This is a genomic window from Rhodococcus yunnanensis NBRC 103083, assembly GCF_001895005.1.
GTDB classification, from domain to species: Bacteria; Actinomycetota; Actinomycetes; order Mycobacteriales; family Mycobacteriaceae; genus Rhodococcoides; species Rhodococcoides yunnanense.
Window position 1 is genome coordinate 57672 of sequence record NZ_BCXH01000007.1, and the last position, 57671, is coordinate 115342.

Annotated in this window: 40 protein-coding genes and 1 pseudogene (2 of these 41 cut by a window edge); 11 read left to right on the forward strand and 30 right to left on the reverse strand. The window is 61.4% G+C overall.

All coding sequences use genetic code 11. The features are described from left to right. From RY1_RS13460 to RY1_RS30845, 6 genes are all read right to left on the reverse strand, one after another. On the reverse strand, positions 1-2136 hold the 5' portion of the coding sequence (locus RY1_RS13460; RefSeq protein WP_072804087.1) for a tubulin-like doman-containing protein. Its footprint begins 1470 nt before the window's first position; only the first 2136 of its 3606 coding nucleotides appear in the window; the start codon lies at positions 2134-2136; its stop codon lies beyond the left edge, outside the window. 55 nt (positions 2137-2191) lie between these two features. Further along, positions 2192-4921: a vWA domain-containing protein gene (locus tag RY1_RS13465; RefSeq protein ID WP_245819648.1), complete on the reverse strand. Its 2730-nt coding sequence runs from the start codon at positions 4919-4921 to the stop codon at positions 2192-2194. Positions 4922-4977: 56 nt separating this feature from the next. Further along, a complete protein-coding gene (locus RY1_RS13470; protein ID WP_072804089.1) occupies positions 4978-5382 on the reverse strand; it encodes a hypothetical protein in 405 nt (134 codons plus the stop codon). Positions 5383-5518: 136 nt separating this feature from the next. After that, the gene (locus tag RY1_RS13475; RefSeq protein WP_072804090.1) at positions 5519-6094 is read right to left on the reverse strand and encodes a TerD family protein; all 576 of its coding nucleotides are present in this window, start codon (positions 6092-6094) and stop codon (positions 5519-5521) included. Between the two features lie 130 nt (positions 6095-6224). Beyond that, positions 6225-7082, reverse strand: coding sequence for a hypothetical protein (locus RY1_RS13480; RefSeq protein WP_139279832.1), 858 nt, complete (start codon positions 7080-7082; stop codon positions 6225-6227). A gap of 296 nt (positions 7083-7378) precedes the next feature. Beyond that, entirely contained in the window at positions 7379-7501 is a 123-nt protein-coding gene (locus RY1_RS30845; protein WP_281249974.1) for a hypothetical protein, read from the reverse strand. Between the two features lie 471 nt (positions 7502-7972). On the opposite strand from RY1_RS30845, the gene RY1_RS13485 reads away from it, so the two are divergent. Beyond that, on the forward strand, positions 7973-10081 hold the full coding sequence (locus RY1_RS13485; RefSeq protein WP_084727403.1) for a hypothetical protein: 2109 nt from the start codon (positions 7973-7975) through the stop codon (positions 10079-10081). Here RY1_RS13485 and RY1_RS31005 read toward each other — a convergent pair. From RY1_RS31005 to RY1_RS13510, 5 genes are all read right to left on the reverse strand, one after another. Further along, on the reverse strand, positions 9975-10667 hold the full coding sequence (locus RY1_RS31005; protein ID WP_169914699.1) for a DUF3320 domain-containing protein: 693 nt from the start codon (positions 10665-10667) through the stop codon (positions 9975-9977). The genes RY1_RS13485 and RY1_RS31005 overlap by 107 nt on opposite strands. A gap of 995 nt (positions 10668-11662) precedes the next feature. Beyond that, positions 11663-12046: a DUF6188 family protein gene (locus RY1_RS13495; RefSeq protein WP_072804094.1), complete on the reverse strand. Its 384-nt coding sequence runs from the start codon at positions 12044-12046 to the stop codon at positions 11663-11665. Position 12047: 1 nt separating this feature from the next. Further along, a complete protein-coding gene (locus RY1_RS13500; RefSeq protein WP_072804095.1) occupies positions 12048-13292 on the reverse strand; it encodes a WXG100 family type VII secretion target in 1245 nt (414 codons plus the stop codon). Next, positions 13293-13565, reverse strand: a complete 273-nt coding sequence (locus RY1_RS13505; RefSeq protein WP_072804096.1) for a WXG100 family type VII secretion target — start codon at positions 13563-13565, stop codon at positions 13293-13295. It lies immediately after the preceding gene. A gap of 25 nt (positions 13566-13590) precedes the next feature. Beyond that, a complete protein-coding gene (locus RY1_RS13510) occupies positions 13591-13911 on the reverse strand; it encodes a WXG100 family type VII secretion target (protein WP_139279835.1) in 321 nt (106 codons plus the stop codon). A 187-nt stretch (positions 13912-14098) separates the two neighbouring features. Between RY1_RS13510 and RY1_RS13515 the strand changes: the two genes are divergently transcribed. Further along, positions 14099-14521 carry a protein kinase family protein gene (locus RY1_RS13515; protein WP_072804098.1) on the forward strand — a complete coding sequence of 141 codons (423 nt, stop codon included), beginning with the start codon at positions 14099-14101 and terminating at the stop codon, positions 14519-14521. Positions 14522-14596: 75 nt separating this feature from the next. After that, on the forward strand, positions 14597-14854 hold the full coding sequence (locus RY1_RS13520; RefSeq protein ID WP_072804099.1) for a hypothetical protein: 258 nt from the start codon (positions 14597-14599) through the stop codon (positions 14852-14854). Between the two features lie 274 nt (positions 14855-15128). Here the strand turns inward: RY1_RS13520 and RY1_RS13525 are convergent. Continuing rightward, positions 15129-15359: pseudogene (locus tag RY1_RS13525) on the reverse strand (30S ribosomal protein S2); the annotation flags it as partial. A 757-nt stretch (positions 15360-16116) separates the two neighbouring features. Then, positions 16117-17778 carry a reverse transcriptase domain-containing protein gene (locus tag RY1_RS13530; protein ID WP_084727406.1) on the reverse strand — a complete coding sequence of 554 codons (1662 nt, stop codon included), beginning with the start codon at positions 17776-17778 and terminating at the stop codon, positions 16117-16119. Between the two features lie 429 nt (positions 17779-18207). Here RY1_RS13530 and proA point away from each other — a divergent pair, with 429 nt between their 5' ends. Then, positions 18208-24210, forward strand: a complete 6003-nt coding sequence (gene proA, locus RY1_RS13535) for an anti-phage protein ProA (protein ID WP_072804101.1) — start codon at positions 18208-18210, stop codon at positions 24208-24210. Positions 24211-24355: 145 nt separating this feature from the next. Here proA and RY1_RS29690 read toward each other — a convergent pair whose 3' ends face one another. After that, positions 24356-24595, reverse strand: coding sequence for a hypothetical protein (locus tag RY1_RS29690; RefSeq protein ID WP_139279836.1), 240 nt, complete (start codon positions 24593-24595; stop codon positions 24356-24358). A gap of 225 nt (positions 24596-24820) precedes the next feature. Between RY1_RS29690 and RY1_RS13540 the strand changes: the two genes are divergently transcribed. Further along, complete coding sequence (locus tag RY1_RS13540) at positions 24821-25195, forward strand: hypothetical protein (RefSeq protein WP_072804102.1); 375 nt, start codon at positions 24821-24823, stop codon at positions 25193-25195. 196 nt (positions 25196-25391) lie between these two features. After that, positions 25392-25646 (forward strand): hypothetical protein, encoded by a 255-nt coding sequence (locus tag RY1_RS29695; protein ID WP_139279837.1) that lies wholly within the window; start codon positions 25392-25394, stop codon positions 25644-25646. A 215-nt stretch (positions 25647-25861) separates the two neighbouring features. Here RY1_RS29695 and RY1_RS13550 read toward each other — a convergent pair whose 3' ends face one another. The 3 genes from RY1_RS13550 to RY1_RS30925 all read right to left on the reverse strand — a co-directional run bounded on the left by RY1_RS13550 (position 25862) and on the right by RY1_RS30925 (position 27892). Beyond that, on the reverse strand, positions 25862-26644 hold the full coding sequence (locus RY1_RS13550) for a hypothetical protein (protein ID WP_139279838.1): 783 nt from the start codon (positions 26642-26644) through the stop codon (positions 25862-25864). Further along, positions 26631-27335, reverse strand: a complete 705-nt coding sequence (locus RY1_RS13555; protein WP_072804105.1) for a PPE domain-containing protein — start codon at positions 27333-27335, stop codon at positions 26631-26633. The genes RY1_RS13550 and RY1_RS13555 overlap by 14 nt, the downstream gene beginning before the upstream one ends. A gap of 245 nt (positions 27336-27580) precedes the next feature. Beyond that, on the reverse strand, positions 27581-27892 hold the full coding sequence (locus RY1_RS30925; protein ID WP_308418021.1) for an SAV_915 family protein: 312 nt from the start codon (positions 27890-27892) through the stop codon (positions 27581-27583). Positions 27893-28053: 161 nt separating this feature from the next. On the opposite strand from RY1_RS30925, the gene RY1_RS13570 reads away from it, so the two are divergent. Then, positions 28054-28332 (forward strand): hypothetical protein, encoded by a 279-nt coding sequence (locus tag RY1_RS13570; RefSeq protein ID WP_072804106.1) that lies wholly within the window; start codon positions 28054-28056, stop codon positions 28330-28332. Positions 28333-28830: 498 nt separating this feature from the next. On the opposite strand, the gene RY1_RS29700 is transcribed toward RY1_RS13570, so the two are convergent. The 7 genes from RY1_RS29700 to RY1_RS13605 all read right to left on the reverse strand — a co-directional run bounded on the left by RY1_RS29700 (position 28831) and on the right by RY1_RS13605 (position 37442). Continuing rightward, a complete protein-coding gene (locus RY1_RS29700) occupies positions 28831-29202 on the reverse strand; it encodes a hypothetical protein (RefSeq protein WP_139279839.1) in 372 nt (123 codons plus the stop codon). Positions 29203-29899: 697 nt separating this feature from the next. Next, positions 29900-30415, reverse strand: a complete 516-nt coding sequence (locus RY1_RS13580; protein ID WP_072804107.1) for an RDD family protein — start codon at positions 30413-30415, stop codon at positions 29900-29902. A gap of 310 nt (positions 30416-30725) precedes the next feature. Next, positions 30726-30944, reverse strand: a complete 219-nt coding sequence (locus RY1_RS31010; protein WP_072804108.1) for a DUF2510 domain-containing protein — start codon at positions 30942-30944, stop codon at positions 30726-30728. Positions 30945-30987: 43 nt separating this feature from the next. Then, the gene (locus RY1_RS30600; RefSeq protein WP_245819649.1) at positions 30988-31989 is read right to left on the reverse strand and encodes a DUF4190 domain-containing protein; all 1002 of its coding nucleotides are present in this window, start codon (positions 31987-31989) and stop codon (positions 30988-30990) included. Continuing rightward, the gene (locus tag RY1_RS13595) at positions 31986-34355 is read right to left on the reverse strand and encodes a DUF7937 domain-containing protein (protein ID WP_072804109.1); all 2370 of its coding nucleotides are present in this window, start codon (positions 34353-34355) and stop codon (positions 31986-31988) included. Before RY1_RS13595 ends, RY1_RS30600 begins: the two co-directional genes overlap by 4 nt. A gap of 184 nt (positions 34356-34539) precedes the next feature. Continuing rightward, the gene (locus tag RY1_RS13600) at positions 34540-36741 is read right to left on the reverse strand and encodes an outer membrane protein assembly factor BamB family protein (RefSeq protein WP_245819650.1); all 2202 of its coding nucleotides are present in this window, start codon (positions 36739-36741) and stop codon (positions 34540-34542) included. 167 nt (positions 36742-36908) lie between these two features. After that, positions 36909-37442: a DUF4190 domain-containing protein gene (locus RY1_RS13605; protein ID WP_245819651.1), complete on the reverse strand. Its 534-nt coding sequence runs from the start codon at positions 37440-37442 to the stop codon at positions 36909-36911. 482 nt (positions 37443-37924) lie between these two features. Between RY1_RS13605 and RY1_RS13615 the strand changes: the two genes are divergently transcribed. The 3 genes from RY1_RS13615 to RY1_RS13630 all read left to right on the forward strand — a co-directional run bounded on the left by RY1_RS13615 (position 37925) and on the right by RY1_RS13630 (position 41212). Then, positions 37925-39187 (forward strand): AAA domain-containing protein, encoded by a 1263-nt coding sequence (locus RY1_RS13615; protein ID WP_245819652.1) that lies wholly within the window; start codon positions 37925-37927, stop codon positions 39185-39187. A 266-nt stretch (positions 39188-39453) separates the two neighbouring features. Continuing rightward, positions 39454-39978: a hypothetical protein gene (locus RY1_RS13625; protein ID WP_072804114.1), complete on the forward strand. Its 525-nt coding sequence runs from the start codon at positions 39454-39456 to the stop codon at positions 39976-39978. Between the two features lie 289 nt (positions 39979-40267). Beyond that, the gene (locus RY1_RS13630; RefSeq protein ID WP_139279840.1) at positions 40268-41212 is read left to right on the forward strand and encodes a hypothetical protein; all 945 of its coding nucleotides are present in this window, start codon (positions 40268-40270) and stop codon (positions 41210-41212) included. Positions 41213-41308: 96 nt separating this feature from the next. On the opposite strand, the gene RY1_RS13635 is transcribed toward RY1_RS13630, so the two are convergent. From RY1_RS13635 to RY1_RS13645, 3 genes are all read right to left on the reverse strand, one after another. Then, positions 41309-44566 carry a UvrD-helicase domain-containing protein gene (locus RY1_RS13635; protein WP_245819653.1) on the reverse strand — a complete coding sequence of 1086 codons (3258 nt, stop codon included), beginning with the start codon at positions 44564-44566 and terminating at the stop codon, positions 41309-41311. After that, the gene (locus RY1_RS13640) at positions 44567-47278 is read right to left on the reverse strand and encodes a PD-(D/E)XK nuclease family protein (protein ID WP_084727411.1); all 2712 of its coding nucleotides are present in this window, start codon (positions 47276-47278) and stop codon (positions 44567-44569) included. Positions 47279-47728: 450 nt separating this feature from the next. Continuing rightward, complete coding sequence (locus RY1_RS13645) at positions 47729-48172, reverse strand: hypothetical protein (RefSeq protein ID WP_072804116.1); 444 nt, start codon at positions 48170-48172, stop codon at positions 47729-47731. A gap of 141 nt (positions 48173-48313) precedes the next feature. On the opposite strand from RY1_RS13645, the gene RY1_RS13650 reads away from it, so the two are divergent. Then, entirely contained in the window at positions 48314-49708 is a 1395-nt protein-coding gene (locus RY1_RS13650; protein ID WP_072804117.1) for an IS1380 family transposase, read from the forward strand. A gap of 374 nt (positions 49709-50082) precedes the next feature. Here the strand turns inward: RY1_RS13650 and RY1_RS13655 are convergent, their stop codons facing one another. The 3 genes from RY1_RS13655 to RY1_RS13665 form a co-directional block, all read right to left on the reverse strand. Beyond that, a complete protein-coding gene (locus tag RY1_RS13655) occupies positions 50083-51852 on the reverse strand; it encodes an AIPR family protein (protein WP_084727412.1) in 1770 nt (589 codons plus the stop codon). Positions 51853-51969: 117 nt separating this feature from the next. Continuing rightward, complete coding sequence (locus RY1_RS13660; RefSeq protein ID WP_169914700.1) at positions 51970-53655, reverse strand: DEAD/DEAH box helicase family protein; 1686 nt, start codon at positions 53653-53655, stop codon at positions 51970-51972. After that, positions 53652-57671, reverse strand: partial view of a PDDEXK-like endonuclease domain-containing protein gene (locus tag RY1_RS13665; protein WP_072804119.1) — the 3' portion only. 918 nt of this gene lie beyond the right edge of the window; 4020 of the gene's 4938 nt are visible here — the last part of the coding sequence; its start codon lies off the right edge, out of view — the gene reads right to left on this strand; the stop codon is at positions 53652-53654. Before RY1_RS13665 ends, RY1_RS13660 begins: the two co-directional genes overlap by 4 nt.

Sequence of the window (57671 nt, forward strand, 5' to 3'; positions counted from 1 at the left end):
CAGGCCGGTGATCACCTGTGCTGCAGCCCGAGCGACGGAGTCGCCGAACGCCCGTCGATCCGTTGCACTGCTGCCGGTGGCGGCGGGCAGATCGAGCTCGTACCTCAGCTTGAAGTCGTTCGAACTGGTCAGCATCACCTCGTTGTTGGCCTCGGCGAACCGGGACGGGACCTTCTCGTCCGAGTCGGAAGGCCACGCCGCGTACTGATCGGTCTGCAGTCGCGCCAAGCCGAGATCGCGCGGCTGTTCTACCGATGCTTGACGAAGAAGCGTGTGAGATTCGTTGAGCGCGGCCACCAATGGGTCGAACACTTCGGCAACCATCGCACCGGACGCTGCGCTCAGATGCGTGGAAAGCGTGGCGTAGATCTGGCGCTCGACAGTACGGCGGATGCCGTCGAGCACGCTCACAACCACTTCCTGTGCGTTCGTCAGAGTGCCCTTGAGTGCTGCGAGTGTTGCGGCCACATCCTCCGGCGGCGCGGCGATATCGCCCGGTGCCTGTTTCGCAAGATCCTGTGCCGTCGGGAGCACCACGTTCTGCATGTACTTCGAAACTCGCTTGACCAAGGCCGTCGCGTAGGGAAGCCCGAGATCGGCGACGGCGGTGCCGACAACATGTTCGAGTCTGTCTGCGAAATCGAGGTGCCAGCGGAACGCCGTCGAATATGCCGCATTCTGGGCATCGGTAAGAAGTGCCGAGCGACGGCCGTTGAGGTTGCGATAGACCTCGGGCACCCATGCCGATGCGTTCAGCCCGTTGCCCGACGGTATGTAGTCCCGGAGCGTGGAGTCGACGACGTGCGCTGCCAACGTCGATACTTCCGACCGTGGGAGCACCGTGGTCGTGATCCAGACGCCGATGTCCTGCGGAAGCGCATTGGCATCGGTGTGTCCAGCGGGCAGCCCGAGCGCTGCACAGATGTTGCCCCATTGATTGTCGAGAACCGCTGCGGCCTGCTCATCCTCGGATGCGCGGTTCCCCAACTGCACGTGCCCCCGGAGGAGCTTGTCGGCGCTGGCGCGCGCCAGGCGCTGAGAGGAGTACTCGGCGTATCGATCTCGGCCCATACTCAAGCTCGAGAAGCCGAACGAGCCCCACGGCAGGGTGTTCCAGGTCTGGTTTCCCCACCCAAGGAATTCACGGCTACCGGCGATTCCGCCACCGTTGGTCAAGTCCCACTCGACGAACTGCTGGGTGGCGGACTGGCTCATCATCAGTGCGGACAGACCTCGCCCGAGGCCGCGGTAGATGGCGTTGGGAGTGCCGTCTCCGAACAATGTCTGCTCGGCGCCGACATATCGACCGACCGGGAAGACACGCGCGAACGGAATGAGCTCGCCTTCGCCGTTCTGCTGTCCGAGTGCACGCAGAATCGCGACATCGTGATCACGCGCGGAACCAGTCTGGCTGGCAACGATCTCACCCAGCATCGCAAGGGCATTCGCACGAACACCGGTCGTCGCGGACGCGTCGAGCCCGTCGAAGATATCCGGCGCGACCATGAACACGCCCATCAGACGCGGATCGACACCGGTGATCAAGGTCAGCAACCGGCAGATGTCGAGAGCCATCGATGCACCCGCGCCACCGGCCATCGAGGACACGACCAGCACGACCGGCCGCTCGCCCGGGTCGTACTTGCCCGCACCGGGAATGTCCAAACCACGCATGGCAGTGTCGGTCTCGACCAGATTGAGCTTGCCCCAGGCAGTTTCGAGCCGTTCGCGTACCGAACCGGCGCGGCTGAGGGTAATCATCCGTCCCAGGGCACGAAACTGTCCAGCACCGGTACTGAGCGGGGTGTGCACCGCAGACGGATCTCGCGGCGCCCAGGTGGCAATGGCGTCGAGGCGCTGCTTACCGATGAACTGCTGACTCATGGCGTTGTCGAGCACGCTGTAACTGTCGCTCTGAGGACCTGTCCCGACGTAGGTACCACCCTGGTCGCGAACATGGCCCATTCCGTCGGGCCCGGGAGACGGCGCCGTCGGAACATCGAGGTGGATGAACTGCCATCCGGCTGGAATGCCGTCGATGCCGTGTGAGGCGAGGTCGGAGCGGAGTTGATCCATCATGTATGCCAACGTGGCTCCACCGGAGCCGCCGCATCCGACGACGAGAAAGCGCCTCATTCGTCTACCTCTCCTGTAGCTGATTGTCGCAAATTCAGAGCTGTGAACGGTGGTCTCATCGACCGTCACCGAACGGGTCGAACGGCTTGTTGGACGGACCCGAAGGGCCCGGGCCCGGTGCCTGGCCTCGGGGAGGGCCGCCGAAAGGGTCCTGGCCACGCGACGGCGGCTGCGAACCCGGGCCGCCGCCGAATGGGTCGTAGCTTCCTGCACTGGACGGGCCGCTGCTTCCGCCTCCGAAGGGATCGAAGCCGGACGTCGCCGACGCCGGAACCGGGGGCGTCGGGGAGCCCGAGCCCGGTTTCGTCGACGATCGCAGTGTCGCAAGCACATTCGGCAGGCGGTTGGTCATGTCGTCGACGACGGACCGGCGAACTGTCGGGCCTGCGTCGTCACCGATGAGCAGAACGACGGTGGCGACATCGGCCGGGCCTTGTGGGTCGTGGAGAACGAACCAAGTGTTGTGGACCGCCAGCGGCAAACGTGCCTCGTTGCTGTTGCCATGCGTTGCAGGCAGTACCGATGACGCTCCGACCCGGCCCGGCGACGACGCCGTGACGAAACCAGCACCGACAGGGGACCATCCGACGTGAGTACGGAGTCGGACCCCTGCAACGTCCAAGGACCGCGCCGGCGTATCCAAACCTCGGACGACCTCGATCAGATCACGGTCGTTCAACCCGAAAGGCACACCGTTGCGCAGCACCGAGCTGCCTGCGATGGTCACCGGGAACTGCTGAGCTTTGAGCGTTCTGGCGGGAATCCTCGCCGTGAACCACTTCCCGCCGTAGAGCAACAAGAGCGGAATGCCGGGTCCCAGCAGCAGGGCGACGATCAATGCCAGGAGGGCATTTCCGGTGTCGAGCGGCTTTTCGAGCTCGGCGCGGAACTCGACATCTATCGGAAGAGCGCGATCGGCTTCACCGTTCGGCGCGACCATCACCTCGACAGTGCCGTTCACGGCGCCATTCGCTGCGTTCTCCACCTGCAAGGAGATAGGTAACGTCCCTTCCTCTCCGTCGCTCAGCTCCTGACACGCATCGACTGTCGCTGCCCCCGCCGTCGACAACCCGACCGTACCCACTCCGTCGGGAGATGCAACGACGGATGTCTGGGAGCCCTGTGGCAACCACGCACACCCCGGACCGGTCACCGGCAGATCAGCGGTGAACTCGCCTGCACCTTCGATCGTTCCGAAATCGATGGTGCGGGGAAGAGCCGGATACCCGATCGGCGGCGCGATCGAGAGCGGGACGTCTACCGACTGCGGAGCAAGCGCGGTACCAGGCTCGACCTCGCCGCTGGGTGTCGTCGCGTCGGCAGTGGTCACGTCGAGAGTGAGGCGAACCGTGGCCTGACCCGGGGCAACGTCGGCCAGATTCAAACGCAAGGGATCGGAAATCCGGTCCTTCGAGATATCGCTTCCGACGACTGTCTGCCGGCCGTCGCTTTCGATGAGCGTCACAGCCAGGGTCGCAGTTCCGAGAAGTGATTCCGGATCGACTTCGACGCGGTTGGCGTCCACGATTCCGAGGTCTACGGGAACCTCTGTTTCGCCGCTGTGAATTGCAGTAGTGCGCTGGCCCTTCCACTCGGGATACAGGTTCCCGGAGATGTGAATGTTGGACCTCGATCGGGCCTCTGCGGAGTCTCCGGTCGGGTCGACGAAGACGAGAGCCCAGACGCCTTGCCAGTTCGGGGTACCGGGGTTGGTCATGTCGAACGAGAGAGTACGAGGCGACTGCCAGCGATAAGCGACATCGACGCCCGAGACTTCAGTCGTTATGTCGGACTCCGACGCCGGTAGTGGAAGCTGTGTTCCGTCGGGTGCCACCAGGGTCGGAACCAGACCTGGCACGTCGGCCGAGGCAAGTACACCGACAGAATCGATCGAATTATCCAGCACGAATCGGTGTTTGCCCTCTTCACAGACCGTTACGACACACACGCCGGCCTCGCGAGTCAGCGGTGCTTGGCCGGGTGTCGAGAATGCATCGAACGCAAACAGCAAATCGTCGATGTTCTGTGCAAGATAGAAGTCACCGGGAGCCGGGCTCGAAACGTTTCCGCACGTAGTCGAGCCGGACGGCTCGCCCGTCGCCACCGATCGCATGACGTCGAAATCAGCCGGTGATGCCGTGCCTGCAGCCAACCCGATACCGAACACCACTATGCCAGAGGATCTGAGCTGGTCGGCAACACCGCCAGGTCGGCAGATGGACTCGGTAGCGGCGCCGACGACACGCGTGACATCCTCGGGGGTATCGAGTGGAAGATCCGGTGCGTACGGTTTACGAGTATCACCTCGCGGTGTGAAGTCGATCTTGCCGTCCGAGAACCAGGCAACCGCCTGACATGGATCGACGCCGTCGACCGGTTGAGTGTGCTCGGTGAGCGACGTGCGAGCTCCATCCAATGCCAACCGGTAGTCGGTGTCGATTCCGTCGGTGCGATCGCGGAAGCTCTCGACAGCCCCTTTCACCGCGGGCACACTTGCAGAATCGAGTGACGTCCAGTCGGATTCGACGGAGTACTCGTCGGCGAAGCCTGCGACAGCGACGTCCAACTCGATGCCCGATGAGTCCTTGTACTTGGCCAGTTGGTCCAGGAGATACGTCGCCGAGGTGATCCGTGCGCCGTCGGGGTCGGATGTCTGCAGGCTCGAGGATTCGTCGATCATCAACAGTAGATCGCCGCTCCGCTGGGATGCGAGACAGGCACCGAAGTCCGACACCGCGGCGCCGCCGGGGGCCGCAGACGCCGTCGGTGCGAATACGACTGTCATTGCGGCGCAGGCACCCAGCAACGTCGTCGTCAGTAGGGCTGAGGCTTTTGCCTTGTTCACAGTCGGCCAATCCAGTCAGCGATACGCAAGGCGCAGACGATAATTCCTGTCGCAGCAATGACGAGTACCGCCCAGTAGGCAGGCTTCATCCACGTCGGCTCGGTGTAGACAGGCCGGGCTCGCCGGTTGGTGTCGAGCAGAGTGAATGCCGACAGGACCCCGATGGCCACTGGCCCTGCCAGCACCCAGCCGACAACCGCAACAGGTCCGGAAGCGCCGAGAACGGCACCCACGATCAGCCCGATGAACGCCAGTACGCCGGAGGCGATCAGATAGAGGGTTGGCGGACCCGCCACCGACAACGACGAGGTCGGCTGCGAGTCCAACGCGCGAGGTGACGGCGGAGGTGAACCGAATCCCCTGTCGTTGCCATAGCCGAACGGATCCGGTGATGATGCCACAGCGTGTTCCCCTCAGAAAGGCATAGGTTCTCGGAAATGGCGCCGACTCGAAGCCGCCGACGCTGCACGAACCATCCGTGGGAAATCGGCTGCCTCATCAGTACCGTTACGGCTGAGTGGCATTCGACAAGGCCGGTCAGACGTTGATACCGAAGTCCCTGGCTATACCCGCCAGACCAGAAGCATAACCCTGCCCGATCGCTCGGAATTTCCACTCGTCCCCGCGGCGGTACAGCTCACCGAACACCATCGCGGTTTCGGTGGAGGCATCCTCGCTCAGGTCGAAGCGAGCCAATTCTCGGTTGTCGGACTTGTCGACGACTCGGATGAAGGCGTTGACGACCTGGCCGAAGTTCTGGCCGAGCTCGTCGGCAGCATGAATCGACACCGGGAACACGATCGACTCGATCTCCGGCGACAGCGCAGTCAGGTCGATGTCGATGCTCTCGTCGTCGCCCTCGCCTTCGCCTGTCCGGTTGTCACCGGTGTGCTCGATTGCGCCGTCAGGCGACCTCAGATTGTTGTAGAAGACGAAGAAAAGCTCGTTGACTACTTTCTTGTTGCTCCCCAGCGCGATCGCACTCGCGTCCAGGTCGTAGTCACCGCCACTGGTCGTCCTCACATCCCAGCCCAAACCGATGGTCACTGCAGTGAGTTTCGGCGCCTCCTTGCTCAGAGAGACATTCGCGCCCTTGGCCAGCGTCACACTCATGATCCGACTCCTCCGTCGATCCGAGATCGATCATTTCCGTTCCCGCGCGTACACCTACAACTCTCTACTTTTAGCAGACCAAAGGGCCTGAGTCTGTACGAATACCGTCAAGTCGTTCAGTTGAATGACCTCACGCCAGCGCGACGAACCCAATGAAAAGCACAACTGCGAGGGGAATTCCAACCGGCAGCCAATTTCGAGCAAACACACCGTAGACGGGCGTCGTACCTGCAGCCACCGCCCGCCGCTGCATGGCTGTGCGGCGAGCGCGGCTCAACGCGAGCAACGACACCAGCACCAGGAGGCCGAAGAACATCGCAGTCGACAATCCTGCCTCTGGGTCGAATACAGCAGCCACCGTGCAGATTCCGAAGAAGACCGCCACTACGATCGCGGGCAGTGACTTCCAAAGCGGAACCAGTCGCTGCCTATCCGCCTTTGCCGCGCGGGCAACACCGACCTTCGCCATCGGCTGCAATTCACCGTCCACGGGCCGCAAACCCGCCGCAGGATCCAGTGGCGCGGCAAATATATCGGGCTCCTCGCTCGCTGGTTTCGATTCCGTCCAAGGCTTCGTGAACGGGTCGTACACATCCACTGTCGGCGCACGAGGAGGCTCCGCCCTGGCCACAGCGTTGATCTGCTGAATCACGAAGTCGACGTCGACTGGCTTCAAGGTGCCTAGGTTCTGCGACTGCCCGGCGCCATCGACAACCACGAGGGTGCGGCCTGCTCCCCGCGACTTGATCTCACCGCGCTGAATCTCGAAGACAGGGATATCGATCAGCGGCCCCTTCGTCCCCACGCTCCCGCTGAAGAACGCCACGACCCTGCGATCGGTGATGGCGATTGCGTCTGTGAGCGGCCGAAGGCTACTGATCCGGGCAAGCGAGTGGACCTGTTCACCATCGGCCAGCGCTCCGCTCAGAGCGGCCATCCACTTGGTGCCGTCTTTTTCCTTCAGGCTGGGCGAAAGCGGTGGGAGCATCTTCATCCTGTTCGAGTGATCAACTGTGCGAATGCACATCGTGCCGTAGTCACACTACGTTTTCAGCCCTTTGCGACTTGTAACGTTGCCCGATGCCACTGCGAAACGCAGTGTGAATGGGGGCATTTCCGTCCCGGATAACTCGAAGCTGGGGATTCCATGATGCTCGCAGCGATCCACTCCGTCAGGCTCGCACGATCTCGATTCACCATAACTGCGTCGGTATTGGCGACTTTCGCAGTCCTGGCCGTCGGTTGCTCGTCGGATGACCCAGGGGGCGAGACTGGGGACCCTGTTCAGGTCACGGTCCCATCCCTCCCCCAGGTCGATACATCCACTCGTTCGGCGCCGTCTTCCACAACGACGTCGCCAGCAGCCACGACGACCACTGCGGTACCCACACCAGCACCGATCGTCACGACGCCTCCTCAGGTCTATGTCCCGCCAGCGCCGATCACGACCTACACGCCACCGCCCGCTTACACACCACCGCCCGCTTACACACCCCCTCGTGTGGACTTGCCCGAGTCGGTACCCGGCGTCGTGCATCCCGGGTCATACTGCGATGTGCCCGGCGCGCCCGGCGTGACCAAGTCGGGCACAGCGATGGTCTGCGGTACCGCCTCTGACGGTCGCCTGCGATGGAAGAGCGCCTGAACCTACCCGCGAATTGACGTGCACACGTGGTCAAGCGATAGTAATGCGCGAGCAGCACTTCCCTGGGCAAAGGCAACATGAGCATCTACACCGCAACGATCTCCAGAAACAGCGCAAGAGAACAATTCTCGGCGTCCTTTCGTCATCCCGCCCGCTTGGATCCGTCTACCGGACTACCTGGACGACGGGTGAGGCGGTCGCTCGGAACAACCGACTCGCACCGTGCCGAGCGTATGGAGGAGCAGTTGAACGAGCTGCTCGCCGACGACGGCTGGTTGCATCCTTCTGCGCGGGAGTTTGCGGAGGGCACTTTCGATGCGAATGTGATCTCGGCCTTCTACGACGGTACGGAACCGCCCGCGCCGGGTGCGTCGAAAGCGCTTCGCGAGGCCCATCTGCCGCTGCCGACTCTCGAAGCCGACGACTATCGCCGGGTGTTGATGATCGGGACCACCGGCGCCGGCAAGACGACCGTCATCCGTCAGATTTTGGGAACCGACCCTGACCGAGACCGCTTCCCCTCTACTTCGACGGCGAAAACCACCGTCGCAGATACGGAAATCATCGTTGCCGACGGTCCGTACTCCGCTGTCGTGACGTTTTTCTCCAGCGAAGAGGTCACCGATCACCTCATCGAATGCGGAGTCAAAGCAGCGCTCTCGATCAGACGCGGCGCTGCCGAGCACGACGTACGGTCGGCCCTCCTCGATCACGAGAACCAGCGATTCCGCTTCAGCTACATTCTCGGTCGGAAGCAGAAGCCCAAGCCCCCTCCCGCAGCGAAGCTCGACTTCGATGAATTCGACGAGTTCGAATTACCATCTGCCACAACACCGAAACCCACACGATTCGACGCCGAGCCAACTCACCTGGACGGCGTTGATCTCGACGAGAGCTCACGGCTGATCGACTCTGCAATCTCGGCGCTGAAGTTCCTCGTTGCACGCCACGGCGGAGCGGAGGAATCAGAGTACGTCGAGGACGAGGAACTCGACACCGCGCTGCGCGACGACGACATGTTCCATTCCATCATCGACAGCTTGCTGGAAGACATCGAAAAGCGATTCACTGCTCAACGAATAGGCGTCTTCGAAAAGAACGATGTTGGTTGGCCCCAAACATGGCAGTTCGCGAGTGCTGATCGATCGGCGTTCCTACAGGCAGTCAATCGCTTCACGTCGAACTACGCGCCACTCTTCGGGCATCTGCTCACGCCGTTGGTCGATGGCATCCGGGTGGCAGGCCCGTTCCTTCCGGAATGGGCGGACGGTGAGCTACCGAAGTTGGTCTTGATCGACGGTGAAGGCCTTGGACACACTGCGAGATCGTCCGCAGCACTACCCACAGAAGTCGCGACCACCATCAACGAAGTCGATGCCGTCCTGTTGGTGGACAACGCTCAACAGCCCATGCAAGCGGCTCCAGCTGCAGCGATCCGGTCGATACTGACATCTGGCAATGTCGAGAAACTCGTATTCTGCTTCACTCATTTCGAAGAGGTGCAGGGCGATAACCTCACGAGCATCCGCGACCGGGCGCACCATGTATTAGCGAGTGTCGACAACGTGTTGAGCACCATCCGGCAGGATTTCGGACCACGCGCCGAGCAATCTGTGCGAGATCGCTTGGACAACAATCGAGTGTTGCTCTCGAGCATCGATCAGCCGCTCAGGAAGTCCACCGACAACGGCAAATGGTCGATCAGTCAGTTTCAGAGACTGCTGGCCATCATCGAGCGAAGCGCTGAGAGACCGGATCTCGGGCCTGCGAAGCCGGTCTACGACAAGGCTTCGTTGTCCGCCGCGATCGAGACCGGAACACGGCAGTTTCATCATCGCTGGGGTGGTCTGTTGGGGACTGCCGAGGCCGAGGACGTAGAGAAAGAGCACTGGAGCCGCATCAAGGCACTGACCAAGCGGTTCGCTGAGGGAATCGCCGATCAGTACGACACCCTGAGGCCGAACGCAGAGCTGCGGGAGTTACTGAAGGACGATATTTACAAGGCCTTGGAGCGACCGGGAAAGTGGATCGGCAACCCACCCGAGAGTATGGAAGACCAGACAGTGGTCATCGACCAGTTCTCGAATGCGATCGCAAAACGATTGGAACAACCGATTCGCGAACGGCTTTCCGAGGTGCCGCGTTCGGATTGGCAGATCAGCTACGCCTACAGCGGCAACGGCTCGACAGGTAAACGTGCACAGCACATTTCCGACAGCATCTTCGGCAAGAACGTCACCGTGCCGGAAGATCTCGCCAGCACCGACCCCAGTACCTTCCTCCACGTCGTGATCGCTGCGGTCGAGGAAGCTGCTGCGGAGGTCGGTGTTCACCTCGTTTGAATAACCCCGAGTAGTTCAGTCGTCCATCACAATGGTGAGGTCCCAGCGAATCGCGGGCAATCAGACCCTCGTTGATGAGCGAGTCGATGATTTCACTCATCAGTGTCTTCGATTCCGCGGACACGCGTTGCCCACCGAAAACCTCTACTACCTGTGAAATTAGGTTCTTGTCATCCACTGTGACGGATTCCTGAACAGTTCGGCAGACAGCAAGTGAGAGCTCTTCAGTGGACACGTGGGTCAATTTGCGAATCCCCTGTCCCTGAGCTGGTACTCGAACAACGCCGTCGTTGATCGACCCGCTGCGATAGAAGCCTCGTTCGTCTGCGCCGTACGGGCTGGCCCGATTCATTGCGCGATCGACCTCCGGTTTGATCGCCGCACCGAGTCGCGCGACACCCCACGCGCTCCGAAATCGTTCGTACAAGATGTCCGCGTGAACTGGCGACTCGACGCTGATCACTTCTTCGAAAAACCGTTTGGCGTCCAGTCTGCCTTCTGGAGTCTTTATGTCGCGAGTTCCGCCGGTGGAATGTTCTACGGCGACATACTGAGCCGTCCATTCACGTGGGGCAGAAGATCCCACCTCCGTGTACTCGACTGTTGGACCCGCAGGGGTATGACCACCTCCATCAGCCTTGTCCAACGAGATGCGGTCGACCCGGCAGTTTGCTGTCTGTCAAATCAGACAGCTGCGTGTGGACCGCATGCATCATTGCGGGCACGGTGGAGGTCAAGTGCGACTCGAGCACTGATCCGCGCCATCTTCGATATGGTTCTCGTTGACCACCGCACGGTCCAAAATACGCTAGTAGCACGAACGGGGTCAGCAGGCAAACCGCCCCAGCTAACCAAACAGCGCCCGGTACACCGATGATCGCGAGCCCCGCTGTTACTGCGACAACCGCCAAGGTGAACCAGTAAAGAAGTTCGACCAGGACCACACCCTGGTAGCGCCGATAAAACGAAAACCGTGCGAACACTCTGGCTACCTCAAGGAACGCATCCATCTCGCGCTCCTGCGCCACGCTGACGTAGCCGTCGTCTCGCAAGCGTACGGCCTACCGGAGCGCTGAGTCCCTCTTGCTGAATGCCCCGTCGATCACGGACAACTTCGTGTCTCTGAATAGGTACTTCCACGCACCGAATAGTGCCGAGGGCGTCATCACGGAACCCAAAACCAGCAGAAGCTTCTCGATTAAACCCGGCCCAACCATTCCTTACTCCCCGTCGTCGGAATATCAGTGGCACAACCGTATCCGGCGGGTCCGACATGCACACGAGTCCTTGATAGCGGGTTCAAATATGAGAGAAGGGTGTTAGAAATGCCCTGACATGGGAGCGACGCAGGCCCGCGTCGTCTCATAACCGGATCCGCGCGACACCTGGACCTGCCGTATGAGGGCAGCGCCGACATCCATGCGGGCCGTCGCCAGTGAGGCGCAACATCGGCGTCTTGCTCGACATGGGCTTCCGCACAGCGTCAACGAACCCGTTGCCGCAGTTGTGCGCATCGCTGCCGCGCAGCTGAGCGCTGGCAGTAACTCTCATCACGCCTATCCTCCCACCGCAACGGTGCGGCTATGTTTCTGACGGACCGATGTTCCACGTTGCCAGTCCCCCGCCTGCTTCGCTGACGATCTTCATTCCCCCGGGACCAGCCACGGTCCACGCTTCGAAGTCAGGGTCAGCGGGCACCGTCAGGGTCGTGTGCCCACTCAGTAGAAGCGTCAGCGTACTGTCGACCGTTGCTTGCGCCTCTTCGATGACTTTGCCAATCAGGTCTTTGAACGCAGGGTTGAACGACAACTCTTCGTCGGGGGCTCCTTCAAACCTGCCGGCCTGCGAATCATCCACTTGGAAAGTCGATTCGATCCGAATCTCGAATCCGCCCGAGGTAACCAACAGGAACGAAAAGCCGAAGTCGACCGTGACAACAGTCTGGTTGACCAGAGGAATGTGCACGCTACCAACCCTTCGGAACTGCGAACGAACCGTCGGGCTCGATCGGAATGTGAGTCGACGACTGAGGGCCCGGCTTTCCGTTCAGATCGATCGGTTGTCCGTGCTCGTTGTAGAAGCGAACATACCCGTTCGGATACCTCGCGCTCGGATCCATGATCCGCATGGAGTCGTTATTGCCCGTCGAACCTGGCTTCTGCCACACCTCACCTCGGCCATTCTTGGCGGGTGTACTGGTCCAGCCTGCAGGGACGCTCGACGGTGAGCCAGTTAGCGCTGGCCTCTTTCCGCGACCAAGGTCTCTGATTCGCTGTAGGCCCGATTGCAATCGCTTCAGGTCCTTGCCGAAAGTCAGCTTCGCCCCAATACCTCTGGCTGACCGCCACATGAGGATGGCATCTCGGACGATTCCCCCGTATTTCGTAATCGATCGTGCTGTTGCTGCAACACCTGCCACCGCGCCGGCGCCAAAGGTGATGAATGACGCTGCGATCGAGATTGCAGCGGTCACTGCGAGCTCCTGTGCGAGTGAAACCAGTAGCTGCTCGAGTTCGTCCCGCAGATCCCCAAGGGCACATTTGTACTCGGTGCACGCAGTGCACAGTTCATCCGCTGCGATCACCACATCGAAAAGTGCCGCAGACAATTCGCGCAAGTCTTCGTCCACGAAGTCGACGTCGGGACCCACCGTGTCCGCAAACAGCGACGCGGCGGCTTCGACGTCCCGGGAAAGATTAGTCATTCCGTTTCCTGTGGCCAAAACCCGCCATACTCCCCCAGCGACATCCAACTTTGCGGTATCACCGTCAGGAACTGGGATGCCGATCTCACCGACCAGACCGATGCCATCGTCGAGCAGTCCCTCACCCGGGCCCCCAGCCGCTGGCGGAGGCACAAGCACAGAGGTCTCGATGTAATCGGGAACGGCGGGCATTGCCGGTTCGATGCCGGATTGGCTGGCGACGTGTTCCGCCAGCGCGTAGTTGTAGCCGGCCTGAACCAACACATCGCCGTAGTTTTCCAGCGCTTCGACCAAAGCGTTTACACCGGAAAAGAAGTCGGCGACGTACTCGTCGTAGCCACTCGCCCACGCCGCACCTTGCTCGTACGTCCCGGCCATTCCGCCGCACTCGCCAAGCGCATCTCCCGCCGAACGCGCGCTCTCGCAGAGCGCCGACGCAACCCGAAAACAGACGTTCGCCGCAGCGTAGTAGGTGTCAGGATCAATATCGAGACTGGTTGGAGGCATTCAGATTCGCCCCAACATCTTCAAGTTGGCCGCAACCGTATCGCAGTAACTTGACTGCGCATTTTGCGCCATGGTGCGCATCTCCACCAGCAGTGCGATGAGATCCAGTGCCGAACCAGTCCATTTGCTGTGAACGGCTACGTAGGCATCCGCAGCCGGCCCAGTCCAATGCAATCGCGCGGCAGAGGCGTGCTCCCCGAGCCCGCCCACGATGCGGTCAATCGTTTCGATTGCGTCGCCGAGCCGTTGCGCTAAGTTGTCGAGCTCGGTCAATTCGACGACAAACCTACCGGCTGATTCAGTCAAGGTTGAGGACGTTTGTGAGTTCAGCCAGCGATTCGTCGACGTCGACGTAACCGCGTCGAGCGTCTTCGATGTTCGCGCCAATGCGACCGAGATCATCGACGACGGCCTTGGAGCATCCACGCACATCGGTCCATTTTCGCTGTAATTCGGTTCCCGCGGCTCCGACCCAGCCATCTTCGACCCGCACCACATGCGGTTGGAGCGACCCGAACGCATCGACAAGCTCATTTACCGCGCTGCGGACCGACTCACACAATTTGTGCAGCTCGTCCGGAACCACACGCATCGGCTCAATGCCAGAAATTTCTCCCACAGTCCCACCCCCGGGACCTTCCTACCATGCCGCCGACCGGTCGCCAAGCCGTCAATTTTGCAGCTCATACGGCCAGAGGGCGGACCGAAAAACCGACCGCGATTGCTTCCGCAACCGGCTCCACCCGATCCGACATCACGGCACCATTCCCCACCCTGCGGCGAGCCCGGCCGCGTTCGTCAAAGACATGGAATCGCAGGCGCGGGACTACGTCTACTTCGGTGCGACGTTCTCTGCCGCTACCGCTGCTGGTGACGCCGGCATCGGCCCGAAGGTCTTCATCTCCGACGCCGACTCCGGCATGCTGATGAAGGAGGACTTCACCGGCGTCTCGTCCACCGCCACCCTGGATCTGTTCGACGAGGACGCGAACGTCGAGAAGCTGGTCGCGTTGCGGAAGTCCGTGTATCGGCTGGCCGGGGTGACGCGTCGGGCATCGGTGTTCGAAGACCCCGCTGTCGTGCGTGGGTTGATCGCTAAGGTCGGCGGGGCCTTACCGGCCGACTTCCAGTGGATGCTCCGAACGCTTGCCCCGGACAAGGCTCGCATCGAATCCACCGGTTTCGACGCCGTCCCCTGCCATGGTGACGCAACGTCTCCAACGTGCTGATGCTCGACGACGGCAGCATGCGCCTCGTCGACTGGGATGTCGCGGCGCTGACGGGTACAGGACATCGGTGCGTTATTGGCGGAGATCCGCCCATTCGACTCGGATGCGCGCGAGGTCTTCGAGATGGCGTACGGGCCGTTCGACAGTGCGCTGATCGATCGGCCGCGGATCTACGGAATTGCGGACTCGCTGCGCTGGGCGCTTATCGGATCGTATTGCGATGCAGTCAAGCCCGGAACGCACAAGTATTCGAAGTTCTCCGATTGGCAGTTCCTGCTGGCGCGCGCTGGTTTACGTGACCCGCATTTCGACGATCGAGTACGGAACATCTGAGGTGACCATGAACGAAATTGCAGTCGGATCTGCCCGCACCGAGCCCGAGCGTCAGGTCGAGAAAGCTCTCGCTGCTGTCACCGAGCGAGGAAGGGCTGAACATCACCTACTCCCCGTGACCGGTGGGTTGATGAACAGCAACTGGCGCATCACCGTCGAAGGTAAGCCCAAGCGCTGCTTCACGAAGCTGCCGGGTGCTGGCACCGATTCGTTCATCGACCGGTCCCGGCCACGAAATACCTAACATGCGATTGTGATGCGGCAGCGACACATCAGCAGGACCATCAACAGAAGCCACCTCGTTCGCACTATCTGCGATAGGCGACGTAGTTGTCTCCGCACTCGGCGATACCTGTGCGAGCTGCTCGAGCTCCCACTCTGCGAGCGGCTCGCCCGCCCCGACCTCGGGCTTTGCATCCGTGCTCGTGTTCTGCCCGGCAAGTGCCTGCACGCCGTCGGCGACAGCCGACGCGACGACCTTGGTCAGCAGCGCGGCGGATCGGATCGGATACAACCGCATGGTCAAACAGGTGAAACGATCCGCATGTGGATTCCGGAACGTCGAAAACTCTGCTCGTAGGATACGGTTCATACAACCCACACCGCGCGGGCCAAACTTCAGACTTCCTGCTGAGTTGCCCGGTTGAAGTCGAAGAGCACGTTTGAGCGACTTCATCTAATTAGTAGTCGACGATCAACGTCTGACACGAAATCTGCGCATGAAGAAACACATCTTTTTAAAGATGCCTCATTTAGATGAAGTGAATCCCCCCGAAGCAGAACTCCCACACTTGTTACTACTCCACGCGTTTTCGAATTCCGCTGGCGTGGCGTGAGCCTCCCTAGTCCATGGGCAATCGAGTTTCGAATTTCGCGAGCAGCCTTAATGTCGCTCCACTTTGCACATTGCCCCAACGAGAATCCGTGAAATTTCTTGAACGCAAACTCCCGATTTTGCCACGATTCACTAACCTCACCCTTGGCGGCATCAATCAAAGACAGAGCAAAGCGATCGCGACCAACTGACTGCAAATCAAACTGATGGTCGCTGCAAATATCGATGAACGCCTCTATTATACTTACAATCCGTAAAAATTCGCTCTGCGCTCGCACTTGATCAAAATTGTACGAGCCGAGATACGAGGCCATGCCGCTATAGGAAATTCGCCCGATGGGCCGCAGTGCCGGAAGCCGACCAAAATCTGCTCTGGTCGCATACAAAAGACGGAGAGCCTCTTCTGTAACCGCGAGCGGGGGCACCCTCATTGCACAGCCCCTTGCAGCATTTTTTGGTGCAGCACGGATGACTTTGCCCAAGCCTTGATCAAGCCCTCGGCTCCTGCACGCTCTTCGGTCCTTAATTGGTTACAGTAGTCTACGGCAGCAGCGATGTAGATATGCAAAAGCGCTTGAGGACTTTGATCCGATTCGTCGATTATTTCCGATAAATCAATGTGCCCACCAGCTGCTAGCGCACGGGTCGCGTACGCACGCAGTGGCGGACTTGCAATTTGCATCCTCTGCTCAAACAACCAGCCCTGCCACGCTGAAGCACGATCCACGTCCACTGCTTGCAGTTCACGCATAGTGTCAACAAGCCAGATTCGCTGCCACGCATTTAGAGATAGGCCGCCCACGAGATTGCCAACAGTATCAACCACTTGCCCTGATGCCACGTCCGCCACTTTGGACAAATACCGCATTAGGTTCGGCATCAAAGCGGGAACAAAAGCCGCGAACCGAATTACATCCGGTATTGCCCTGCTATCCACGTTTGCTGCTAATCCATTCAAAGCGCGACGAAGCAGTCGAATGTCGTCACTGCGCAGGTTTCGCAGATCGATCGAAGGCCGACTTTCCGTTGACTCCGACTCGCCGCTACGGCTTTCATCAACAGCCTTGGCAACATCGGCTGAACCGCTCTCCGCCCCAGATTCTTGCCCCTCCCAGGGCAACGCTTGGGCCCCACGAATTATGGACAGCGCAGCGTCCGCGTCACCTTCGCCAAATTCGTCAGCATAGTCGCCTACCAATGCCTCAAAATCGTCCGTCGAGATCGTAACTCCATCCTTGAGAGCGGACTGACCGAGATTGTCTACTAGATACCGCAACAAACCCACCGTAACAGTCTTATGCTCAGCGATCACAAGCCCAGCACGACGTACCGAAGCATCCAGCGACTCTATAGCGTTAATCGCGCTTTCGTAGGACCTGCTTGCGATCCGAAAGTCGTCATTAAAGCGCCAGACCGCCAGACCAGATCGCAATAGCTCCCGCTCAATGATATCTGCATAAACGTCCGAAAGACGATCAGAGGAGTCCAGGAGCTGCGGAAGTCCGTATTTTCTTCCTTGAACCTCTTCCAATAAAGATGTCAAAGCTTCGATCAATTCGAAGTCAGAGCCCCGAAGGAGCAGCTCCTTCGCAAGCACGGCATGATCGATGAACTGGTAAAAGGCCGTAATATCGGATTTCACAACATATTTGACTTCGGAGCGAACGAATAGCTGTTGGGCGGAAATACTACCAGTTCGACCGCGCCTCCTTCGCTTTTGAGGTTCCGGATTATTCAACGCGTACAAGACAGGAGCAGTAACGAACTTGAGATACGCCTCCACAGACCGATCGAGCACACTTTCGTTTGAAAGTACTGCGGAAGTAATTGCCCGGTAGGCAACTCGTTCCAACATCCCCCAGAACGGCACTGGCCGCGATCCGTGTGCTGGCTTTCGAACTGAGACTTCGATTTCAGGCGTCGGTTGAAACCCAGCCCTTAAGAGATTCGATAAATATCGTGTTAAATCAAGGGAGTTTTCCCCTACCACGTCCCACAGGGGTTCAGATGGGAGCAGATTGCGTGTAGCTAAGGCTTCCTCCTGAAAAGCAACCTTGATGTTGAGGCTCTTCAGTGCGGCCGCTGACATCGGTTCCAAGAATCATGCCTCCAGGTCGTAATGCCACCGGCTCTGCGATCTGATGCCTCGCGCAACCACGCGGCACCGGGTGTGCAATCTACCACCGCTGACACAGCCACAGTAGCCAACCACTGAGGCTCGCTTCACATCAACACTGCCAGCGGTGATCTGAAGGTCGAGCGGTCTCAATCCTCCCAGCCCGTTGTCGACTGAGTACAGGGTCGCCACCAGGCGACCGTATCGACCTCGCAGCCCAGATCGTTGGTGTCATCCATCCGAATGAACTGCCCACGACACCTTTAGCAGCGGTAAGTACACTGAACTCGTGTCCGATACCGTTGCCAAGGCACCTTGTCGGTAGGCCCGTCTAGCGTATGAAGGTTGGCGGCACCGCCGCGACCATCGACGAGACGATGAACGACGGAGCTCGGAGGACACATGCAGGATCTCGGCCAGGAGCACAACCCGTTTCACACGGTGGTCGACGGTGTATCGGTAGAGGTCCATGCTCACCCCGCGGTCAATCTTGCGCTCGTCCACAACGGCGTCCCGCTGATCACCAGTGTCGAGGTCGTGAACCTCTCCGACGCCGACATCGTCGACGCAAAGGTCTCGGTGCAGCTGTTCGGCGCCGGCGAGCAACTGTCGCCGCAACGAGTCGACGTTCACGACGGCACCCTTCGCATCGGCGAGAACATCGTGTGGTCCAACTATTCGGCCATCGTTCCGCCGATCCCACATCTACGCGAGCTCAACGAGAGCCATCCGGCGACGATCGCCGTCACCGTGTCCCGGCTGTGGGGCGACGACATCCACCTGAACGCCCCTATCCGCGTACTGGCACACAACGAATGGTTCAACGCGCCGGTCTTCTTCGACTCCCTCGCCGCGTTCGTCCAGCCCAACACCAAGGCAGTCAATTCCGTCCTCGACGCTGCGTCGAACCTTCTGGGCACCGGAACGGGCGATCCGTCGCTCGGCGGCTACCAGAAAGGCCCCGAACGAGCCGCCCAGATCGCAGCCGGCATCTACGAAGCTCTTCGTCATCAACAAATCCGCTACATCGATCCACCCGCCTCCTTCGAGCACACCGGACAGAAGATCCGCACCACCGCACAGGTGCTCGACGAGCGCTTCGGCACCTGCATCGACCTCGCCGTCACCTACGCAGCATGCCTGGAGGCCGTCGGCATTCGCCCGGTCGTCTGGCTGATCAACGGTCACGCCTTCGCCGGATTCATGCGCGACGAGAGCCAGCTCGCCCATTCGACCATCACCGAGCCGAACGCACTGATCAACCTCGTCGAATCCGGTCGTGTGATCCCCGTCGAAGCGAAATACTACGATCCCACCGAGGCCGGCACGTTCAGACAGGCTGTGGCGGATGCGCGTCGGCACTTCGCCGATCACAGCGCACTCCGTGGTGTCATCGCAATCTCGTCGGCACGCAAGGACGGTATCCGGCCCTTGCCGAGTCTCGACGAGATCGCCGTCGCCAAGGCCGAGACGTCGTCGCCGGTACCCGTTGCGGTCGATCTGGGACTCCCGGTCGATCTGCTCGACGCCCACGACACAACGGACCTCGTGCTCGACAGCACGGACACCGCTCCCCCACGCGTCCAGAAATGGAAGCGATCCCTCCTCGACCTGAGCACCCGGAATCGGCTCCTCAACCTCAAGCCGATGCGCGAGGTCATCGACCTCCACGTGCCCACTTCCGGTCTGGCTTTGCTCGACGACCTGGTCCACGCCGGCACCGACATCGAACTGATCGCCCACGACGAACTCAGTTCCATCCACGAGCTCCAAGGCGCCCGCCGGGCACAAGACGTCGACGACGCCACCATCCTCGACTATCTGCGCGACCGCAAGCGCATCCACGCTGTCGTCACCCAGGACACCTACGCCGCGCGGCTCAAGCACCTCCAGCGCACCGCACACACGATGTTCGAGGAGACCGGCAACGCCAATCTGTTCCTGACGTTCGGCGGCCTGATCCACACCACCAGCAGCGGGAAGGATGCCCGAGCTCCCCTGTTCCTGCTTCCGGTGAAGATAGTGGGCGGTTCGGGACGCAGCCAGTTCAAACTGACCGTGGACACAGCAGGAGTCTCGACGCCCAACTACTGCCTCGTCGAATGGCTTCGGATCAAACACACTGCGTCGATCCCCGCCCTCGAGAATCCACCGCTCGACGCGCACGGGATAGACATCGACGAAGCACTCAAAGGCATTCGGTCCGCGTTGGTCGAACACAACCTCGACTTCCGCATCGACGAAACTGCATCGGTTGCCATCTGCCAGTTCGGCACGTTCGGAATGTGGAAGGACCTCACCGACCACTGGGACATCCTCGAACAGAGCCCCATCGTGCGCCACCTGACACACAGTGCAGGTGAATCCTTCCGCGATTCCCGACGACCGGACGGTTCCGACATCGAATCCGTACCGGTCCACGAACTCGACGTCCCCGTTCCCATTCCCGCCGACGGCTCCCAGCTCCGCGCCGTCGCGTTGGCAGCCGACGGCCACACCTTCGTGCTGGAAGGACCACCCGGAACCGGCAAGTCCCAGACGATCACCAACCTGATCGCGCACACCCTCGCGCAGGGCAGAACGGTGCTGTTCGTCGCCGAGAAGCAAGCCGCGCTCGACGTCGTCAAGAAGCGCCTCGACAAAGTGGGGCTGACCAAGTTCACGCTCGATCTGCACGGTAAGAATCAGAGCGCCAACGCCATCCGCGATCAGCTCAAGCGCGCGATCGAGCACTCGACCAGCTACAACAACCGGTCATCGGCAGCCAAGCGCGCCGATGTTCGCTCACACCACGTTCCACTCGAGGACTACCCGACCAAGATTCACGAGACGAACGGCGTCGACCATTCGCTGTGGTCCGCGTACGACACCACTCTCGGACTCGGCGACGGCCCCTCCGCCACCATCCCCGCAACGTTCGTCGCGAATCCGTCGGTGTCGGTTCCCGAGATCACCAGTGCCCTGCAGCAATTCGAACGAGCCGCGCGGTCGATCTCCATCAGCGCCGAGAATCCGTGGTCCATTGCAGGAATCATCGACGCCCACGCCACCGACGACGACTTCCTTTCGGTCGCAGCACGATCAGCTGCCTCACTCGACGCCGTTCTCAGAAGCTCCACCGTTCACTACGCCGTCGAACAAGTTCCGTCTCCCGAGACACTCGAACTTCTCCTCCCCCAGGCTCGACGCCAGATCGGTCGGTCGATTCCGCCGGCCGACGCGTTGACCACCACCCAATCCAGTCAATGGGCCGCGTCCAAGCAGGCCTTGTTCGCAGAGATCTCGCTTCTGCAGCAGCAGTGCGGCCCCCTCACGTCGGTCTTCACACCCAGCTTCATCGAACGTGGCGACGCCGACACGCTGGCCCTCGCCGCCGAGGAAGCCGGTAAGGGCATGTTCGGCAAGAAGAAGCGCGCCGAGCAGTTCGCGCGCGAGCTGGCGCCTGCCTTGTTGCCCGGAGTACAGCTCGATTCTGAGGCTGCGCTTCCACTTCTCAGGTCGGTTCCCGGTGCTCGTGAGCTCACCGCGCAGACGGTGCAGCACATGCATCTCCTGTTGACGCAGTTCGCGCCGGCGACGTGGAATCCGCTCGGTAGCGATGCAGCACATCAACTTCAGCCGTCGTTCGAGTATGTCGAGCAGACCTCGAACTTCGTCCGCACGCAACCGCAGTTGTGGCAACTACTCTGCACGACTGGACCGCTGTCCCCGCAGGACATCGATACGCTCGACGGCGTTGCGCACGCGTGGCGCACCTGGCGTCAGATCCTCGGTACGAGCGACGACGACATCGACCGATGGCGCAACAACTCTCACTGGTTCACCGCATGGCAGCGGGATTCACAGTTGTGGCTGGGCGCCGTCCACACCGATGGCAGCGCGCCGATCCGCCAGTGGTCCACGATGACAGCATTTCTCAATCCGCTGCGGACGGCCGGGCTGAACGATCTGGTCCATGAACTCCTGACCGGTGCCATCCCCGCGAATCAAGCCGAAATCGCATTCATGCGCGGAGTGGCCCAAACATCCCTCAGCGAGCGACGTCGCAAACATGGCCTGACGCACTTCGATCGGGCGATCAAGGACGGCCAGATCGACGACTTCGCGAATGCATCGGCTGCGAGTAGGTCCGAACAAGTCAGTGCGCTGCCAGCGGCGCTCCTCGAACGGCGCTCGTTCCAAGCGGGCTCGCTGACGGGCGACGTCGGCCATCTCCGACGCGCACTCGACGCCAAGCGCGGCGGAACCACATTCCGGCAGTTGATGAATCGCTACTCCAACTACATTCTCGAAGCGACGCCGTGTTTCTTCGTCAGTCCCACCTCGCTTGCGCAGTTCGTACCACCCGGCTCGGTGACGTTCGATCTCGTTGTGTTCGACGAGGCCTCGCAGGTGACGGTCCCGCAGGCCATCGGCGCGTTGGGACGTGGACGGTCGGCTGTCATCGTCGGAGACTCCCAGCAGATGCCGCCGACGTCCATCGGGGTGGTCAGCACCAACGACGGCGACGACTACACCGAGGACGACGAGGTCATCCCCGAGGATCTCGACAGCATCCTCACCGAAGCGGTGGAATCCGGCGTCCCCCGGCTGTGGCTGTCGTGGCACTACCGGAGCCAGGACGAGTCGCTCATCGCGTTCTCGAACGAGAAGTATTACGAGGGACGTCTCGCGAGCCTCCCGTCGCCGGGTGGCGACGACACCGCGGGTGTGGAGTGGCGTCGCGTCGACGGGCACTTCAACCGCGAGACCAAGGACCGTGTTCGCACCAATATCGTTGAGGCCGAGGCGATCGTCGCCGAGATTCGCAGCCGACTGTCGAATGCTCATCTCGCGTCGCAGAGCATCGGTGTCGTCACCTTCAACGCGCAGCAGCAGACATTGGTGCGCGACTTGCTGGAGGGGTCGGGTGATCCGCTGATCCTCGATCAGCTCCGCGAGGACCGTGACGACGGGATCTTCGTCAAGAACCTGGAGAACGTCCAGGGCGACGAGCGCGACGTCATCCTGTTCAGTGCGGCGTTTTCGAAGAAGCCGGACGATCCGAAGCTGCCGCTGAATTTCGGTCCACTGACTCGGACCGGCGGCGAGAAGCGTCTGAATGTGGCGATTACTCGTGCGCGGCGCAAGGTGATCATCTATACCTCGTTCGAGCCGACGGACATCGATCTGGCGCGCACGCGGTCGGTCGGCATCGCGCACCTACGGGGATATCTGGAGCAGGCGGCTCAGGCTTCGCGTACGGATGACGACCGCCCCACCCACTCACGAGCAGCGTCGGACGAGATACAAACAGGGTTGGTCCGGTCGCTGCGCGACCATGGCTATGAGGTCGAGGCGAACTACGGGCTCTCCGACTTCGTGCTGGATGTGGTTGTGCGTGAACCAGGTTCGGAGCAATGGCAGGTGGCGATCTTGCTGGACGGTCCGCAGTGGGCGAAGCGACCCACAGTGGCGGACCGTGACCTGACGCCGCAACTGCTGGAGTCGATGATGCATTGGGGGTCATCGGTGCGGGTGTGGCTACCCGACTGGATCGACAACCCGGCGGCCGTGATCGCCCAGGTAGGCGACGCCGTGGCCCTATCGAAGGCTCGGATGGCGGCGCGGCAGGCCGAGATCGATGCCGCGGCCGAAGCACAAGCTGCGGCCATAGCTTCGGCTGCATCCGCTGTGGAGGAGACGCTGGACTTGCCTGACGACTTCGCGCCCGATTCCGACCGATGGACCAAGCCCGATCCGGAGGATGCGAGCGTTCCAGAACCTGTCGAGTCGGTACTGGTCTCACGCGTGGCGGTCGAGGAACCCTCGCTGTCGTTCGAGGAGCCACGCGACTGGCATGGACGTGGCATCGCGTACATCGAAGCACCGACTTCAATGCTGGGCGTGCGCGACGACCTCGATCGAGTGCATTCACCAGCGGTCAAGAACACGATCATGCGGGCGGTTCAGGAGACGGTCGCGATCGAGGGCCCGATTTCACTCGATCGGTTGGCTCGGAATGTGGCTCGACGCTTCGGGTTCGACCGTGTCGCCGCAGCCCGACGCGGCTTCGTTCTTCAGTCCGTGCCGGAGGAGTTGATCGAGCGGTCGGAGGAGCTGGGTAGCTTCGTGTGGCCGAAGGAACTCGATCGCACGACGTGGCGAGGTTTCCGTAAGACTCAGACCGACCTGACGCGTCCCTTGTCCGAAGTTGCGCCGGAGGAGATCATCAACGCGATGATGACGGTCTGCGCACGAAGTGGTCAGCCTGACTACGACAGTCTGCTGCGTCAGACGTTGCAGACGTTCAACCAGAAACGTCTGACCGGTCCGACGCGGGTGCGGTTGGAGGCGGTCATCGATCTGGGAGTTCACAGGGGGCGGTTGATCAAGATCAACGAGACGTACCGGGTTGGTTCGTAGCGTTCTGGGCGTGCACGAACGTCCTTCACTCGGTCCCCGGCGGCCGGAGGATGTAACTGCGAAGAAGAGTGTACATTGCTGGACAAGTCGAGACCGGGGGTCCAGTCTGATGCTCGGCACTTCGCGATAGCGGTAACCGGGGTGGTCAACCAGCAGAGCTCGCGATCACGGCGGCGACATCGATCGCCGCAGCGTTTGTCAGCTTCGGCGCTTCAGCTGTCGTCGACACGGCCAAATCCGCACAGTCCATATAGAGGTTTGGATCGCTGATTCGCGACGGGATTGCAGCCCTGGCCATCTCGAAGAACATCGGCCGAGGCGTTTCGCATCGGCGCAGATCTGGCGTGGTGCAGCGAGTATTGTTGCGCCTCAGATCGATCGGCAAGAGGGATGTCGACGCGGCTCGTCGTACCCCCCAAACGAAACATCGACGAGCTGTTTGCGAATGGAAGCAAACCGAAGGCCTCCGAGCTGGAGAACTGTGCCCGATCGGAGGGATGGACATCACGCTGAAATAAGAAACGCCGATGGGCAGCGGATCGATCCCTTCGGTAACGAAGTGACTCGAAGAAGCCCCTGCAAACCACACACCGATCGATTGGGACTTGCCTTGAAGAACGATTACTCCCACATCAAGGGGCTGGCGGACATCTATTTGGAGGACAGTTTCGTCCTGTCCATATCGGAAGCCCCCAACGAGATCGCATTTGCGCTCGATGCAGTGCTCACCCCTGCGAACCCGCAATACCAACCACCGAAACCTGACGAACAATATTGCTACGCACGTGGCACATTGATATTTGAGGACGTTACCGCCGTCAAGTGGGTGACCCGGTCCGAACAGCAATACACAGATGTAACAGGTGACGTCGACCTGGGGAACATCGACTCGCTGAATTTCGAGCCTGGCCTGTACTCGGTCGAGGGTGATTGGGGGTCCGTCGAAATTCGTTCACCACGCGAACCAGAGTTCTTGCTCGATTGATTCCGAAACGACGCTCCTACAGATGTCAAGTGGCGAGCGCTAGGCTATCCTGCCGGAGTGCAGTGAAGACTCTCGCTCGACCTATCGGCCGCAGGAATCTCGGCTCGGACCGCTGTAGTTGCGGCTCGCGTCGCTGGATACCGCTGGAGGACCGAACAATCAAACTGACAACCCCTTTCACCGGATGGGTCGAGTAATGAAGAACGGAAGATTCGAAGATTTCGACCTGGCCCGGGTGGTCACTGACAACCTGGTTTCTCTTGGCATCCGGCGGGGCGATCCGGTTACGATCCTCGAAACACTCGGCGACCACTACCTGGTCCAGGCAGTGAACATGAACGATTACCTCCAAATGCCCTGGGGCGATGCCGAACATAGCGATCTGGAACCCTCCGACGGAACCGACGAGAATGGCAATTCGCTGGTCCGGCCCATTCCCGGTCCCCCATAGAAACATCTGGTCGAGGTGTTTGAGGTAGACCATGAATTAAGCCCCACCGGTCACTGGGTGTACCCGGTGGACGCCCTCGTCGACTCACTGATCCAGCTGTTCGCCGTCCTTCTTACCGGTACGCTGGCTGTAGCCTTTGTCTTCTGGTTCATCACCAAGATCCACTGGGACATAGCTCAGCGTGTCCATCTCGGCGTGGACCTCCAGTTTGACAGTCAGCGTTCGGCCACGAGTCTGTCTTCTGCTGCGCGCGTTCCGAGTTCGATACGTGCAGCGGGGTTGTCGTTGTAGAAGCGGATCCATCTGGCCAGCACCATTGGGTGGATATCTACCCGTCGGCAGTCGAGCTCGATGAGAGGTTCGGTCGGCAGCTTTTCGATCCTCCACAACGGTGTCGTGTTCCGCCGGGTGAGGGAAGTTGCCGGATCGACACGAATGGCGATGGCGGCGTACGTCCTGGCGGCAAAGGACACGTCGACGACGGCGTCCCATGTCACCTCGGACTCGTACGACCAGCCGCGTCGACGAATCCCCTCCGCGGTGAGTTCGATCGTTCCGTTGCGTATCGAACGAGTAATCAGAGGAACGAAGAAAGTCGCAAGAAACGCGCCCATCACGCCGCAGATCATCAGCATCGCACCACCAGCGGCGAAGCCAAATGCGATCAGGACGACCACCAGCGACCCGACCACCGCGGCGAGCAGCGGCAAGCCACGAGAGTCGTAACGCAGGCTCGACGCCGTGACCGACGGACGCACGGCCTCACCCACGTTGCGCGACGGTTGATTGCTCCACGCGAAAGCTGCAGTGGCCGTGATGAACACCGCGAAGAACCCCGTGGCGAGAGCGGACGCTACTTGACCGGTGATGACACTGGATCCAGCCACTATCAGGGCAATCAGCACAAGAACGCCTGCGAACATACTGCCCAGAACCAACTGCACCCGCGGGACAGGGAAACCGGGAAGCTCGTCAGCGCGGTGATCAGAAAATTGCATCCCAAGCCCCCGTTACCAATTCGCCGATCGCGGAACCTGTGTCAGCAATTGCTGCGGCGCCGTCGCCGATTGCATCGTCCACGCTACCCAATCCTTCACTGTAGAGAGTATCTACGGCGCCCGAGGTGAAGATCCCGACCACCGCCCCACCAAGTGCGCCGACGGCGGTGCCGACTATCGGTATCGGGATGGCAGTCCCGATCAACGCACCGGCAGCGACCGCCGCGCCGAAGCCGAGTCCGCCCGAGACGATAGCCTGGTCGACCGGTTCACCGGTGTAGATGTCGTAGGCAATACCGGCGATTGCAAGCCCTCCCCCGAGACGACCCGTGATTCGACCTGCCTTGCCATCGACGTTCTTGGCTAGCTCTGACACGTCGTCTGCGTTTCGGGCGAGGGTCCGCGACCAATCGAAATCCCGATAGATCCGAGCCGCCGACGTACCGGGCGATGCCGATCGGGCGAGTTCCAGGCATCGGCCGGACTCGCGCATCAAGAAGTCGGCCTGCTTGGTCATCTTCGCGACGGCTGCTTCCGATGTCGGTCCGTCCCATGCCGCATCGGAGTTGTTGCGTGCGGAATACAAGCTCTCGCTTGCGCCTTCGATCTCCGCCGCGAGAGAGTTTCGTAGCCACGACGCGACGGCTCGCACCGCTTCCGGGTCTCCGTCGATTCCAGTGTCGATTGACATCGGTCACTCGGTCCACGACGCCGAATTGATCGTATCGGCCGCCGCGAGGTCCTGCTCGGAGTATCGGTCGACGCACTCCGTGAGAACGTTGCCGAGACCAGCCAGAGCCGACGCCAACTCTCGACTCCGCGAAGATCGAGAGCATCCCCAGTATGGCGGCAGTTCCGACACCTACGTCGACGTCCACGGGGAGCGTCGCCGCGAGTTCGTCCACTGGAACCGACGCTTCGGCGAGCTTTCGGGCCTCACGACGTAACGTGTCTTGGTCGACGAAGAGGCTCACCGGCTGGCGGTCCGTTCATGATCGGGCACAACAACATCGAGGGAATCAGATCGAACGGTGCTGATTCCCACAATGAGTGGAGCTGCGCTGTGGGCAGGACCATCCACGGTTCGTCCGGCCCAACGCACGTATGCAGACGGTCCAGCGCCGAGTACCCGAGCAGCGCCGACCGCCCATCGCGAGTGATCCGCAACCTCACTCGCGCGTTCGATGAAGACTCCGTCTCCTCGATGCACGGTGCATAGACGACTGGTGGGAAGTTCTTCGGAATCATCGATGCTGCCTCCTCGATCGAGCAGCCCGTCAAGACCGCCTACAGGATCAGACGCACACCGAGGACGATCGGTTCCCCAATTCAGCTATCGAGCAGCCCCAGTTCCTCCTGTAGCTCCACTGCCTGGCTGCCGGCCACAGTGGTGGTCGGTCCGCCACACCGTGGGGTCGGCCGCGTTCGCCGAGGTCATGGAGTCGCAGGCGCGGGACTACGTCGACTTCGGTGCGACGTTCTCTGCCGCCACGGCCGCTGGTGCCGCTGGGATCGGCCCGAAGATCTTCATCTCCGACGCCGACTCCGCTGTGCTGGTGATGGAGGATTTCACCGGAGCCGACGTCAAATGGGGCCTCTGGGGCTGCGTGAACCACAAGCTCTCTGATGCCTGGGACTTCGACTGCCACAAATCCGCTGCAGTGGCATCTACGGCAGCGACCACCTGACCGGCTTGGGCAGCCCAATCGTCGACGACCATGTCGTCTCCGCCGTCCGATGTCGGCCGCAGCGCGCTGAAATGCATTTCAAACAGGACTACCTGGTGGCACACAGCAACCGCGACACCCGTGACTACTGGCCACCGCTTGCACCGGCGGCTCTCCTCGCGGTTCACGTGCACTGGCCGAACGGGAGAAGTTCTGGGTGGGCGGCCAACGTCGTCGCGACCGCATCCACCATCGCGATACCGTCCTGGAATGATCCAGACGTCGGCTTCGCAGCAACGGCCACTGCCGAAAATCCCTCTGACACTTCGATGATTCCGAGTTGTCGAACGAGATAGCCCCTCGCTCGTCGGGCCCCCATCCTCCCTTGAACAGGGCGCCATCGAAACACCCCGTCCCCACTGCTGCTCCGACGTCACCTCATTCATCAAAGCGACGACCTCGGGCCCATCTCGAGGCAGGGAGTTCCGACGTGAACTGTGCCTGTCGCGTAATGGTCCATTAGGATTGCCCGAAGGCCGAAAAGCCCTCTCTCGTCTTCTCGGGTTGCACGACGGTGCCGTCGTCACCGCCCTCGAGCAGAATTTGTTCGACGGCGGCCGCCGCGCTCGCCGAGCCGCCCAGGCTCTGCCACAACGCATCTGCAGCACCGTTGTCCGAGTTCATGATCGCGGCTGCGGCAGCAGCCGATGCGCCAGATCCATCATTGCGTAGCGCTGCAATCGCGAGTGGCACTTTGATCGTCGACCATGAGACTCCTGTCGACCAGTCTCCGAGTGCGTGAACCTGCCCGCCACCGACAGGCATGTAGGCCATACCCAGTGCCCCATCGAATTGCGCCGCAACCGACTCGAATTCATCGCGCAACAACATTGCGGTACTGGGCGGAGCCGGCGCTTCCTCCACTCGCTCTGGATATTCTGGCGCCGTGACCAGTACGGTCGATAGTTGCGGACGAGCGCTACCTTCAACGTCGCGAGTCGGTACCGTGCTGGAAGCCAGCGAGAGGATTCCTACACACAAGCTCGTCACACCCAGAACCCGCAACTTTCTCTCAGTAGACATGAACGGACGACTTCGGCGAACGGGCAGGAGGTGATCGTAGTACCGACCACCGACGACGCGTATGCGTTCACTGGTCCGGCAGCGGCCGGGCAGGTTTGGGCTCCAGGTGGCAGCGACACCACGACAGGAACGGATGGAACCTTGGTTGGGCTGACGTTGCGGAGATGACGAGACCACATCACCGTCGACCACGTCGATCTCGACGACGACGTCGTACCACGAGACCACGACCGCTCCCGTCACCGAAGTCCCCGTCGAGCCGACTCCGTTGCCGGTACCCGAGGAGATCGCGCCACCGGTCGCCGAATACACGGCTCCGGCCACCGCATCCGAGCAAGCTCGGATTCAGCAGGCACCAGTCGAACAGGCGCCCGCACAACAGGCACCTCAGGAGTCGGAACCCGCGCAGAAGGCTCCGCCAGAACTGCCGGATCCAGGGTTCGAACCCCGTCCGGGCTACCGACAGACAGCATTCGGCGGCCTTATGAGGGGCCGGCGAATTTCGCTATCGGTTGGAGACAACCGCAGACTCGGCCATCTTGTCGTGAAACCCTTGCACGTTCGGCGAGTTGCTGATCGAGATGATCAAGGCAATCGAAAGACCCACAGTGGCAATGGTTCCGAGGAATCCCACCGTCCCGCCGTACAACATCGACGACATCGCACCGACGATGTCCTCGCTACTACCGAGCAGAATCATCGCCGAGATCGCAGAACCCAGATACATCGGCAGCACGAACGCGTTCCGTTTGAACGATTGCGCGAGGGTGGGATTACCACCCGCCGCTGAGCGGACGGTGACACCCAGGATAAGTTTTCCGACTGTTGTGCCGAAAACACACTCACCGTATACGAAATACACGATCGCTCCCAGTGAGATCACCAGGCTGATCACACTGGAGGCCACCCGGTACGCGTCATAGTCGAAAGTGCTTCCCAAGGCGGCGGACGCGATCAGACTACCGACGAACGACACGATCGTCAGGAGTACGAAGTCGATAGCCCGTGCGGCGACGCGCACCCCGGTCGTTGCCAGCCGCTTACCGTCAAGGGTGTAATGGCCACCTGGTGCTGGACTCGGATGGTAGTGGGGTGGCTGGACAGGAGAAACATCGTGCGGTGGTACGAATTGCTGTGTCTGCCAGAGACCGTCGTTCATCGGACCTGGAGGTGGTGGAGGAGGAGGCGGCGTAGGTGTGCCTGGTTGTACGCCGTGGTCCCAAGGTTGTTCGTACGTCATGATGTGTCCGATGCTCGACAAATGGGTTCTTCGAAGCTTCACACGGACAGCACATTTCGGCTATCTGATGTTCGAATGAACCAGACTGCCGCTACGGCGTCGTCGAATCAGTCCATTGAGCACCGTCGAACCAGCGCCGCTGACCCGGGTTCTGCGGATCCGCATACCAACCGGGAGCCACAAATGGCTGCGCCACAAGCTGATTGGCTGATCTCCGGCTCGAACTCACCACCGCGTATACGATCGCGCCGACGACAATCACGGGTACCGCCACGACGACGAGAATGATCAAGACATGAAACGGGCTCATAGCGCCCACGTGATACCTCCTGCTGCTGGTGCTTCCGCCGACCTCAGCCGAACAAGCCTTGTAACGCTACCGCATAGAAGACGATGAGCCCGATGTACACCACGGTGCCGATGTACCCGAGGATCAAACCGGCGACGGCGAGTCCCGAACCTTGTTCTCCTGTCCTGCGGATCTGCCCTTGAGCGACGTGTCCACACACCACAGCGACGATTCCGGAACCCAGTAGCCCGAAGACGAGGGAAAGGATTGCCATCGTGTTCGTCGATTGTGAGCGCGGAGCATATCCGTACGGCGTAGTGGTTGCGTAGCCGTACAGCAGCTCTCCCGTGGGCGTGTGGCCCACGTGCACCACCGTGGGGTGGGCATGTTGATAGGGCGCGTTCATCATCGGGTTCTTGATCAGGGCGTCGATGCCGGCTGCGATCCAGGCGAAGAGACACCCAACCAGCACGATGCACGACAACCATACGATTCCGGACCACTTGTGCACCTCGAAGTAGTCCAGGCTGACGTACATACGGTTCTGAAAGAAAGTGGCCAACGCAACCGTGGCCACCGCTGCAAATGGCGTCACCACCAAGGGAACCAGCGATCGCCGACGTAAGAGTATCCAGGCAACCACCAAGAAAGCCGCACTCAGGACACTCGTTGCCAGCAGGAAGAGCAAGGGCAAGGCCAACACCGTCAGGACGGTGGCGACCACACGGCGTGTCATACTGACCCGCTGCATCCAGATGAATGCTATGAAGCCGATGGCTGCGATCGCGGGCGAGATGATGCGGATTACGCCGCCATTACCGTCGACAGAGAGCATCCAAGGCAGCACCAGGCCCAACACGATCGCAACGATCAGTACGAGGATCGAGATGATCGACGGTGCAGGCGCTTTCGGCTTCGGGACGCGGATGGTGCCCGGTAGGTACGACAGCGCTGCCGGCGCAGGGGCCGAATAGCCCTGAGCCGCTGCGGGAATCGTCGGAGGCGGCGGCGGGGTAGGTGGCGGGGGCGGAGGGGGCGGAGGCGGCGGAGGAGGTGCCTGGGTCATCTGCGGTCCTTCAAGGCCTGGTCGACGGCGGGGTCGCCCAGAGTTCCCAGCCACTCGAGGAGTCCGGGGTATGCGTTGGGATGCGTCGCAACCATGACTCGCAGGTCAGGTCGGTGCTCTGCCAGTCGGAACAGAACCGCAGCCGAGCACGACGGGTCTGCGACGGCCTGCGCGTCCGGGTCGACCACTTCGATTGTCTCGGTTTGAGTATCGGAGGTCGCGGCCCGAGCAGGCGCAGCGGCCTCGGCGGCGGGCTCCGACTGAATCTCGACTGCGGGTTCGCGAGTTGGCTCGACTCGAGGCTCCGCCGTCGTGGTCTCCGCCGGCGGCACTTCCGCCGATGCTGGCTCTGACACTGCCACCGACGAGAGCTGAGATGCAGGCTCGGTGGCTACAGGATCCTTGGTGGCATTCACCGTGTTCGGCGCCTCGTCGGGCAGTCCGAATTGACCTGCAGCCCGTCGGGCCAACGCGGCGTCGACTGCAGGGTCGTTCAACTTGCCCAGCCAGTCGACCAAATCCCGATAGGTCGACGGATTGGCGGCGACGGCGGGACGGAGTTCCGGAGTCGTGCTCGCGATCTCGAACAGTCGGGCCGCAGGAGTCTGCGGATCCGACGCCTGCACAGCGGGATCGGACCACGGCTGTGCGGCGGGAGTTGGCGCTGCGGGAGTGGGAACCGCGGGAGTCTGCACCACAGGCTGCGGTACGACGGGCGCGATGGGAGCCGACGCTACCGGCGCCGTTACGGTTTCCGCGGGAAGTCCGAACTGACCAGCTGCCCGACGGGCCAATGCAGCGTCGACTGCGGGATCGTTCAGCTTGCCGAGCCAGTCGAGCAACTCGTCGTACGTCGACGGGTTGGCAGCGACCGCAGGACGAAGTTCGGGTGTCGTGGTCGCGATCTCGAACAGGGTTGCGGCCGGTGTGCGCGGATCCGACGCCGCAGCGCCAGGACCATAGCCCGCAGCGCCAGGACCATAGCCCGCAGCCGGGCTCGGACCTGCAGTCACCGACGCGAACAGCGGGACTCCGCTGTAGAGATCGCGGATCGCTGGAGCTACTGCGACCGACAGGGCGATGAAGATCGTCGCGGCGGCTGCGGCCAGATCGAATGTCCACACGCTGGGGTACCCGTAGTCGTACATGATCGACTGTGTCACCATCCGAGCGATCATCAGTACGAGCAGACCCAGGCAGATACCGATCGTGACTTCACGCGACGGTCGCGGATCCTCCGACGAGTAGCGAAGTCCCAACGCCTTGGTTCCGACGACGGCCAGCACACCGATCAGCACGGAGAATGCGGCGAGCGCGATGGATTCGCCGACCGACACGATCCCGAAGTCCGTGGCGGCGAGGGCAATCTGCGTCAGCGCGGTGCCGAAACTCCAGACGGCGATGATGCGGAGTCCGTTGCGGGCGGCTTCGAGCCACACGTATCCCCCGTGCGACGCGTCAGCTGCAGCCGGAACTCCAAAGGGCAGGAACGCTATCGCTGCGGCAGCCACCCAGAACGTCACCGAGTAGTACGGATAGACGGTGACGGTAAGGAACAGCTCGACACTTGCGAGATCATCGAACGACAGGAAAAAGCCCGCGACGAGCAGTGCCACACCGAACCCTGCAACTGTCAGGCGCCACGAACCGAAGCGTCGTGCAAGCCCGGCCGAGACCGTGCCCAGCACCGCAACGGGCACCGCCGACGAGACGAGCACGACGACGAGACTTTGGAGCGTTGCGGCACCGTCCGTGTAGCCGTAGCGGTTCAACGTCACGAGGACGAAGATCAGCCCGAGCAAGCCGGACAGGACGGCGAAACCCGTCGCAACGAACATCAGCGGCTTGATCCAACCCAGCCAACGTGGGGCACTGCGCGGGTCGATCCGAAGTTCCGCGGCACGTGGCTGCGCGGCCAGCAAGGCACCGGCGAGCCCGATCCACGCAGCCGATCCGATGCCGTCGCCGCTGAAGACACTGCTGGTCTCGCTGAATCGGAAGAGCCCACGAATGACGTCGTACCCAAGGAAGGCGATGACTGTCACGAGGAATGGACCGTTGGCAACCAGACGCAGGACTCGCACCTGTCCCACTTGCCAGTTCTGGCCGAGCATTCCGAGACGAGCGAGGTAGGGCAACCCCAGCGATGCGAGCGACAGGATCGTCACGAGTACGACCAGTGCGATGATGCCGCCGGATCCGCCGCGAGCGATACCGAACGCCGTCGTCCAGGGCAGAAAGAACGAAACGAACAGGAGAATGGCCGCCACACCGTCGCGGACGTAATCGCTCACCGGAATGTCGGTGAACGGTGACGGTTTCGGCTCGTAGGGCTTTGCCTGGCCGGGCGGGGGCGGTGCTGGCACGTATCCGGGAGGCGCCGGGAAGCTGCCGACGGGACCCGGTGCACCATTCGAAGCCGGTGTTCCGTACTGATAAGGGGTTTCTCCGGGCACGCGCCGAGCTCCTCGAGAAGGTGTGGACAGTGTGCTGAATAATGCGCCTGATCAGGCACGATCACCAGTCGTTCGAACGATCTAAGTTTCGGGCCTACCGTCGGTACTTCGTCGTTCCCGAGGATTCGCGGTTGTTGCTGACGATCTTGGCGTAGCACTGGTCGAGTGCGATCTGCTTAGAATCGCACCATCCGTTGGCCGCGTCGGCATCGGCGAACGTGAGGCCCGCGACGGTGATCCACCACCCTCGCAGGTCGAACGTGCGCCATTCGTCGCTCCACAGCAGCCGGACCTCCGGATAAGTCAGTCGCAGCTGCAGGTGTTGCCGGAGAATCTGCTCCGCGGACCAATGGACGGGTGCTCCGTTGATGTCGGCCGCATCCAACCCGACCCGCTTCGCGGAGATCTGCGCAACCCATCGGTCCGCGAGATCGTTTGTCACGAAGGGCAAATCAGCATTGGCTTGCGCACGCAGTGCGTCAAGACTCGTCGTTTCGACGTCCTTCGTCGGCGCAGCTGCGCGGACCGGCTTGATCGGCGTGTTGGTCCGTGTCTGCGACGGCGACCCACTGGTCAAGCTGGTATCGCTGGTACCTTCGTCGCTGCATTCGACGAGCTGGGTGCCCGACGCCGTCGCATTCGTGAGGCTCGACGACGACCCCAGGCTATTCGGCAGACGCCAGAAGCTATCGAGCTCGTAGAGGAATTCCCGCTCGATCGAGTTCGTCGAGCTTTCTCGGTCGGTTCGCGGCAGATAGATCGGCTCGTCGGAGAAGTCGAAGACCGCCGAGGCGACGCTCGAACCGCTGTCCGAGATCGAGACGCGCAGCGCGTTGGTCGAGGCGATGTCGCCGCTCGGGCACGACGCCTTCATCTCCATTCGAACGACTAAACCTTCAGTCTCGGTTCGGTATTCGACGGGCGTCAGCGTCGGCGTCGAACCACATTTGGTGACGAATTCATCCTCGTTGGCGCCAGCGGTGGAGATCCTGCCGGGTGCGCCGGCAGGCCCGCCCGTCGGCGGGTAGTAGGTGAGAGTGTCATTGGTGATCGACGCGAGACCGTCGTTCGCCTTGCCCCATGACCATCGGTGGGTGTCGTCGGCGTTCATTCCCCAGCTGATCGACCCGTCGGACAGGTCGATCGCTACGAGCCCCCCGTTGTCCACACTCGCCATGAGTCGTTTGCCGTCGGATTCCACGAACTTCAGTGATTCACCGATGACCGACGACCACAGTTTTTCACCGTTGTCGATTCGGTACGCGGACACGGTATCCATGTCGCTTCCGAGGACGATGTCACCGATGATTCCGTTCAGGCGGAAGTCATCATCTGGCGCGACCGACCAGATCTGATCTCCGGTCTCGATGTCGTAGGCGCCATGAGCGCCGATGTAGGGACGGATGCTCGATGCGGACACCAGCCATGGCTTCGCCGGATCGTCGCCGCTGATCCGAAACTTCTCGGAACCGTCGGGTGCCGACACGATGGACTCGTACCCGTCCGTAGGAAACGGGAGACGGCATTGAACGCCTGCGAATCCCTGGCCCGGTAGCGAGGTGCCGCCGCCGAGGTCCGGGTGGGAAAGAACTCGACCGTCGTTCGTGTCCAGCACGGTCGAGCCGACACCTGTGTACGTCACCAGCCCGTCGACGATCTCGAACGAATGTGAATCTCCGGACCCGGGACAACTCGTATTCCAGGGCACGGCGGTCGACCATCGTGCTTCGAGATCGTTCGGTGTCCCTCTGTTGAATGTGTTGCTTTCGTTGCCGCCGTCGAGCGTGAACACCGACCCGTCGTACACCTCCACCATCCAGGCCGTCGAACGGTCGATGCTGGACCGAACCTCGCCTGTGTCGAGGTCGAAGAATCGAACCTGTGCCGTAGTCGACGTCTCTCGAGGCCGGATGACGCAGGGCAAAGTGGAATCGATCGACGCCGTGGCGCACGTAACCGACCCGTCCACATCCGCCTGCCATTTGACCGAACCGGTACTGGCATCTGCCGCGACGATCTCCTCCTGCTGCCCGCGGAGAGGCCCCACTGTGGTGACAAGCGTCGACCCGAGTTCGATGAACTGCGCACTGCCGTAGCCGGCCGGCAACGAATCAGGCCACATGAAGATCCCGCCGGGGAGGACGTCGTCGACCGACAACGCCCAACCCTGTTGCGGCTGAGTGGGATACGTATTGGTCAGCTGACCTGCCACCGGCCTGTTGTCGTCGGACGATCGCAGCACGGTGAATGCGGTGATACCGCCGGCCACCAGAGCGACTACGACAGCGAGTGCCACTCCCCCGACGATCCACCCGCGCCTATGCCCACAAGACAACGGCGCCTGTGCGCTCGGATACGACGGCTGCGACGTCGGCGGGGGTGGTGGCCCAGGGGGGCGGCGGAGGTGGAGGGGGAGGCAGTGTCATCAGCTCGTACTCGTTCTGTCGATGAGAGGAATCGAAGTCACTGCTCCGCGAGGCACAACACCACGACGGGGTTGTCTGTCTGTACCCAGTCGTACGAGCATGACGACGTGCTGGTGCCCCTACTCGTCACTCGATGGGTCGCGCTGCTGGAGCTGCACGACACCGAGCTGACCGTGACCGAGCTGGTGCCATCTCCGTTCTCGGTGCCGAGTGTCCGCTGAATGCAGTCCCCCACAGAGGCGGCATCGATGACATCGGCGGTACTCGCCGAGTTGTACGACGGCGACGCGCTCGTGGCGTAGCTGGAGTACGACGGGGTTGTGTACAGATCGGAGGAGTAGCTGTCCGAATCGTAGCCATCAAGCGCGTTTGCGAAGGAATTCGCGAGCACGATCAACCACACGATCCAGAACACCCAGATCGCAGTCCCGAGGTACCCGATGATTGCTCCGGCGAGCGCCAGGCCGCGTCCCTGCTCACCACTCCGCTTGATTTGAGACAGCGAAATGTGTCCGAGAATGATTCCCAGCGGCGCAATGAAGAGTGCGCCGACGAGCGCGGCGATAGCCATCCCATTGGTCGACGGCGGTCGCTGATAACCGTATGGCTGGCCGCCCGCCCAATACTGCTGACCTGGGCCTTGGGCGGGTGGCAGAGGAGGGGGTGGGGGCGGTGGAGTCGTCACCGGAACGGCCAGCCTTTGCGCATAGCGGGAATTTACTTCTCGTCCAGCGAGTCTGATAGTCGTGCGTTCGGATGAAAGACGGCCGTAGTCCTCTACTTCTTGTGAATGGACAGCGACATGCCCTCGAGCCATGGAGAACTCGACCACTGCAGGGTCCCCGTCAAGGTATTGCCACTGGACGAGAGCTGCCATTCCCCGGTTTGGACGCATTCCGAACTTGGACCAGCGGCGTTTGCAGTGTCCACGAAGATGGAGACGAAAGTTCGGCTCGTTTCGGTCACTTCGACCGGGCAAACGAACTCGTCCGACCGAAAGGTGAACGTCCCCGAAATCGGGTCCGATGACGTCAGAGTCGCCGTGATCGGCAGTTGCCCGCCGTCGGAATGTGGAAGGACCTCACCGACCACTGGGACATCCTCGAACCGAGCCCCATCGTGCGCCACCTGACACACAGTGCAGGTGAATCCTTCCGCGATTCCCGACGACCGGACGGTTCCGACATCGAATCCGTACCGGTCCACGAACTCGACGTCGCCGTTCCCATTCCCGCCGACGGCTCCCAGCTCCGCGCCGTCGCGTTGGCAGCCGACGGCCACACCTTCGTGCTGGAAGGACCACCCGGAACCGGCAAGTCCCAGACGATCACCAACCTGATCGCGCACACCCTCGCGCAGGGCAGAACGGTGCTGTTCGTCGCCGAGAAGCAAGCCGCGCTCGACGTCGTCAAGAAGCGTCTCGACAAAGTGGGGCTGACCAAGTTCACGCTCGATCTGCACGGTAAGAATCAGAGCGCCAACGCCATCCGCGATCAGCTCAAGCGCGCGATCGAGCACTCGACCAGCTACAACAACCGGTCATGGGCAGCCAAGCGCGCCGATGTTCGCTCACACCACGTTCCGCTCGAGGACTACCCGACCAAGATTCACGAGACGAACGGCGTCGACCATTCGCTGTGGTCCGCGTACGACACCATTCTCGGACTCGGCGACGGCCCCTCTGCCACCATCCCCGCAACGTTCGTCGCGAATCCGTCGGTGTCGGTTCCCGAGATCACCAGTGCCCTGCAGCAATTCGAACGAGCCGCGCGGTCGATCTCCATCAGCGCCGAGAACCCGTGGTCCATCGCTGGAATCATCGACGCCCACGCCACCGACGACGACTTCCTTTCGGTCGCAGCACGATCAGCTGCCTCACTCGACGCCGTTCACAGAAGCTCCACCGTTCACTACGCCGTCGAACAAGTTCCGTCTCCCGAGACACTCGAACTTCTCCTCCCCCAGGCTCGACGCCAGATCGGTCGGCCGATTCCGCCGGCCGACGCGTCTGACTCTTGCAGCTCGGTCGAGACGTTGCGCCGAGGACGTCGAGAGCTCCGGCAGTTCGCCACCCTTACCGTTGGTCGCGGAGTCGGCAAAGGTGTTCGGGACCAATCGAGCAAGAACTCGGGTCGTCATAGCGATCTTCAGCGCTGTTTCAGCCACGGTCCTGGTAGTGGTCTTGGGCTACTGGGCGTACAACACCTGGCGCGCACCTGGATGAGTCGGTACTCGGGAACACCCGCATCGTCTTCCGATCTGCACACTGCCAATGGTGGGACGCCGGGCAGCTCGCCCTTCGTGTGGAGGGTCTAGTCGCCAAGGTGTGTCCGACCATCGGAATCGAAATATGCCGGGCCGATGTGTGGCTCGACGAACCGTTCTTCGACCACGAGCCCGACGGACTCGGCAACCTGCCCGAGTGAAGCAGGCAGAACGATCCACGTCGACACTCCACAGTGATAGTCGAGGTCGAGCCCGAGGGTGAGATCCCTCCCCGACTCCGAGACAGCGACTTGGCACGCGTCAACCATAATCATCGCGACGCCAGATCGAGTCGGTCAGCCAGCGGCCGGCCGCAGATGATCGTCGAGAAGCACTTCGGCGCCGCCAGCGCCGCTATGTCGACGGCAAAGCCCGCGTACGCGATAGGCAAGTATCGGACGATCACTCGGATTCGATCGGTCCGGTCCGATGTCTACCGCGCCGAAGTGTCGACTCACGAGGTGAATCGCAGTCATGTTATTACGCAACAGACCCCGGAGTGGCACTACAACATCGACGACGAACGCAACAGATTCGTAGACGTCACAGACCTCCACGCGCAGGTGATCGTTCTCAGTGACGGTGTGATGATGCTCAGGCGGTCACGATCGGAACTCGGCCATCTGCTCCTCGCGGACTATTCATCCACGGGCCTGCGACTCGACGAGTGGCAACACGACGGCCACTTCGACGACTGCACCGACGGATACCTGTTCACCCAGGACATTCGTCTGGTCGCACGAACATGCATCGCGTGGTTCCGCATCAGTGGTGACATCGCCACCACCGATAATATCGGCTGTTCGTACCGATTCGCCGACGAGTTGCCCCGACATTCTTGACCCACGTCTGAGACTCAGTCGACACCTCCGGGGGCGTATCCCGCGCAACGTACCCGCAACCACCAACAGGTCGAGGGTTGCACGATTGACTGAAATCAATCACACCGTGGCTCTAGGACGCGGTGGTCCGACTATCGGAGACCTGTCACTACGCCTAGCGGCGCGGGTCCATCCGCTGCTTCGTGTTCACCCACACAGAGGCCTTCCAGTCTCGATTAGGTACTCAACGCGACCGACTGTGCTCCTGCCTCCGCTATTGTTAGCTTTATTCACGGCTTTGGAGGATTCGATGTTGACTAAATTTGGTCGCGAGGCCGCCACTGTCTTCGATCTTCTAGGTCACGACGAAGTGAACTTGACCGCTGCGCTGGGTTGGGTCCTGTCCAGATCGCCGGTCTTCCTCGGTGCACTGGCGGAACATCTAGGGTGTCCATTGGAAACGCTGGATGCGAGCGTCGCGCTCGAAGTAGTCGGTGTAGATGGCCGGACAGACATCGAACTGACTACCGGCACAACAAAAATAATCATTGAAGCGAAACAGGGGTGGCTGGTCCCCGGTGAGGCTCAGCTCTCGAAGTATGCGGACAGATTCAACGGATTTGACAGCACACTTCTCGTCAGTCTGTCAGACTCGTCGAACGCCTGGGCAGATGATCAACTTCCCGTCTGCCTCGGGGAAGTACCAATTCAGCACATTCCCTGGGATGAGTTGCGGCGAATCATCCGGGACTGCAAGCATTCTGTGCATGGTAAGCAACGTTGGTGGCTTGAGGAACTGGAGGACTATATGGGACACGCAACCTCCGTACGACGCTTCGACGACCAGTACGTGTTTTGTGTCGTCGTCTCCAATCAACAGCTCGGCGCGCGGACTTTCCGGGAGTACGTCTCGCAGGATCGTGTCTACTTCCACCCTTACGGTGGAAACAATGGCTGGCCCAAGCTCCCTCCGAATTTTCTATGTTTTCGTTGGGACGGCAAAGTACAGCAGGTCAACCGAGTTGTCCGGACAGAGATAGTGCCGCGATTAAGCGATAGATGGCCAGAGATCTCGGATACAGCCGACGGAGAACCGCATATCGTGTACACATTGGGCGATGACATACCGGTGCCAACGGTGAGTACGGCCGGTACTTACGCGTCAGGACGGGTGTGGTGCCTACTCGACCAGCTCCTTGTGCAACCCACACTCGCCGATGCGGTGCGATCGAGCAAGAAATTAAGCGTGAGTTAGTTCTTACGTCAGAACTCTTCCAAACTGCCATTCAGTACAACGCCCAGTTAGAGCTTCAACCGAAGCACCTGAATTGAACTTCTCAACCTCGATAGGTCACGAAGAAGACCGCCCCACGACCCGAGCCTCACCCGGTCTCGCGAACACCAACACAACCCCACTTACCTGCTCCCCCGTTGCCCGGGTGAGCAGGTCGGCATACACCGACAACTGCGCCCAGTAAGCCTCCAACGTCTCCGACGTCACCGCGACGTCCGTCTTGTAGTCCACGATCACCAGTGACCCGTCGTCCTCGCGGTACACGAGGTCGGCGATGCCCTCGACCACGACGTCCCCGCTGGGCGACACTCCGGCCAACTGCATCTCCTGCCAGTGCTCACGCGCCGACGCGCGCACGACTGGCTCGGAACTGAACACCGATCTAGCCAGCAACACGAACCGGTCCAGATCGACTAGACCCGCCAAACCACCTGCAGCTCGTGCCTTCTCATCGAACGCAGAATCCAAAGCAGTATCTAGCGGCACCATCTCCACCACAGCGTGCAATGCGATCCCGAGGCCGGTCCCACTCTCCGTTGAACCGACAGCCGGTCCCACCACTTCATCCGATACCTTCGCGAACAACAGCCCAGCCGACCGGTACTCCTCCAGAACCTGCTCGTGCACAGGCAACGTCCCGTGCGCGATCTGCGTCGCCGACACCGTCGACGGCAACGACGAGGTTGCCGCCACGTGATATGTCTCAGCCTGCCACTCGTCCCAACTCTCCAACGTGCTCGCACCTGAATGTGCGCCATCTTCGACGCGAACCGGATCTATCAGGTCTGGAACCACGTTGGGAACACCGACCAGTCCGACGGCCAGCGTCTTCCCCCAACTCTGCGACGCGCCGACATATCCCGACACCGCAAGAAAACTCTCGGCCCGAGTGCAAGCCACATACAGCAGACGCACACGCTCGGCCTCCGTGTGCGCCCTCTCGATCCCCGCCACTGCCTTGTAGTCCACCGACTGCACACCCGCAGACACGTTGAGATGCATCGCCCCGTCGTCATCCCACACGACAGGCTCCGACATCGGCCGGAAGTTACCACTCATCCCCGCGACGATGACCATCGGAAACTGCAAGCCCTTCGCCGCGTGCATCGTCATGATCCGCACCGCATTGACCCCCACTTCGGGCAACACAGCCTCGGTGACGCGCGCATTCTCATCCTGCTGTGTCTGCGCCCAGTCCAGGTAGTCCCTCAGATCCCCACCGTCCTCGCCAAACCACGCATGCGCCTGATCGATGACGAACCGCAGCCGACGCCACACATCCCGATGTCGCGGTGAATCCATCGATACCTCGAACACCCGCCGATCCGCAGCGAGTCGGCTCAGCAACGCCCCAGGACTGAACAGCGCCAACTCGGACCACACCGACTTCAAGTACGCCAGTCCAGCAGCGACCGGTGAATCATCGAGCCCTACTGGCTTGTCCGACCACCACTCCCAACGGCCACCAGCTGCTTTCCATCGCAGCAGGTCGTCGTCACCACATCCGAACAGTGGCGTCCTCAGCGACGCCACCACCGCCGCCTCGTTTGCAGTGTCGGCAAGGGCTCGACATGTGGCCAGCAGGTCGTGCACTTCCTGCGTCGAATACACCAACGACGAGGCTTCGGAACGAAATTCAATGCCAGCCTTGTCGAGTGACCGCTCCAGGAACGGCAGCACCGCACGGGACGGGATCAGAATGCAAATATCACTCAGCGCGATCGGCTGGTGCGCATACTCACCGGACCGCCCGACCTCCTTCTGCCAACCCTGGTCGAGCGCGGTCGCGATGACCCGGGCAACGTCGCGTGACTCGTGCGCCCGCAACACCTGGGCGGGACTCAACAGGTGTTCGTCCTCGACCTCGTCGCCACTATCCTCGAACACGAACGGCGCTGGGCCCAGACCTCTCTCAACTGACCACTCCGGGCGGCCGGGTGCAGGATCGAGTGGGGTGTACTCGGGCTGGATGTATCCGTCAGCGGCGACCAGCATACCGAATACCGAATTGACCCAATCGAGAACAGGTTTCGTCGATCGGAAGTTCGTCGTCAACCGAACGACATCGTCAGCATCGGTCGTGTCACGCGCGGCCATGTACGACGCGATGTCAGCACGCCTGAAGCGATAGATCGACTGCTTCGGGTCCCCCACCGTGAACAAACGGCCTACCGTATCGGGGCCGTCGACGATCAACCGAGCGATCTCGAGCTGCAGCGGGTCTGTGTCTTGGAACTCGTCGAGCATGATGCGCTGGTACGAATCGTGAACACGTTGTCGAACATCCTTGTTTCGCAACACATTGCGCGCATGAACGAGCAGATCGTGAAACTCGAGCTCACCGCGGCGTTTCCGCTCGGCTGCTTCGTCGACGATGACCCGCGACAGATGATGAACAACGATCGCAAGCGCCGACGCTACATACCGCGTCCTCTCGGCAAGGACAGACTCTTTCAGCTCTTTGACTGCGGCGCGAATCTCGTTCACGCGCGCTGTACCACCGACCCAGTTCGCGCCCCTACCCCTGGAGTTACCTGGTTTCGGGAAACCATCGTCGCTCGCCAGCGCGATCCAGGCAGTCGTCGATTTGGCGCCGGCCATGTCCAATCGCCACTGCGCGACCGCCGACAACCACACTGCCAATCCGTCGGACGGGTCGCTGCAATCCGTCGCCAAGTCGACCACCTCATCCGCAGCACGCAGGAGGGTCTCGATGTCCGCGACGACCATCGTCGGCGCAGTGTCGGCGACGGTCAATCGATCCCAGCTGCGGTCCAAGGCGTCGGCGAGGGTTCGTACTTGGTCGAGTGATGCGCCGGCGCCCAGGATGATGCGCATGGCATCCGCCAGCCCGCTCGGCGATGCGCTCTCGTCGGCGAAAAGCGCAGCCCGCATTCGACGCCAGCGACGTTCGAACGACAGCTGCGAACCCATCGCGTCGACGACCGCAACCCTCGGCGGCACACCCGCTTCCAACGGATGCTCACTGACGATGCGAGCGGCGAACGAGTGCAGGGTCCCGATCGCAGCTGTGTCGATCTGCCGCATCGCCCGGTCTGCGACATCGCCTTCGAACGACGACAGGTGCGTGCGCACTCGTTCCCGAAGTTCGGCAGCGGCCTTCTCCGTGAACGTGATCGCGGCGATCCGGTCGAGCTCGATCCCGCCGTCGAGCACGAGGTGGCAGATACGCCGAACGAGCGAGTGGGTCTTGCCGCTTCCCGCGCCGGCTTCGACGAAAAGCGTTGCCGATGTGTCGATTTCGATGCGATGCCGATCGACATGGTCGACGAGCGAGTTCTCCACGGTTGCCACTCAGTCTCCGTACTTCGCGCGGTAGTCGGCCAGCTCGGGCACATCCCGCAGGCTCGACCACGCTCGTTCCAGCCCGGCAGCGCCGATGAGATCGATCAGCGGGTTCGACCAGGTACTGCCGGGTGGTCGCGGTGGAAAGTACCCGGCTCGAATCATCCTGTGTACGCGCGCAATATCTGCTTTCAATACCTCGACGGCCGCTTCGGTCAGCGGGTAGCCGATCGTTTCGTACTTCGCCTTGTGGTTGACGAACCAGTACCGCGTCTCGACGTTGTCGCCCATCGTCAACGCCAGCAGCCCGTACACGGGGAGCTGAAACTTGGTGCCGCCGTCCGTCGGCTCGGACTCGGAGAGCTTCTTGTAGTTCGTCGCTTGGCCGGACTTGTAGTCGGTGACCCTGATTCGACCGTCGGTGTGTCGATCGATCCGGTCGATCTGGCCGGCGAACGCGACCTCCTCACCGCCCAGATCGAGGAGCACTACGTCGGGTTCGACGCCGAAGTCCCGTTCGACGTGAAGCGGCGACCATCCTGCTGCGCGGTCCGCGACGTCGAGATCGAACCACTCGGCGAGCTCGCGTCGAATGGTGGCGCTGTCCTTCTCCCACAGTTGCGGTAGCCAACCGGGAGCGCCGACGCGCGCGTCGGCGAGGACCTCCTCGGAGACTGCAATCAGGTGGTCGAGCGTGGCGTCGGTCCCGTCGATCGTCGCTTGTACGTAGCGTTCCAACGACAGGTGAATCAGGTTGCCTCGCGTCAGAGGATCGAGTTGTGCTGCGTCATCAGGATCTTCGAGCACATCGACACCGAGCACCGTCTTGACGAAGAATCGGTACGGGCTGGCCACCCACTCTTCGAGCCGGCTCGTCGATACAGGGGCGTCGAAGAACGACACCGCATTCTCGATCCCGGACACGTTGCCGTTGAAGCGCGTGAAGCGGCCATTCAGTCTGTCGCTGCGCAGTTCCATTCCCGCAGCCACAACCGGGTCGTCGAGAACGGCACGACGCTCACGTGCAGCGACTTCGGCCAACGCTCGAAGTCGCCACTCGGTCGCCGACCCGGCGCCGGCTCCGATGCGATGATCCGCTGTCTGCGTCGAGACGTCGAACGACTCAACGGTGACGACCGAATCCACATCGGCCGTCTGTTTCTGCCAGTCGACGACGCCGACCTTCCGGCCCGTCAGCGCGTCCAGAGTTGGCATGAGCCAGCGCGACGGCACTTTCTCCGCTCCGCCGCGCATACTTCCTCGGGGGAAGGACACAACACGATGATTCTGTCCCGACGCGAGAGCTCCTCGAAACTGCGCATGCTGGTGCTTGAGCTCATCGGCCAGTGTCCGGCCGGTCAAGTCACTGGGCAGGAGTGGGTCTTCACGTCTCGGCGCCGGCAGGACTCCTTCTGCAGCACCCATGATCACGCAGACATCGAAGTCACGCCCGACACCCGACGCGATCGGGCCGACCGTCACCGCGGCAGTGGAGGTGCCGACAGTCTCCGACAGCGCCTCGATCCGAACCACGATCGCATTGACAATGCGCGACGGGGTGGGCGGCGGCGCAAGCGCATCCATTTCACCGACGTCGCGGCAGATTGCCGTCAGTGCAGCCACGTCTGTGGTCATCGGGTCGTCGGCGCGTTTCGATCGGGCAGTGAAGTAGCGCTCCAGCAGCGCAACGAGATGCGACGACGCGTCAGCCCACGAGTCGGCATCGGCAACTGCCTTCAGATCGCCGCGAAGTGCAGTTACCAACGCGAACAACGACTGTGCAACGACGGCATCGCGGCGGGCCTCATCCACCGTGGCCAGGCGGTCCCAATCCGCACCGCCGACGATCTTGATCTTGGCTCGGGTCAATGTCTCGACGCGCCGCAATGGCAACGACGTCCCATGGTCGTCGGACCACCGAACAGCACGTTCGGACAGAATCGACAGGAGTTCGCGTCGGGGCATCGTGGCGGTGTCGAGGTTGAGAAGTCGTAGTAGCGACCGAGCAACCGGTCGATGCCTCAGTGTGTGGCATTGCTGACCTGCGATTTGGATTCTGCTGCTTGTGAAGTGTTCGTGAATCAGCCGCAGGTACGGATCGGTGCCCGCGTAAAACACCCCGATGCGGTGACCGGGCGTGCCCGCCGCCAGGTGCTTGCGGACCACGCGGGCGATTGATCGGACTTCGTCGTCTGCGTCGGATGCATGAATGACCAGGGTCCCGAATGGCTCGACGGTGGATTCGATGACGTCACCGCGCTCCGACAGGGCACCCAGAAACTTGGCAGCGCCGGGATCCGTGGCGGTAGGCAGGAACACCACCACCTTTCCGAGCTCGTTGATCCGTTCTGTTGCGGCTGCATAGGCCTCGTGGAGCAGGTAGTGCGTGTTCGAGTGTGCCCGCGTCGCTTCGGCATGGATGCGCAGCACGTCTTGGACGAGTGGCGTGGCATTCGGCATCGACGGGCTCGCGACACTGCCGAGAGTGCGCGACGCGGCAGCCAATGCTTCGGCGGTGGTCGGTTGATCCGCGACGTTCGCGAAGACTCCCGGTTCGTTGGCGAGCACCTTCTGCACCGACGCGTCGATGTACGGGAACGGCAGTGGAAGGCGGGGTGCCAGAGCAGGACCGGCAAGCTTGTCGACGACCAGATCAAGCGTGAGGACCTGGGTATTCGCGACACCACCGTGTCTGGCCAGACACTGCAGAACGTCCCGCATCGCGCCACGGCTAGGAACGACGACTGTCACGTGGGCGAGCAGATTCCCAGCCTTCGCGCGGCCAACGGCGCTGCATAGTCGGCGAAACAGTTCTGTCTCCACCTCCCCATCTATACCGGACAGCGTGCCCGAGGTCTGGACATTGTTTTTATCAGCGGGTTGTGAACGTTACCTCGCTGCGTCCAAGTCCGGCTCCGTACTATAAGGCCTGGAATGCACCCTCACCCAGGGCTAGGCAGGCTGTTCGATCCCCAATGAACGCGTGCAGCATCACGCTGGCCTGCGAATAGCGTTCAAGTGCAACGTGTTGACGGCGTAGCGCTGCCGTGAGGCAGTGCGGCCGCGTTCTTCGCGCCGTGGCGAACAGGCAGGCGGTCGCCTACACGGCCCCAGCACAATACATTCTGCAGCGCTGATACGAAGAACGCTGCAAATGAAACTTGCAATCCTTTACGAATCACTGTTGCGTGTCATCATGAATCCGAGAAGGGACGACGCGACCAAGAGAAGACCGCCAACGAACACCAACCAAAGACCCCAGCCTATGTCCGCGTTGAAAATTCCACGAGAGAGTTCAACTGACCCATTTACTACCCTGATTATGGCGACAACTGCGACTACGACCGTGACTCCACCTGCGGCAGAAGCCAAATCGAAATACCACCGCCGCCTGTGGATATACCTCGTTAGAACGGCGACTCCCGCAACAACCGCAGCAGCAAGCGTAAACCGGCCATCCCCCTCTATGCCATTCCTAGAATAAATGCGAACGACCGCCCAAGGACCAAAGCTACCGACGGCGACCAGTACGGTCGAAATCGTCGCAGCAACCAGTGCAACCCTTTCCGCTCGAAGTTCCACACCGGTCAGGCCATCCTCGTAGACGCTCGACATGTGTTGCTGCCTCCATTGCCTCTAGCCTCGGGCTTTCACGCAGGTAGGTGCTGCGCGTCGGATAAGAAGAATGGTGCTCTGAGCTGGAAGAATTCGACTTACCACAGTTGAAGTTCGTCCAGTTCGAGGAGCACCATTCTGGTGAGCAAGTCTACGTCGTCGTACCCCACTCTGTCCGTCGATGCCACCGGAGCCGGGGTCGTGTCGCATGCCGGAGCGGTGACGCTGCTCCGCACCGCCGAAGTCACCGGACTCACCACAGCGTTATCGGAGTCTTTGTCATCGTGGCGGAAACCGTTGGCGCAGTTCGATCCCGGTAAGATCATCACCGACCTCGCGGTGTCCGTGACTCTCGGTGGGGACTGCCTCGCCGACATCGCGACTCTGCGTGAGCACACCGCCGTGTTCGGGAAGGTGCCCTCCGACCCGACCGTGTCGCGGCTGATGGCCGTGTTGGCCGCTGATGCACCCTCCGTGCTCACTGCCATCGACACCGCCCGAGCATCCGCCCGCGCTACGGCGTGGGGGCACGCTGGTGAACGCGCGCCCGATCACGACATCACCGCACAGCATCCGATTGTCATCGACCTCGACGCCACCCTCGTCGCCGCGCACTCCGAGAAGGAATCTGCGGCTCCGACCTACAAACGCGGATTCGGATTTCACCCACTGTTGGCGTTCGTGGACCACGGAATCGACGGGACCGGTGAACCCGTCGCAGCGTTGCTGCGACCTGGCAACGCCGGGGCCAATACTGCGGACGATCACATCGCAGTCACTCGGAAAGCATTGGCGCAGTCGCCGAACGTACACATCGCCCGACCAGGGAAGAAGGTCCTCGTCCGCACCGACGGCGCCGGAGCCAGCCACAAGTACCTGACCTGGCTGCACAAGCGAGGAGTGTCGTATTCGATCGGGTTCGGGCTCACCGAGGCGATGGTCACCGCCCTGGCCGGCGTTCCCGACAGTGCATGGTCAGTCGCTGTCGACGCCGCCGAAAAAGTCCGTGACGGCGCCTGGGTCATCGACGCCACCGGCATCCTCGACCTCACGACGTGGCCGACCGGAATGCGCGTCATCATCAGAAAAGAGCGCCCGCACCCCGGCGCCCAGTTGCGGTTCACCGACTCCGACGGTCTTCGATTGACGGCGTTCGCCACCAACACAATGCGCGGCCAGGTGCAGGATCTCGAACTGCGGCACCGTCGCCGCGCCCGCTGCGAGGACCGTATCCGCTCCGCGAAGGACAGCGGGCTGACCAATCTCCCGCTGCATGGATTCGATCAGAACCGCATCTGGTTAGCGATCGTGCAGCTCGCCCTGGATTTGATGGCGTGGACTCAGATGCTCGGCTTCACCGACCACGAAGCACGCAAGTGGGAACCGAAACGTGCTCGACTACGCCTGTTCTCGATCGCCGGACGCATCACGAACCACGCGCGCCGCGTCGTCCTGAAGTTGTCGAAGACCGCGACATGGTCGACCCTCGTCGTCACCGCATTGACCCGGCTGGCGGCGCTACCCGCGCCCGACTGACCGCACTTCACCCGACCCGACGACCCCGAAAGAACCCCCCCACCTCAGGCTGTGGACCCAAGCGCCGCCGATCGACATCGGCCGCATCGTCGTGCACCGACGAACTCGAAGCACCATCTCGACCCGCTCAGGCCAGCACATCACCAGGAAGAAAGATCGAGGCTAACCTGGCCGCCATTGCAGCTGCCGCGCATGCTGCAACGTCCTCGGGACCGCTCGACGAGCGCACTCGTGCAGAATCAAACGTTGCTGGAGTCCTGTTGCTGCGACTACGGTTCGTACTCAGAATTTACCCTCGCCATATCAATCCGAACATATCGCCACACCTATTACAGGAAGCACAACTATCGCCGGACAACAAGAGCCACGTATAGTTAATCGATCGAGACATCTTTGGCGAAGCCCTCGAACGTAGGCCGATGGAGCGTTGACAGAGAATTGATCAGCCCAATAAATAGTGGCACCGATCGAGCAACACTGTCATTCGAAATTCTGCTTCTTGAGAATGAAGTATCTAACTGCTGCGATAGGGAAAGCATCATGTCAATTATTGGTCGCCATATTACACCGCCGGCCGCCGGAGATATGTTATCAGTAAATTTTAGATCTACTTTATTGGGAATTGGCTTCCCCAAGATCGTTTCCATGCTTTGCGCGATAACATGCACCAACAGGTAATTTGAACCTTTTTTGTTCAAAAATTCAAGACTTTTTTCTTCAGCGGATGTCTGGGGAGCCTCAACGTTTTTCCTCTTTGCTTCCAGCGATAGCTTCCGTTCGTTGATTTCATTCAGCAAGGAATAGCAAAATACAATATGCCTGGCAGACGTTCGATCGGTGAAAATCAGACGATAGCTCTTTTCATTGGTCCAGAGATCCGACTTTTTGTCGTAGGCGGTAACCGGATCACCATGAAAAGCGGCAAGAGATTGACCCACCGTGTAAGACGGAAGAGTAAATTTGCTGCGCTTAATTGCATCACTAGACCCACCTCGTCGGCCACCCTCATACTCTGCATCCGGGATAGCCTGAAATTCAATTCTTAAGCGCTCTTGGATCTGATCAGTACTCCTGAAATCTGCCGCTTGAATTCGATTCTGCGAATTATTGTACCGCACTACGCCTTCAATTAAAGATTCGCGATCCGATTTAACAAACCGAATTGGAACCTGCAAATCAGGGTTTGGCGCATCTTTCAGACTTCCGATCGACCCGGTGGTTTGCGCGCCATTTACGATCGATATTCCAGTAATCTTCAATGATCTTTTGCCACGTGCACGTCGCCCTACTTCATAGTCCAGAACCAAGGCCGTGATCCCATTGTTGAAAACATAAAAGTCACTCGGGGATTCTTGCGCCGTGCGTTTTATTCCGTTATTTATGTTTGAATCACTCTCTCGAGATCCTAAGTATCCGCGTAGATTAGCGGAGAAAAGGTTGGTACCGTGCTCGCTGTAGAGAGAATGGAGCCAATCACCTCGAACAGTGGTGACTATGGATTTCCAGTCTTCTTGAATTAGCTCAACAGCGTCTGGAATTGTTGTTTGAAATTGGTCAGTAACGATAACGGTGCGCGCAGCCTGAGCGTAAAGCTTCTCCAACTCGCTGTCGCCAATCTCCTCCGCGAAGATGTTTATTTCGCTTCCACCCTTGTAACTGGAGAACGCATTACGAGCGGTTTTTTCTACTACATCGAGCTCGTCGCGCACATTTTTGGATGAAGGTAGGTTGTGGACGTACCATATGTGAAATTGCCGAATCGAACCGGCCTCGACTGCTGATCGGAGTTCGTCTGCGCGTCCCTTCAATCCTTCGGGAAGTCGATCGAGATCCTCCGTCAGCAACCACGAGAGTGCGGCGTTGAGGTCTGAGGCCTTGTTGGCCGGAGCGGATGCCCGCATCTTCGATGACAGATAACATTGGCCTAATACCGCGATTTCACGTTCTTTATCGACATATAGAACATCGCATTTTTTGTCATCCCCTCCCCCGGTGATTGACTCAGTTGCAACGGTAAGCAGATCATCCAGCCCGAAGCGGAGGTTAAGAGCAAAAACGCCGATCGAGTCGTCGCTAAGGTTGTAGTCGGCTCGAATCACGTCGAATGCACTCCGCCAACTCGACCCGGGCTTCTTCGCAATCATTGCACTCCTTCATAGCTCGTAAGTTCGGTCGACACTACATCACCGCTCTTCAAGTTCGGCCCTAACTAACCGTTCAATTTTGAACCGAACCTTGAATCCCCGTAAGTCCGCCGGCGTTCATTCAACAATATAAGCAAGAGTTCTAGCAGCTTCCCGCTCCAACGATTTCAACCCCCGCTTTTCAAGACTCTCGATGACCATGCGCTTGAGGTTCATCTCCGCCGCCACCTGCGACACCGTCCGCGGCTTCGCCCCGTCGATCCCGTACCGCCGGATCAACACCGATGCCTCTCGCACATCGATGGCAGCTATGCAGCGCAGAATGCCGTCGAGCTGATCCGGCGTCCCGTACTGCGCCTCCGACAGAATCTCTTTGACCGTCCGAGTCCTCGCCGCGGATGCCGTCGTCGGCACCATCTTGGACTGTGGAATCACGATCGGATCGATCGGCGTCGGTTCCACCGGAGGCTTCGGCAGAATCGGCGCCGACTGATCCAACCAACTCGCCAACACCGCACCCGCATCAGCCAGATCGACGTCCACGACCCCCGCGGCCACACCCGTCAACTCATCCAAAAACGCCTCATGCGCCCCCAGAGACGGATCCTCGTTCGTCCCCGCCACATACATGATCACGAACGCCGCAGGCCGACCATCAGGCTTCAGCCGCAGAATCCGACCCATCCGCTGAATCATCTGCCGCTTAGACGAACTCGACGCGATGATCACCCCGACATCCACCGCCGGCACATCGATACCCTCATCCAGCACCCGCGGCGCCACCAAGCTCCTCAGCTCACCAGCCCGGAACTGCTTCAGAATCCGCGTCCGACCCACCCGATCCAGATGACTCGAATACTGATGCGCCGCAACCCCACCAGCCTTGAGCACCTCAGCACCCTTCGCCGCAGACTCCTTCGTCTCCGAGAACACGATCGACCGTTCCGACTTCGCCAACCCCGGCGTGATCGCAGCCAACGCCTGCAGCTTGCCCTCACAGTCCGCCAGCAACGCCCGCCTCTTACTGAACGCCGACAGATACCTGCTTGCCACCCGACTCGCCGGCAGATGCCGCTCCTTGCTCAGGTCTACTGCGTTCTTCATGAACTCACCGAACGGCTCAGCAGCACAGCCATAGTCGTCGATCAACGTGTTACGCAGCGACTTCGCCTTCTCGTCCAGATCCTGGAACTTCGACGCCTCCTCCGCGGAGAACGGCACCGCGACCGTCATCACCCGCACCGGGGCGAGTATCCCGTCACGTCTCCCCCGCGCTGCGTCGCACCCCTTGACCAGGTTCTCGAAGTACGGCATCAGATGCGTGTCGACCCCGTCGTCCTGACGCTCCAACGTCGCCGTCAACCCGAGCCGCTCCTCGAACCGATTGATCAACACCTTCGCGAACGAACCCGCCCCGTAACGATGCACCTCGTCCGCCACCAACAGCGCACCCGTACGCGGCATCGGCGCACCAGGACGGATCGCCGACTGAATCGTCGTGATCAACACGTCGTACTGCCGGAACGTGTCGTTGTGCCCGTTCCCGCGTCGCCCGATCCGCACACTCGGCAACGCCTTCACCATCGCCGTGTACCACTGCTCGAGCAGATCGATACTCGGCACCACCACCAACACCTGACGACCACGACTCACCGAATCCAGCGTCGCCGCCAAACCCACATGTGTCTTCCCGGTGCCGGTGACCGCCTCGACGATCGCCCGATACCCGTTCGACACCCATGCATCGAAGGCTTCCCTCTGCCACTCCCGCAGCCCCTCGGACCGCGTCGCCACCTGCGTCATAACGTCAACCCCTGCGGCCGCACCCATTCCTCCACACCATCGCGTTTACGTCTGACCAGCTTTCGAGTCACAACCAAGTCAGCCAACAACTGATCCGCCTTTGTCCCCGACAATCCCGTCACCCGCTGACACCGCTCCAACGTCAACGGCGCATTCGGGCGCGCCGCGGCAATCGCGATCTCTCGCGCACCCGCCCACGACGCCACCGGAAGTGCATCCAATTCGGCTTGCAGTGAACGACTTCCGGACACACCCGCCGGCTCAACGACAACACCCGATGTACGACGCTTTCGCGGCATCGCATCCGGCGTCGGAGCAGGCGGTCTCTTCTTCGACGCTCTCAGCGCTTCGTCGCGGGATTTGATCTCCGCGAGCGCTTCCTGGACGGCCTCCGGCGTGACCTCGCAGTCCTCTACGGTCTTCGCGACGGAGAACTTGTTCCGCTTCTGCGAATAGCGAATGGCCGCAATGAGATCCTCACGCGGCATCGCCCGAACCGGCTCCGGTAGGAGCTCGACTGCATCATCGACGTCGTCGAGCTCACCATCGGCGTCTTCATGGGGTTCGTCGTCGACCTGCTCCTCGGCGGTCTCGATGACCTCCGGCAGCGGCGCGAGCTCGACTTCGACGATCTGCGAGGGTGCGGGCGCTTCGACGGTGACGAGTTCGACTGCTTCCTCGTCGGCTTCGGCGCCTTCGGGGTCACGCACCAGCGCGATCGGCGTCCACGTCGAGTTGCCCGATCCTTCGACGGCCACCTCGACCTCGCCCTGCAGGATGCCGACCGAATCCAGCAATTCGGTGACGGTGTCGAGGACCCGATCCCGGTCGAGCGCGAAGTCCGACGCCCGAATCCGGTGGAACAGCCATCCGCAGCGCCTGAGCTCGAACTCGCGTTCCATGCGGTCCAGCAGCTCGTATGCATCGACGGCGCTGTCGTCATCGCATTCGATCGCAACGCGGACGGCGGCACCGGTGACGACCAGGTCGATGGTCATCTCGTTGACGTCGACGCGCGGGTTGACGTGGTAGCCGCGCTCCTGCAGCGCGAGGAAGACCTGCTGTTCGAACAGCGATCCGAAGTCCGGATGCGGTGCCGTCGGAGAGACTGGATCGGGCATCGCGGGAACCGGGACCGTCGGCGCGGCCTCGACGTAGGACAGGAGCGAGCATCGTAGATCGGTGGCCGACAGGCTGTCCGCTGCCACGGAGTGGAACAGCCACAGCTGATCTCGTGCACGAGTGGCCGCGACATTGAAGCGTCGCTTGAACATGTCCGTCGTCAACGCCTTCGACGACGACCCCGGCGCAATGACCATCGACAGGAACATCACGTCGCGCTCGTCGCCTTGGAAGTCCGGCGGAGTGCCGACGCGGATGCGTCGCTCGTCGATCTGCTCGGACGGCACACGCTCGAAAATCAGCGACCGGATCAGATCCGCCTGCGCCGCCCCCTGGAGGACGACGACGCCGAAGGTCTTGTCCTCGTAGTCCGGCTCGGCGAGGCACAGAGCGAGCTGGTCGACGAGTGCGTTCGCCTCGGCGGTGTTGCTCAGGCGCGTGCTCGAACCGGAGGTGACCGCGTCTTCTACGAACGTACTGCGCAGCGGCGCAAGCCGATCCGCTCCGAACTGCCGCACCGGAACGAGCGGTTGGTCACCGTAGAACTGGGTCGACGACCATTGGATGATCTCCGGCATGGATCGGTAGTGCTCACGCAGTCGCACGGCGTCGCCGAATCGAGTGCGCAGCATCGAGAACAGACTCGACCTCGGGGTGAGCGTCATGCGCGTCGTGATCGGCACGTCCGGGAGGAAGTAGTCGAGGCGGTCGATGACGGATTCGAGGGTGTAGTTCTGGATCGACGCCGGGGCACATTGCTTGTCGTCGCCGACGACGATGACGCGCGGCGCCAACCACATCAGAAACATGCTGGTGATCTCGGCCTGGCTGGCCTCGTCGACGATAACGACGTCGAATGCGTTCTGCTGCGGCGGAATCGACGACAGCACCTGCGCAATCGGCATCACCCACGCCGGTACCACCGTCTGGGCATCCTTCATCGCTGCCCGCGCCGCGACGCGGTACCGCTGCGCGAGGCTGCTGGTGCCGAGGCCTGCGTTGGACATGTTCTCCTGATACGCCCGCAGTGCGGTGACCTCGCGACTCGTCATGCGCTGCAGGCATTGCTGCCACGCCTGCTCGGCCGCGAGCTGCGCCGTCAGGGAGGAGATTTCGTCGTCGAGGGCGTCGAGTTCGGCGTCGAGATCATCGTTCTGGTCGGGCTGCTGCGCGGCCTCGATCGACTGCCTGGTCCAGCGCCACGCCCACGCCCGAGCGAATGTGCCTGCAAGAGTGGACCAGTCGGTGGTCGTGTCCTCGGACAGGCTGCGTGCAAGGGAGGGCGCATGCTCGGCCAACGCGTCGAGCAGAGCAGTGTTGTTGTTTCCGGGCTCGGCGTAGGCGACGAGGCGCTCGTAGCTGTCGATGTCGCCGGCTCTGACGGCGTCGGCGAGACCGTCGGGCAGCGTCGTGTCGGAAGACAGTCGCGTTACGAGGTCGCCCAGCTCGTCACGCGCGGTAGAGGCGTCGGAGCGGTCGGTGAGCGCCGAGATGTCATCGGCGAGAGTTACTGCGTCGGCGAGCGTCGACACCTGAGGCAGGGACGGGATGAACGCGCCGAGGGAGGCGACGAGCTCGTCGCGCGCAGTCGCGATACTGCCCGTGGCGAGCACCTGGTTCCACACGATGTGGAGGGTGTTGACCTGCTGTTCGCGACTGTCGGCGGGATCGATGGGCAGTTCGATGCCGATGCCGCGCAACAGGTGTGCGGCGTCGTCGACCGCGACGAGGGCGCGGATGTGGTTGGTGACGAGTCGGAGTTCGGCGGCCTGGGTCGCGTCGGTGCCGTCGACGGTTGCCCGTGCATCGAGCTTGTCGACGACGCCGTGCTCGTGGGGCGTGCGGAGCCAGCGCATGGTGTCGAACGGGCCGCTCTCGTAGAGCTTGGCCAGAGCGTCGAACGCGTTGAGCGCCTGTCGGCTCGAGACCTGCGTGCTCACCTGGTGCGAGCCGACCGCGGCATCGGCGCTGATGGCGACCGACAACATGGCCGACACCGTCTGCGCGCGCGACCACAACGTCCCGAGCGCGCCGGAGAGAATGCCGTCGGCCAGGGAGGTGTAGTGCGGGCCGAACGATTCGATAGCGCGAGCCCGGTCTGTCAGCGTCTGCGCCGACGGCAGGATGTAGTGGAGCTGAGCGGGATCGATGTCGTCGAAGATCGTGCCCGACGCGGCCCCCGCGCGAGCGCACAGCGATCGGACCTCCTCGGCTGTGGGGAGGCTCGATCCGGGAGCGGCGTCGGTGAACAGCGAGGCGAAGGCGGCGTCGTCCAATGGCGGGGCCTCGGTGTGGAGAGGTCCAGGGATCCAGCCGAGTTGGCTCTGCTGCGAGTTGAGCGTGGTGACGATCGCCGCAAGGGTTCCGGAGTACTGAGGGGAGAGGGTGTGGGTCTCGGCTTCCGAGGACCGAGCGAGTTGCATCTGCAGTTTCAGTTTGTAGCGGCGCTCTTTGGTGCCCATCCGCTTGGCTGCGAGGGTGCGGATGGTGCGGGTGGACTCGGTGGCGTCGAACGCGGCTTTGCGGGTGGCGATGGTGGAGACGCTCTCGTCGAGCTCGGCCGATCCCCCGCGTGCCATGTCGGTCACCGATACGCAGAGGTCCTGGAGTTCGGCGGGCAGTTTGTCCTTCAGAACGCGCAGCGCCTGGGCCTTCTCGCTGGTGACGAGGATGCGCTGGCCCTGAGCCATCAACGCGGACATCAGGTTTGCGATGGTGTGGGTCTTGCCGGTGCCGGGAGGGCCTTCGACGACGACGCCTGTGTCGTTCATGACGCGGTTGTAGATGCCGGCCTGGGCGCGATTGGCGGGGAGCGGGAAGAGCGGCTCGGCGCTGGGAGTGTCGCTGACGTGGGATTCGAGCCAGTCGCGGCGGGTGTTGTCGTCGTGAGTCTC

What these genes read in the sequence shown, in the direction of transcription:
- RY1_RS13465 (WP_245819648.1), bottom strand. Translation starts at nt 4,921, where the DNA reads ATGACAGTCGTATTCGCACCGACGGCGTCTGCGGCCCCCGGCGGCGCC.
- RY1_RS13475 (WP_072804090.1), bottom strand. Translation starts at nt 6,094, where the DNA reads ATGAGTGTGACGCTGGCCAAGGGCGCGAATGTCTCTCTGAGCAAGGAG.
- RY1_RS13480 (WP_139279832.1), bottom strand. Translation starts at nt 7,082, where the DNA reads ATGCTCCCACCGCTTTCGCCCAGCCTGAAGGAAAAAGACGGCACCAAG.
- RY1_RS13485 (WP_084727403.1), top strand. Translation starts at nt 7,973, where the DNA reads ATGGAGGAGCAGTTGAACGAGCTGCTCGCCGACGACGGCTGGTTGCAT.
- RY1_RS13500 (WP_072804095.1), bottom strand. Translation starts at nt 13,292, where the DNA reads ATGCCTCCAACCAGTCTCGATATTGATCCTGACACCTACTACGCTGCG.
- RY1_RS13515 (WP_072804098.1), top strand. Translation starts at nt 14,099, where the DNA reads ATGGAATCGCAGGCGCGGGACTACGTCTACTTCGGTGCGACGTTCTCT.
- RY1_RS13530 (WP_084727406.1), bottom strand. Translation starts at nt 17,778, where the DNA reads ATGTCAGCGGCCGCACTGAAGAGCCTCAACATCAAGGTTGCTTTTCAG.
- proA (WP_072804101.1), top strand. Translation starts at nt 18,208, where the DNA reads ATGCAGGATCTCGGCCAGGAGCACAACCCGTTTCACACGGTGGTCGAC.
- RY1_RS29695 (WP_139279837.1), top strand. Translation starts at nt 25,392, where the DNA reads ATGAAGAACGGAAGATTCGAAGATTTCGACCTGGCCCGGGTGGTCACT.
- RY1_RS13550 (WP_139279838.1), bottom strand. Translation starts at nt 26,644, where the DNA reads ATGCAATTTTCTGATCACCGCGCTGACGAGCTTCCCGGTTTCCCTGTC.
- RY1_RS13555 (WP_072804105.1), bottom strand. Translation starts at nt 27,335, where the DNA reads ATGTCAATCGACACTGGAATCGACGGAGACCCGGAAGCGGTGCGAGCC.
- RY1_RS30925 (WP_308418021.1), bottom strand. Translation starts at nt 27,892, where the DNA reads ATGATTCCGAAGAACTTCCCACCAGTCGTCTATGCACCGTGCATCGAG.
- RY1_RS29700 (WP_139279839.1), bottom strand. Translation starts at nt 29,202, where the DNA reads ATGTTGTTGCGCGATGAATTCGAGTCGGTTGCGGCGCAATTCGATGGG.
- RY1_RS31010 (WP_072804108.1), bottom strand. Translation starts at nt 30,944, where the DNA reads ATGAGCCCGTTTCATGTCTTGATCATTCTCGTCGTCGTGGCGGTACCC.
- RY1_RS30600 (WP_245819649.1), bottom strand. Translation starts at nt 31,989, where the DNA reads ATGACCCAGGCACCTCCTCCGCCGCCTCCGCCCCCTCCGCCCCCGCCA.
- RY1_RS13605 (WP_245819651.1), bottom strand. Translation starts at nt 37,442, where the DNA reads ATGGCTATCGCCGCGCTCGTCGGCGCACTCTTCATTGCGCCGCTGGGA.
- RY1_RS13625 (WP_072804114.1), top strand. Translation starts at nt 39,454, where the DNA reads ATGATCGTCGAGAAGCACTTCGGCGCCGCCAGCGCCGCTATGTCGACG.
- RY1_RS13630 (WP_139279840.1), top strand. Translation starts at nt 40,268, where the DNA reads ATGTTGACTAAATTTGGTCGCGAGGCCGCCACTGTCTTCGATCTTCTA.
- RY1_RS13640 (WP_084727411.1), bottom strand. Translation starts at nt 47,278, where the DNA reads ATGCGGGACGTTCTGCAGTGTCTGGCCAGACACGGTGGTGTCGCGAAT.
- RY1_RS13645 (WP_072804116.1), bottom strand. Translation starts at nt 48,172, where the DNA reads ATGTCGAGCGTCTACGAGGATGGCCTGACCGGTGTGGAACTTCGAGCG.
- RY1_RS13655 (WP_084727412.1), bottom strand. Translation starts at nt 51,852, where the DNA reads ATGATTGCGAAGAAGCCCGGGTCGAGTTGGCGGAGTGCATTCGACGTG.
- RY1_RS13660 (WP_169914700.1), bottom strand. Translation starts at nt 53,655, where the DNA reads ATGACGCAGGTGGCGACGCGGTCCGAGGGGCTGCGGGAGTGGCAGAGG.